The sequence below is a fragment of the Leuconostoc falkenbergense genome (assembly GCF_045801155.1).
Classification (GTDB): domain Bacteria; phylum Bacillota; class Bacilli; order Lactobacillales; family Lactobacillaceae; genus Leuconostoc; species Leuconostoc falkenbergense.
In genome coordinates this window covers 277,672-335,342 of sequence record NZ_CP174386.1, presented here as the reverse complement: position 1 = coordinate 335,342, position 57,671 = coordinate 277,672, and the positions used below count along the sequence as shown (strand labels likewise).

The following is a 57,671-nucleotide window of genomic DNA, read 5'->3' as shown; positions in this document are numbered from 1 at the left end:
CGCGCCTATTTAAAACCAAATTTACAAGTTGATAACCTAGATGACATATTTAAAATGTTAGAAGAAGTAAGCTCTACCGGCGCAGGATTTCCTGATCGTTCACTTAGTGAAAAATTGTACATTGAATTAGACTTGTTGATTAATAAAATTGATTAAATGCAGCCTCAAGCATTTATGAGAGTGAATTACTGTGGTAAAAACAAATCGTGAGGTTAAAGCGGCTGGCAATCATTTCTCAATGCACACATTTTCCTTTAAACTAGCTGATTGAATCTACAATTGTAATTGCAATAAGAGGCTCATTCTACTTGTCAAATAGCCTTTTAAGTTGTATTATTAAGTTGTTCTTTCGCAAAAGAATAACAGCAAAAACTCGCTTTTTCGCCCCGTTTACAGACGAAAAAGTGAGTTTTTAATTAATTTTATTCGTGTAAAAACATGCTATTTTTTATAGGCAAAATAATTTTTGTTATTTCATAGTTAGCTTTAACTCATGTTCTAAGAATTGAAATTTGCAATTATTACTAAAGCTCAGAATAATCAGACATCTTTTCTCGTACGCTGTTTCCGTATTTATATGTCGTAAGAGACTATTTTATATTTAGCAATTTTAATAATTGGCAGGCAAAATTATAGTCAAATCATTTTTGAAAAGACAAGTAGGAGGAAAATTATGTTTTTAGGATTAGAATTAGGTAGTTGGGCTGAATGGGTTACTGGAATTGGCTCCATTCTGGCTATTTCGGCAGGTTTCTTTTACAGGAAGCATGACAAAAAACTACAAATAAGGATTAAAGGATATTTGTATCATTTTAGGAAACAAGTTGAATTTTCGGAGAATCAAAATAGCACTTCTCAGGATAACGTATCAGTTGATAAAGAGTCATCCTATTTTAAAATTAACGTCAGGAACATAGGTGAGATGGACACCAAAATTTTGGAGGCCGGAATAACCAATAAATACTTCACATACGAAGACATCTGGCAGGATGTGAAAGAGAAAAAATATGCTTTGTATACTTTTAAGACAAATAAAGAGATTGTCGGTAAAACTGCACTACCTTTAAATATGCCATGGGTTGAAAAGGATCTTGGCCAGACAATTTCAAAAAAAAGCGCTCGAAAACTGAAAGTATATGCAATCGATGAACTTGATAATATCTACTATGGCAAATTAAAGTTTGTTGATGACATCACGGAACGCGTACAACAATAATTACGAAATTGTGTTGTCTAGACACAATGTCAATTTGCAATATAACAGTTCATTTATGAATTGGCATTAAAATCTAGAAAAAATTTTTGTTCCGTAGGCTGTTCTTTCAGTCAATTTGAAAACGAAAAATAATTTGTAACCGCCATCAGCTTGTTCGTTTTGGAAAACGAATCCTTTAAAATAATTCTTATTTAACTCATGTTAAGCTACTGATAAATAGCAGTAGCTTAGCGTAAATGAATTAATAACAAAAGCCTAGTAAGATGCCATACGATATTTTTTGTTGCTTTGTGGGTTTTAATGAGTTTTTTACCAAGTTTTCAAAATAAAAAATGCACGTCTGGGGGAAGATGTGCATCTGCAGTGTAATTTTTTAGGGGGGAAAATTACAAATTTAATTATAAGTTGTACTACAAATATAAGAAAACAAAAGGGCTGCCAAAATAATTTTAAGAAAGAGTAATCAATTCGTTAAAAAGAAGGGTCTTATCATTATCTGGCGACCACCAATAACTTAGCTAGCGCTAAAGTTAATAGGATAAATTGTATCAAAACAATAAAAAATCGACAAGTCAATTTTAGGATGAGAGCACTTGCCGATCATGTAATTACTGGAGATAACTACGTCTTCATTATAGCATTAAAGCAAAATAAAAACCCAACAGGCAGGAATATTTCACAGTTGTCCGACTAATTAACAAAAAGACCTATTGGGCTGTAATCATCAAAAGCAATTACTTCTCTAGTATACATCTTAAAAGTTAAAAAAACTCAATAGACTGGAATCCCACATTTTTACAAAGGAGTTGTGGAAGCCTATTGAGCATGCAGCTGAGATTGATACAACCTCAAGTGTATCATAACACAAATATACACAAGATACACTGTAATATTACACAGCCGTTCGGTTGGAACCAAAAAGTCCCTCGACCTGTTTGATGTGATGGTATCATATCTTTTTGATTCAACATGAATCCCAGATTGATACCATATAAAACTTTTGGCAATCCAATTTGACTATTTTTAATTTTTAAAGGTCTAATTCAGTAAGAAATAATTGTGGCTACCCAATAGCCACGATACCGCCAGCCATTGTTAGTGGCCGAAATACTGGCGTGATTTTATTCTTTTGTGCCTCAATTTGATGTAGTTTGTCTCAGGTATATCGTCTCTACAAAAAAGATTCCTTTGTCTATTTTTTCAGCAAGAAAAAAAGTAAATTATTTTGGCTTCTCATCGCCTACGCGAGATTAGCGCGCAATATTCAGCAGAAGAAACAAGGCCATTCGCTAATGAAGCGTTAAAATGGGTTTTCTTCACGGATTTTTTTATACTATCTTTAAATTCCTTTCAAGCCATATATAGTTCTAAAAAACAGTGTTGTGATATAGTTAAACAATAAAATTGAATACTGGGGAATTCAAGATAACTCATGCTATGTTAAACAAGATTTTCCCCAATGTGAGGATAGCGATGGAAAATTATATTTTGACTGCTGACACCAGTTTGACTTACGATGGTTCCGTGAAACCGCGGACAGATATAGCTGATATTTTATCGAATCAATTACGATTTGATAAGATTGAGTACCCAATGTTTAAAAAAAATAATAACTTTGATTCTGTTAATATTAGTTTAATAAAAAGGCTAACAGAAAATTCAATTTTATATTTTCAATTCCCAACCTACACATCTTATGAGCAGGATTTAGACTTCATTGAACGAGCGCATAGAAAGAATATCACAATCATCGCAATCGTTCACGATATCAACAGTCTGAGAGGATTTAGAGAAACACTAGCGGAAGATATAGCCATGTTAAACAACTTTGATTTCATTACGTTACCGTCGCTCAGCGCCGAAATGTTGTTAAAGAAAAATGGTTTGCATGTTCCCACCGTCATTCAAAGAGGACCTTTTGACTTTCTTACTTCCTCTCCTCTTAACTCACCACAGTATGCCAATATCGTCAACTATGCTGGAAATATCAGCAAGACTAAGGCAGGATTCTTGGCAACCCTCAGGAATGTACACCTGGTCGTGTATAGAAAAGGCACTGATTTTAGGTTACAAAATCCATCTTACTACGCTGGTAAGTATGATAACGATGAACTGATCACAAAATTGGACAGCGGTTTTGGATTACTTTGGGATGGTGACTGCTCATCGAAAAATCCTTTTAAGGACTACGAAAAATATAACTGGCAATACAAGCTAAGTTTATACCTCGCTGCCGGAATAGTCCCGATAGCTGACAGTGCTTCAAACGTCGGCAAATGGCTAAAGAAAACGAATTGTGGGTTAGTCATCAACGATATCACTGACTTACCTGAAATGATTAAAACGATTGATAAAACCGCTTATAACACGTTGTATCAAAAAATTCGGACACAACAAATTAGGGTAAGAAATGGTTACTATATCAAATCAATCGTGTCAGATGTAGCTGACCTAATGGCAACCAATAAGGATTTAGTTAAATAGTGATCAATTTAAAAAGTATACTCATTAAAAGTATACTTTTTAAATCGAAAAAATTTAGTTTTAAAATCAACGTCAACTGTGAACAATCTATTCAATGGTCATCTAACACGATCGCCTTCTTCACCCATTGATTGCACGTTCTGTTTAACTTTTTCTCCGCTCTCTGCTGCTTTAGACTTCACCTTTTCGCTAGCACTGCTTACTCTGTCTTGCAACGTCGTCTGTGATTCATTAAATTCTTTTTGCGTCTGGATATCAACGACTTCAACGTTTAGTTCCACTAATACTAAACTAGTGATCTTTTTAATCTGCTTGGCAATGACTTGTTTCAGCTGATCATAAATATCATGCGCATTGTGCCCATACTCCATGATAATATCAAGATCAACAGCAACTTGTTCTTTCCCAACTTCTACTTCAATGCCATCAGTTGGATTATCACTATTAACAATTTTATTCCTGATGTTAGCGACAAATCCACCATCAACACCCAGAAGACCGTCCACATTTTCAATGGCATAGCCCACAATTTTTTGAATCACTTTGTCGTCAAAAGTTAATTGACCCTTTGGATTTGAAGTTTGATCACCATCTTGAAAATCTGTTGCTTGTACTTTTTCTGTAGCCATTTTTTAAATCCTCCAATTCATCTATTTTTACGAGACATCATCGTTAACAATGTCTTTATATTCACATCATATTCATCTAAAACGGATCCAATGTAAGCAATAATTATAGTTACGGTAAGCACTAAAATTGTTTTCCAGAAACCCAACGTGACAAGTAGTGTCGCAAGCACGAACCCGATGATCCCGCCTATAAAAGCTTTATTAACTTTTATACTTTTCATAATATTCTACCCTCTCCTAAACTACCCTGGGCGCTAAGTGATTGTTTTTCGTTGATTTCTGATTGACTTTTACACTCACCTTCACAGGGGTATTATGATCACCTAATAAATTAGTCAACTCATTAGTTAACTGATTGGAAATACGGGGCAATTCCTTGACAACTGACCTCTTATAAGCCGCGTCAGCGACAATATAGAATTTTTTTTGACGACGTGTGTTTTTAAGTTTAACCTGAATGTTGGACAGCCCTTCTCCAGAAAGTTGCGTACGAATAAATTGTTTAACCCCGTAATTACTCAATGCTAAACGGCCAGTCTTTGTCCTTTCTAGCAATATATCTGGCAATTGATTAGGTATCAAAAGCACTATTAATAAGGCGATTACACTCAAAGAGAGAAGAACAACACCATAATAATATCTGATCATATCGGTATTCCCTGAAAAATTGATACCGAGACGCTTTAGTGACCAAAACAGACTTTCTAGCACTTCCGGCCAAATCAGTAAACAAATGCCTACGACATAGGTAAAAATAATTAGTATTAGGAATATTTTTATGGTTTTCCTCATATTAATCTCCCGCTCAGCCTTGCTTTCCCCAGATGCCAAGCACGGCAGATACCAACAAAACTAAGATGACAGCACCTATAATAGACGGAATAATGGCCATACCAGCCAAGTCAGGACCCCAATGGCCTAGCAAGGCCTGTCCAATAGCTGATCCAACCAATCCAGCAATAATATTGCTTATCCATCCCATAGATTCACCACGATTGGTGAGAGCTCCTGCAATGGCTCCTATTATGGCGCCTACAATTAGTGACCAAATCATAATCTTACCTCCAAAAAATTTAAAATACTCTTAGTAAACTAGCAACTTTAATCAACGTTATGAGATAACGCTTGAAATTTATTTTTTTCACTACCATTATCTATTTTTACTGCAAGAACGCGAATGAGATGCTTAATGTTTCTGACCATCTCAATAATTTGTTTTATCTCTTAAACACACAAGCGTCGCTAAAATCAATTTCTCTTTTTATTTTTTTTCAAAAATCGAATGAGACTCATGATCATTTGCCATGCTGCCAACAACATTGATACTTTTCCCCATAAACTGGCGATTTTATTCCTTTTTTTCATTTTGTATCTCTTCCTCCGGGTAGCAATGTACTAGAATTTAATGTCACATTTATCCTTTTCCGCCATTAGCATTGATTGACTCGCCTGTTATATAGGTTGCGTCATCTGATGCAAGAAAAACGTAGGCTCCTGCCAGTTCTGAGAGTTGTCCGGCGCGCTTGAATAAAGTATTCTTACCAATGAGGGTATAATTTTTTGTGGTTGACCGCGTACTGCCTGTAAAGGTGTCCAAATGAGACCAGGGCCCACGACGCTATTGACTCTGATGCCTTCAGGAGCTAGCTGTTTGGCTAAGCTATTAGTCATATTTTTAATGGCTGATTTTGTCTTCGCATAGTCCACAAGAAAAGAGGAGGGCTGGTCTGCTTGAATGGAATTGGCTGTGATAATATTGCTACTTTCATGCAGATAAGGTAACGCAGCCTTAACCAACCAAATCAAGCTGAAAACGTTGGTTTTGTAAGTCTCAACCATTTGTTGTGTTGAAAGATTACGGATATCAACTTCAGCCTGCTGCTTACCTGCAACCAATACTAATGTATTTGGGTCCCCAAAGAATTTGACAGCGCCTTCAATTAATTTTTTACTGAAGTCTTCTTCTCTTAAATCACCCAGAATGAGCCTTACCTTTTGGCCCTTTAACCTATTAGACCCAACACAAGTTTGAGAATCATCATCCGGAACAGGAATCATTTTGCTTTTCAGACCAAGTTCTTCTTGTCTTTGTTCTGGGTATCGCTCTTGTAAATCAGTTTTATTTTTTTCTTCCATAAGTCTGATCCGCTTTCTTGCCAATATGTTTGATATTATGTGAAAATACAAATAAAAAATAAGTTCAATCATCGCTTTAATTAGCTAGGGTGGATAATTTCTTATATTAATTTAATTTATCACCAACAATATACCACTAGACTTTAAATGATGCAAAAGATTAGCCTCAGATTCTTTAAATTAGTCAACAAATGGTGTTTGTTGGGCAGCTCATTCTTGCCCAGGTAGCTTTTTGGGCCGAAAACCCGAGATGTTTTGCCATGTGGTAACTAATAAGGACATTTGATAAAAATCAAAGCAGGCAAAAGATAGTTTGGTACACCATTACCAATTTTGGTAAACGTTTTTAGTCGAAATTATTATTCAAATTCTTCGTAAGTTTTGGGATCCTGACCATCAACTCTGCCCTCAGGACGTTGTAACTGATTAATTTGTTCTATCTCTTCCGTTGTTAGAGCAAAATCAAAAATGTCCAAATTTTAGCTTTGATGTACAGGAGAAACAGCCTTGACAATTGGAAGAATACTTCGCTCAATTTGCCAACGTAATATAATTTGGACCGTGTTTTTTCCATATTTTTGTGCCATTTTTGTAAGTAGAGGTTCCTCTAATTCTTTACTGCCGCGACCCAAAGGGCTCCAAGCTTCCGTCAGAATGCCATAACGTTGGTTGACTTGGACCAATTCTTTTTGAGGCCAATACGGATGAATTTCATTTTGGTTCACGGCTGGTGTCACCCCAGTACGTTGTATGACTCTTTTGAGATGCTCTTCTTCAAAGTTAGAGACTCCAATTGATCTTACGAGGCCACGCTTTTTAGCGGTAACTAAGGCCTCCCAAGCTTCCAAATAGTTGTCCTGCTTAGGTAATGGCCAATGTATTAGGTAAAGATCAACATAGTCAAGTTTCATTCGTAGTAAAGATTCCTCAAGCATCTTTAGAGCATCCTCAAAGAGATGATATTTGCCTGGCAATTTGGTTGTCACAAAAAAAGATGATCGTGGAATACCTGAGCGGTGTATCGCTTCTCCTACCGCGCCCTCACTATTATAATTAGTGGAGGTGTCTAATAACCGGTAGCCCGCTTGAATGGCAGTTAGTATCTGTTCTACCCCTCGTAGCCTCGAATTTGAAATGTGCCTAGGCCAACTTTTGGCAAACTATGCCCATCATTAAGTGTATACGTTTCTTGAGTCATCTTTTGTACTCCTTTATGAGTTTGTACTAAAAAAGCCAAACATAAAATATCTGGCTTTTAAAAATTAAATTTTAATTAATCGGCTTTTTTATAATCTGCGTTTTTAGGATTATGATTATAAACGTTTTCTTTGTCAGTTGACTCAGGATCATCCTTTTTGTTTTGCTCTTTAATGTCTTTTTTTTCTTTTTCACTCATTAGATTTCCTCCTGCATTCTGTTAGTAATTCTTAGGTAGCAGTCATTCTACCTTACACACATTCTACTATATTCTAGCTAATATGTTAAATTTTATGCTCAACTTGGTTATTTATTACACTTAGTTTTCTTTGCTTAGCTTGTTTTTAAATTTACTTGCAAATATTAAAGCAGCCAATAACATCAGAATCTCTGGCACTACGAAAGCAAACATGTTGAATGTTGTTACCACTTTAGACGTAAGATCTGAAGCAGTAGCACCGCCACTCATTCCTGAAACCATTGCTATGAACCCAACAAGACCATTTGACAAAACCCCCGCGATTTTGTCCAACAATAGCCTGATTGATAATGTTACTGCTTCATTACATACACCATTTTTTAGTTGACCATATTCAACGGCATCCGTAATAGTCGTTAGAGTTGATAAGAAGACAAGTTGATATGGCAGATAAAACAAAATAGTCGCTACTGTCACAACAAGTGGGCTACGTCCGCCGACAATAAGCAAGATATACCCAACAATCTGAATGCCAATACTATCAATATAGACATATCTTCGAGTCATTTTTTTGGCTAGAATTGGAAATATTGGCACTGCCACCACCTTATTCTTTAGATCAGTAAATTCAGGCTAGCTATATTATAATTTGTTATGTTCACATGAACATAAAGGAGAAGATGATGTCTAACTCATTGGAAATGATGTTTTCAGTTATCAACAGATTAGTCAGATTAAAATTAAACCGGGAACTCCAAAATATTGGGTTATCCGAAAATAATTTTATGATTCTCCTAACTGTCTGTAAACATCAAGGCATTTCACAAAAAGATTTAAATAATAGTATATTTCGCAGCCATAGCATCGTTAATAAAAGACCTAGCAAGCTCAGTGATCTAGGCTATTTAACCATATAAGTTAATCAAGACAACAGAAGAGAAAAAATTTTTTTTGCTCGTATACTGAAAATCCGGACCGCTTTATTTCTAGGGCATAATCCGAGATAATCAAGTATAGGAGTTTTTTTATATTATGAAAGCTAAGCGATACTCAACAGAATTTAAGTCATCAATTGTCACCTTGTATAACGAGGGACGTTCTGCTAATTCTCTAGCCAATGAATACCATTTGGCTGTACAAACCGTCACGGGTTGGGTGAAGAAAGCCCAAATCATTGGGACGGACGTTACCGGTAAGCCAGTGACTCGCGCCCAATTTAATGCAATGCAGAAAGAAGTCGCAAGACTCAAAGAAGAAAACGAAATTTTAAAAATTGCGGCCGTTTTGCTGGGCGAACATCGCAGGTAACACGTAAGACCCATTTTCCTATTGTCCAATCATTGCTAAAACAGCATTTTAAACTCATGATGGTGCTACGCCTACTCAAAATACCCAAAAGCACCTACTTTGATTGGGTTCACTATACTGAGAGCCAACGACAACGAGAAGATACGATCTTAAAAGCTTTGTTGCGTGAAATTTGGCAAAATAACTATAAAGCTTATGGCGCGCCACGTCTGCGATTAGCATTAGCTGATCTGAATTTACATCATGGAACCAACCGAGTTCGTCGTTTAATGCGAGAAGCTGGCATATACTCTGTCATGAGTCGTCGATTTAACAAACCAACGACAACTGTTGATTATCGTCAACGTCCCAACTTAATCAGGCATTTACCCGAAGCCAACGCTTGGCGCATGGACATCACTTATTTAAAGTTGAGTAATGGTCAGTGGGTCTATTTAGCGTCAGTTTTAGAATTACAAACGCGTAAGATATTAGCCCATCAAATCAGTGCCACGATGGATACCAAATTGGTAGTTACAACACTACAAAAATCGCTGTCAACTGATAAAAAACCAAATTATTTACATACTGATATGGGCAGTCAGTTCACTAGTTTTGGCTTTGAAAATTTGTTAAAGCGACATAAAATTGATCATTCGTATTCAAAACTAGGACATCCATATGATAATGCCAAAATTGAAAGTTTTCACTCCCTATTAAAGCGTGAAATGATTTATCAATTCCGGTTTCCATCGATTGCACATCTAATTTTAGATGTGTCCAAGTATATGGCAGATTGTAAAATTAAACCGAACACCTTGCATAAAAAAACTGCAGAGACTTTAATGGTAATTGACTAAAATCAACCATAAAGGATCTGCAGCTTATGTCTTCTAGTTTATCAGCTCACGAACGTTCTGTCATTGAAACAATGATCAAACTTAATCATTCAACTCGAGAAATAGCCCGTTTCTTAAAGCGTTCTCCTGCAACTATTACCTACGAGTTAAATCGAATTAAACCATACAATGCACAACAGGCTCATCATTTAGCCCAGTGTAATCGGCACAAACACGGTCGCCATCCGACCCTAACACCTGAAATATCAGCTTTTTTGAACCATCACATTGGTATCTTGAAGTGGTCACCAGAAACGGCTGCTCATGTATTGGGTATTGCTTTCAAGACCATCTACAACTGGATTCATCATGGTTTGCTTAAAATTAAGTTATCAGATTTACCTGATAAAGGTATTCGACGTAAACGTCAATCTGACGGCCGTAGACGTGTTTTTGCTCATGGCCGTTCAATTGAAAAACGACCAAAAGCTGTCCAATTAAGACAAGAATTTGGTCATTTTGAAGTTGATACGATGCAATCTGGTAAAACACGTGGCGATGTTTTAGTGACCATCACAGAACGATTGAGTCGACAACATATCATGAGACATGTCAGTGGGCGCAATAGTCAGGCAGTGACACCAGCTATTATTAGGTTTTTCAAGGGTATAAAAAATGCTAAATCAATTACAGTTGATCACGGTCGAGAGTTTGCAAAATATGATGAAATAGAAGAACAGCTAGGCATACCGATGTATTTTGCATACCCATATTCACCAGAAGAACGTGGTAGTAATGAAGTGCTAAATCGATATGTCCGTCGTTTTATCCCAAAAGAACGCAAAATTGAAACCATCAGTCAGAAAGAATTAGATCAAATTAATCATTGGATTAATGCCAGGCCAATGAAAACGCTCAACTGGCAATCACCACGAAAAGTCTTTCAGAAACATGCGGTGTTCGGATGATTCTTGCAATCTGCCATATTCATTGGTTCAACAACGAAAGAATCAGTCTTGCCAATCAAAAAATAAAAGTTGCCTAATCAGTTCAGCCCTAGATAAAAAACATTCCGAATTATTGACTTATGAGCACAAAAAAAACAGTGATCACTTCATTTAGTAATCACTGTTTTTTTTATTCTAAATTAGATAAAATTTCTACGAACCCGGCTTCATCATTTGTTGACAAATAACCAACAAATTTAATTGCAGCATATTATTCTGCTCTTATACTAATAAACGTTGAAATTTTTTTGAACATTTTTTTCTTTTTATCATTGAATATATTTCCATGCACTCCAATTTTACTGTATAGTATTCAAGGCGAATTTCTATTTTAATTCGGTAATTAATGCTTTAATTTGATCTCGAATATTCCGGAATTCTTGTAGTTGTTCCTCAATAGTTCCCATTGTTTGTGCTGGATCCGATAAAGGCCAGTGAAGGCTTTTAGTTTGTGCTGGAATCATTGGGCACTTATCTTTCGCATCACCACATAAAGTAATAATGACATCTGCCGTATTAAAATATTGTAAATCAATTAATTTTGAATACTGTTTACTAATATCAACTCCATCTTCAGCCATAACTTTGATTGCCATTGGGTTTAGCCCATGAGCTTCAACTCCCGCACTTTCAATTTTAAAATTATTAGCTGGCAATATTTGTTTTGCATATCCTTCTGCCATTTGGCTACGGCACGAATTTCCCGTACACAAAAAATAAACTTTTTTCATTTGAATCTGCCCCTCTCTTTCTTCACCATTTTTAAAATATTCCTATTTTAATAAACTGATTCTTATAAAAAGTATACACAAAAAATCCAATAATACTAGTCATTGGGATTCGCTTATCAGCTGTTACTCATCTAATTTGTTACAGTACACCTAATGGCTAGTAAATCAATTGTCAATAGCCCCTAAATACATACTTCTCTAGAACATAATTAGTGCTCAGAAGTCAATAAATTGGACTATTTTTATTCAGTTAATTAGGCGACATTTGAGATACGGTTGCGATTATAAAAATTGATATACCAACCAATGGCTGCTTGGAATTCAGTTAATGTTTGGTATGCCTTCAAACGACGATAACCATAAAATTTAAAGGCTTTCCAAACATCTAAAATTTAAGGTTTTAGGGATTCTCTACGCTTTTCTTGTCGACTGGGCTGCCAATGGCGCCAGTTATAGTAGGTACTAGGTTTGATTTTAAGTGCTCTTAAAATACGCACAAGCGCGTAACCTTGTGCTAAAAATTGGTTGATGAGCGGCAATCTTACATCACGGTTTTTTTCTAGTCAGATGGTCGCTCAATACTTGTCAGGCTAGGCGTGATAAAATTTCGTTTTCTTCCTCCAAAATAGCGAGGCGTTTCTCTAATTGCTTGACGACTTTTAACGTCTTTGACTGACCCTTGGTCATGATTGGGGTAGCTTGTTTAACCTAAATAGCAATAGAATCTTTTGACGGTCCAAATTCTTCTGCTAATGATTTAAGTGAGCGGCCTTCTTGGTGTAGTTTAACTAATGAATCTTTGAAATCTTGTGAATAACGAATTGACATAAAAATACGCCTATACTTTTATTTTACGGACTGAATAAGAATAGTCCATTTTTTAGTATAAGAGCATAGAAATATGACGATAACCATAAAACCTCACTGATTTTAGTGGTGTGTGGCAAACAGATAGATCTCGATCAGCATCAAAAACTATTGGTTATTCTTTCAGATATGCGATCACAATACACAAGTGCTGATTTTAATATTAAATATTAAAAGTCTGGATCGAAACATTCATACTCGCAGCAATGGCAAACATACGACAAGGGACATATGGAAGAGTTATATTGAAAGCATACCAAACATTAACTGAATTCCAAGCAGCTATCGGGTGGTATACTAATTTTTATAATCGCAACTTTACCTCAAAATTTCAAATGTTGCCTAAGCAACTGAACAAAAGTAGTTCAATTTATTGATTTCTGATCATAAAATATCGCCGACAATTCAATATTATCAAAACTAACATTCCTAAAATTTGTTTCTTCTTTACTTTTTTCATCATTTCTCCTCATACACTGAAAAAAAAGCGCTTATGCGCTTTTGTCAAATAAATGTATGCTTTGTTAAATTACTCTTCAGAGCCTTCAAGCTCCCCTTCTTGAATGATAGCTTCTTCCTTGGTCGATTCTGTAACACCGTGTTCATGCTTAACTGGTGAATAGATAGAGTAGCACTTCATAACCTGATCACCAACATTGATAACATTGTGCCAAGTATTATCAGGAATAATAATGGCCTCACCAGGAGTAATATCCTTATCAATAGTCAATTTCTCTCTATCTTTTCCCATCTGAACATGTCCGACACCTTCAACTAAATAAATAAACTGGTCATTACCATGATGAATTTCCATTCCAATATCACCACCATTAGGTGGAATTGCCATTAAAGTAACTTGAAAATGATCTCCTGTCCACAAGGTTGTGCGATAATTAACATTTTTTATAGCCGCCTGATTAAGGTCAACAGCAAATGGATGTGGTCCGTAATCTTTCAACTTCATCTCATTGTTAGTCATTATTTAATTCCTCCTTTGCTCATTATAGCACAAATACATGATCTTATACTTAATTAGTGGGCGTCAAATAATGAGACCAAACCACTTATTTGATCAGTATAAGATCAATGAAAATAATCAACTGTGTATCACCACGGCATGTTTTGCAGTAATTTGTAATGCTCATTTAATTCTTGTAATTAACCGTAAAATAAAATGTTATAATTTACACATGGATATACAAATTAGTAAAAAAATAAATATTCTACGTGCCATTGTGATGGGAGCGAACGACGGTATTATTTCAATTGCTGGCGTTGTTTTTGGTGTTTATGGGGCCTCAATGAATACTTGGACAATTTTTCTGGCTGGCCTGACAGCAACAATCGCCGGTACTTTTTCAATGGCCACAGGTGAGTATGTATCCGTAAATTCACAACTAGATTCAGAGCGTTCAGCTAAGGACGAACAAAGAATTGCGCTAGTTAATAATTTTTCACAAGAAGCTCAATTTCTGATACAACACTATCAAACAGATGGCATCAGTGAGGAAAATGCACGGTTACTTGCGCAACAAAGCATGCAAAAAGATGCATTAGGAGAAACCTTACACGCACGCTATGGCATAAATGAGGATGATTTTATTTCGCCAGCTGAAGCTGCTATTGCTTCAATGATGGCTTTCCCCCTTGGTGCCATCTTGCCAATGGTCGGTATGATCTTTGTCCCGATGACATACCGTGTCGTCATAACTCTTATTTTTGTAATTTTCGCCTTGGTTTTAACCGGCTATTTCTCAGCCGTGTATGGAAATACACCAAAAAAAACAATGATTTTACGAAACGTACTGATGGGGCTATTAACAATGTCCGTGACATACTTAATTGGCTTATTAATGGCTGCGTAATATGGAATACAAAAAATTGACTTTATCAGAAAAATTAAATATTATTCGTGCGGGAGTGTTGGGCGCCAATGACGGTATTATTGGTGGCGCTGGTGTCATCCTCGGTGTTACTGGTGCGACTACCAATAATACAGTCGTCTTTGTAGCTGGTATTGCTGAAATGCTCGCTGTTGCTTTTTCTATGGCGTCAGGGGAGTTTGTTTCGGTTTCGTCACAAAAAGATACAGAAAAAGCAGTTGTTGCAAAAGCTGAGACCCTTTTGGCCACCCAACCTACAATTGTGCATGATGAAATTGCTATATATTATGAACAACGGGGTGCTGATCCTAAATTAGCCGCACGTGTGGCGGATGACCTGATGACAAATGATGCTTTGAAACACTATGTACAAATTAAGTACGGTATTGTAGTTGGAAAGTATTTAAGCCCTGCACATGCCTTAGTATCATCATTTATTGCCTCAATATCTGGTGGTATCTGGCCATTACTATCCGTGATATTACTACCCGACAATCTGAAAGTTATAGGAACAATTTTAGCAACACTTTGGGCACTTTTTTTAACTGGTTGGCTAAGCGCTTGGGCGGGACGAGCACCAATAATTCCAGCTATTTTGCGCAACATATTCACAGGAGTGCTCACAATGGCTTTCACTTATTGGCTTGGAACCCTATTTAAGTAGCAAAATGAAATTTTATAACGCATAACCTGACAGAAACCAATCAGCCATTTGCTAATATAACAACTATTATAATTATAATATCAAATCTTTTTGAACAGTGGTTTCATGATTATCGGAGCTACTATTGTTGAAACGATGACAGCAACAATAAACTCTGCTGAAGTATAATCATCAATAATATGTGATGATATACCTATTTGAATAATCACAAGGGCCATCTCACCTCTAGAAATCATGCCTGCCCCAATTGCACTTGAAACTCTGGTATCTAGACCAGAAATTTTTGCTCCCCATAACGAGCCAACAAATTTTGTGACAATAGCTAAAATACTAAAAATTATAATAGCTGTTATCTTATCTCCCAGTCCCTGGATTATGATTTCAAGACCGATGGACCCGAAAAATACAGGGTAAAAGAAAGAATTACCCATTTTCGTACTGATAACACCAATTTTATCAGAAAAATTATACTTCCTGAGTAGTATGCCTAACGCAAAAGCGAGTAATGGTAAAATGCTGTTTATCCCCAGTGCACCTCCACCTACTAAAACAGAAAATAAAGTCACTGCAAACAAAGCAATTATGTCATCTATTACAGCTGCCGAAAGTATGATTGCTCCTATTGCAGTGGCTAATTTTTTTTGTTCCGATAGTACAGCTAACGTGATAGAGATTGAAGTTGCAGAGAACACAACACCGGCAAATATGGAAGTCTGTATATTATATCCAAGCAATAAAAATGCAATCGGGAAAGTAATTAAGGGTAGTAGTACCCCCATAACTGCAATGAGTGACGATGCTTTAATGTATCTTTTCATTTCCTTTAAATCAGACTCTAGTCCCGAATTTAACATCAGTAAAAAAATACCTATCTCAGCTATCAAGTGGATTAAATGACTTGACTGTACTATATTCAATATGCTGGATCCTAAAATGATACCTGAAAATAGTTGCCCAACAACTTCAGAAAAACCAAACCAGGTGCCTACCTTTCCCAGAAAAATAGTAACTATGACTAATAACATGATTAATAGATATTCCATTATTTCTCCTAAATTTAAAAAGCTCCAAAAAAAGCTAGTTCCCCGACTAACAATTCTTGAAGCTTACGCCCAACCGTTGAAATTAAATTAAGTTAAATATACCATAGTTTTATTATTCAAATCAAATTTCGCTATATATTATTGTCCTGATCCTACGATATAATTATTCAAAAGACATTTTCTGTCTCTAATTAAAAAAATACGAATTTTTATTAGCAAAAAAGGAATATATAGAAATTGTTTAAACAAAGAACTTACACCAAAAAAAGCTGATGGTTAGTACAAAACTAATTTTTATATCATCATATTCCACCTCTTCTTAGGCAAATTTTTAGTTTGATACAATTATGTTGAATATAATTTCACTATTACGATGTGCTCACTCAATCAAAACACTCTAAATTACGATAAAGCGATGTTATCTCAATTGAATTTGAAACTAAAGCTGGTTCCAATTATTTGTAAAAAAGAATCTCCTGGTAATTATTTCTGTAATTGTAATTTAATTGATAACGAATTTATCTTTTCGACGCAAAAACTCTAAAATTGTGTTTTTGAAATTTATTTAGTTGTTAAGTGATAGTTGATTTCTAGTAATTTTTGCATCTTTTTGGTTCATTCTAATATAAATAATATCACCAGCACGTAATACTAAGTCTCCTTTGGGAATCAGTACATTTTCAGATCTTCTGACCAGCGTAATCAAACTATTTGATTCCAGTTGTAAGTCTCTTATTTGTTGATCCTCTAGCATACCACCAGCAAGAACAGTGACTTCCATAGTTATCATGGATGACATCGCTAGATGCGCTGGTTTTCTTTTCAACAAACGTTCTAATAAAGATTCATATATTGGTGCGCCATTTAATAGATCAACTACTAAGTAGGCTACTAAACTTACAAGTGCTAAAGGTAAAATGTGGGTCACACTCCCAACCATCTCAAAGATAAGAATAATTGCAGTAAATGGTGCTTTACCAATACATGCGAAATAACCTGCCATACCAATCACAATAAAGTTTAAAGCATAATTTGCACTCATGAGATGTAAATAGACAAATATATGAGCCATCAATACGCCACTTAGTGCACCTAGAGTCAAAATAGGTAAAAATATTCCCCCTGGCAGACCGGAACCGTAACTAATCATTGAGAAAACAAATCGAACTAACAAAATTACGATGACCATTTTCATTGTCATAGGTGTTTCTTTCAGTGATAAAATTAAATTATTCCCCCCACCTAAAAGATTTGGCCATAAAATTCCAATCGGTATCACCAAGATAAACGGCACGATACCGTATAAATATTTAGGAATCCTAATTTTACTGTAACAATTTAAGCTGAATAGTAAAAATTTTTGATATAAAAAGCCAAATAAGCCTAATATAATACCAAATACCAACAATAAACCATATAACTGTACCGGGAAAACGCTTAAGTGTCCAATAGATAAAACTGGTGTTTGGCCAAACAAAACCGTAGAGACAAAATCCGAAACGCTTGCGCCTGTCAATGCACCAACCCAGACAAAGGGAGAAATACTGTGATAGACTTCCTCCAATACAAACATAACGCCGGCTAAAGGTGCATTAAATGCAGCTGATAAACCTGCAGCGGCACCACTGGCTATAAGCCCTTTCGATTGATTATGACTAAGACGTTTATATGATGCCACACCCTGACCAATTGATGCACCCAGTTGAATTGAAGGACCTTCCCGTCCCAGCATTAAACCACTACCAATAGCCAAAATTCCTGATATAAATTTCCGCCACAATGTCGACCACCAGTTTATTTTTAGTTCACCTAATAATAGACCTTCAACCTGTGGAATGCCGGAACCGGATATATTAGGTTCTTTGTTTAACATCCATGAAACAATTAAAAAACAAATTAAATTAGCAGTTATCACTAAAAATATTAACGCTATATTGCCATGTGAAATATCGAGATACAGCGTTTGCACAAATTGAAGCAATTTTTCAATTGTCCAGCGGAAGACACTAACAACTATTCCTGTTAAAAAACCTATAAGTGTGCCATATAATACTACTGACAGCTTTGATGTATTGAGTCTAATTCTTTTTTTAAACATAAAATCAGTTTACAACAAAAAGGGGGTTGATTCCAAATACAGAAAAATTTAACGATTCTCTTTGCTCGTATACTGAAAATCCGGACTGATTTATTTTTAGGGCATAATCCGAGATAATCAAGTATAGGAGTTTTTTTATATTATGAAAGCTAAGCGATACTCAACAGAATTTAAATCATCTATTGTTGCCTTGCATAACGAGGGCCGTTCTGCTAATTCTCTAGCCAATGAATGGTAGATTGCAAGAATGAACCGAACACTGCAAACTGCTGAAAAACCTTTCGTGGTGATTGCCAGTTGAGTGTTTTCATTGGTCTCGCATTGATCCAATGATTAATTTGATCTAATTCTTTGGCGCTAACTGTTTCAATTTTGCGTTCTTTCGGTATAAAACGACGGACGTATCGATTTAATATCTCATTACTCCCACGTTCTTCTGGTGAATATGGGTGCGCAAAATAGACTGGAATGCCTAGTTTTTGCTCGATTTCGTTATATTTTGCAAATTCTCGCCCACGATCAACAGTGATTGACTTGGCATTTTTGATCCCTTGAAAAAAATGAATTAAGACTGGTGTCACTGCCTGACTATTGCGCCCAGTGACCTGTCTCACGATATGTTGCCGGCTTAGTCTTTCAGTAATTGTCACCAGCACATCGCCACGTCTTTTACCCGATTGCATGGTGTCAACTTCAAAATGTCCAAAGGTTTGTCGTGCTTTCACACTTTCAGGTCTCGTTTCAATCGAACGACCATGCACAAATACTTGTCGTCTACCATCAGATTGACGCTTTTGACGGATACCTTTGTCAGGTAAATAAGCCAATGATAGTTTGAGTCGACCAGCATTGAGCCAATTATAAATCGTTTTGAAAGGTAACCCTAAAACATGCTCAGCGGTTTCTGGTGACCACTTCAATATACCAATGTGGTGATTCAAAAAGACAGCGATAGCTGGTGTTAGCGTGTCATGACGACCACGTAGATGACGTTTTTTCAATGCCAACGCATGAGCAATCTCAGCTTTATAGGGTGTAACTTGATGAATTCCAATCGAAACGGTTGAAGGAGAGCGTTTAATAAAGCGCGCAATGGCACGAACAGAATAATTCAATTCGAGTAAAGTTTGAATGACAGTGCGTTCTTGAGATGATAAACTAGTCATGAGTCGCAGTTCCTTTATGGTTGTTTTAGACAATTACCATTAAAGGCGCTGCGGCTTTTTTATTCAAGTGTTCGGTTTAATTTTACAATCTACCATTCAATGATAAAAAGAAAAAAATGTTCAAAAAAATTTCAACGTTTATTAGTATAAGAGCACTCGCAACAATGCCATCAATTTCGGGATGTAATTCGAAATAATGTTTCAATACCTGTTTTTGAGCTTGAAAATCAATTGGTAATGATAAGACTTGACCGTCTGGCTGTGCAAGATGAAATCCAATTTCACGATTTCGCTCATAACGCCAATCAGCCAACGTGCGAACAAAAAGTGGTGCTTTTAGATTAAATTGATCAACTAGCTGTCTAGTTGCCTCTTCCCCAGCTCGTCGATTATCATTATCAACATATAAAACATCATTAGCTTGCTCCGGCTCACCAGTGACAACAACACGGGCGTTGTTTTCTCGTAATAATTCAGAAATCGGATCATTTTCAACAGTGTAAAGTAGTATAAAACGGCGAACTTGTCCGGCTTCCACCATCATTTTAACGGCATTATAGACTTCAGACCAATTGCTGCCCGTCGCAGTGGTCAACAAATATTGTCGCGCAACAAGTTGAGAATTAATCCCAAACAGTAATTGCATGGCAAAATCATTTTCAGCACTACCTGCGGCTTGTGGTTGAAAAACAACCCCCACCGTGTTACTTTCACTTTGTGTTAAGTTCCTTGCAGCAAAATTTGGCGTATAGCCCATATCTTGTGCAATTTTTTTAATACGTTCCTTTGTTTTAACACTAATTTTCGGTGAATCAGCCAACGCGCGCGAAACCGTTGAAATAGCAACTCCGGATTTATTTGCAATATCTTGTATTGTTACCATAGCGACCTCCTGTACACGTTATTTTAACATGAAAAAGATTGGGACTGACGCCCCAATCTTTTTTAACCTTTGACCGAGCCACTTGTCACACCAGAAACGTAGAATCGTTGCAACACAATAAACAAAATCGTAATTGGGATTGCAATAATCACTGCCCCCGCAGCGAAACTCATGAACAATGAATTAGCCGTTTCTTTAGTCATCATCGAATATAATCCGATTGCAACTGTATAGTTTTTAACATTGTCACCCATAATAACCTGAGCAAAAATGAAATCCATCCAAGGACCAGTAAACGCTGTCAATGCCGTAAAGACAATGATTGGTTTAGATAATGGCAGTGTAATTTTGGTAAAAATTTGCCATTTGGTTGCACCATCTAACATAGCACTTTCATCCAATGAATATGGAATCGTGTCAAAAAATCCTTTTTGGATGTAAAATCCCAAACCAGCGCCGGACACATAAACTAATATTAAGGCAAATAAACTTTGCGTCAAACCAGCTGCTTTCAAAATATAATAGATAGCAAACATTGCCATAAAGCCCGGAAACATGTTCAACACTAAAGCAACTTTCAAAAAAGGGCCCTTTAACTTAAATCGTAAGCGACTCAATGAGTATGCCATTGCTAACACTAAAGCTGTGGAAATAAAGCCGCTCACAATCGACACAAATAACGTATTCAAGAACCAGCGACCAAAAGGATATTGTGAGTTGGTAAAAAGTTGTACGTAATTATGAAAGGTGTAGGTTTTTGGCCAAAAATAGTTTACAAACGCGCCACCTTCGCCACGGAAACTAGTCAATATAATCCAGAGAATGGGCACGACCCAAATGATTGCCATCACAGTCAATAATACATACAAAATCATTGTATTACGACGTTTTACGCCTTTTAAACTATGCATTGTTATGCCTCCATTCCAGAATTTGATATTTTCTTATAAGCAATCAACGAGAATGTTGCGGACAAAATGAAGATTAAGATACCAATTACCGAAGCTAAGTTATAATCAGCAGTATTCAAAGTTAAATTATATAACCAAGTAATCAGCAAATCTGTTGATCCAGCACCATAATAATTAGAGTTAGCTGGTCCGCCACCTGTTAACAAATAAATCACATTAAAATTGTTCACATTACCAATGAACTGTTGAATCAAACTCGGTGCCATCACAAACACAATTTGCGGAAATGTGATTGACTTGAAAATTTGAAATTTATTAGCGCCATCAATTTCTGCTGCTTCAATTTGTTCTTCGGATTGATTTTGTAAGATCCCCGTTGTCACCAACATTGTAGCTGGAATACCAATCCATAAGTTGACAACAATAATTGTAAACTTGGCAAACAATGGATTTGTGAAAAATGGTAACGATGTTTTAATCAGACCAGAGTTGATCAATAATGTGTTAACTAGTCCGCCGTCAGCAAACATATTGTTCATAATCAGTAAACTAATGAAGGCTGGAATTGCCATTGTTAAAATGAAGATAGTTCGAAAAACTTTTTTACCTTTGATGCCCTTCGCATTAATCATCATTGCCAAGATAACGCCAAAGAAAAATGAGGTTACTGTTGCGGCAACGGCCCAAATTAACGTCCAAGCCAATACTGGGAAAAAGGTATTGGCCATTTGCCCTGAAATAACATTACCAAAATTCGCAAATCCGACCCAACTAAATAAATTTTTGGGTGGCAAGTGGTTGTGATCGTATGATGTAAAAGCAATCGCAATCATATAAATCAATGGCAAAATGGTAAAGAACAAAACGCCTGTCATCGGAATTGCCATCAAAGTCACATGCATTTTTTCGTCAAGCAAGGACGCTAAGTCTTGCTTCAACGTCGGCAGTGTCTCACCGGCTTGTTTCAATTCCCATATTTTACGCGCCGATCCCAAATTAGCACGATATAAGAGAACAAAGAGTATCGTAATGATAACCGCTAACATGCCCCAAAGTAGCAAAAGCATTGAATTATCACCCGCTTTTAGTACAGAAATACCTAATTTTTTGTCATAAACCAGACCTTGTGCATGTGTTCCCAGCGTTATCATGTTGTGATAAGCTTTTAATCCTGTCGTGAATAACCACGCCACCCAAGATATTTCTAGTAATAAAAAGATGAATCCTTTGAAATATTGCTTATTGGCAATGTTGGCAGCTCCCATAATTATATAAGAAGCCTTAGTTGCCCCATCTGCTTTTTTAAATAACTTTGTTAGTGGTATATGCTCTTCAAAAGTCGAATGCTTTTTTCTTTTAAACATCTTTCTTTCCATCCTTCATAAGTATGTACACAGTGAGTGATAGCCACTCACTGCTTTACTTTTATTTAACTGATTTTGAGGCATTTTTAACCAGAGTGGTTAGCTTTGGCAACATTTGACTGTCTGAAATCTTGCCCTTGTATGTGTCATTAAACAAGGCATCAGATGATGTCCAGAAGTTAGCCATCGCTGGTGATTTAGGCATTGGTGTTGAATAACCTTTCTTCGACATATCAACAACCGCCTTAGCAAGCGCATCATTTTGAATGTCTTGAGATGCTTGAACTTTTTTAGATGATGGAATGTAGTGCGAATTTTTGAAACCAAGCTTTTGTACCTTGTCACTTGACAAGTACTTGGCTAACTTCATCGCTGCCAACGGTTGCTTAGTATCTTGTTTAACACCAAACAGCTTAACACCCAAGAACGCCTGCATCTGTTTTTCACCTGAACCCAAGTCAACTGTTGGATATGGTGCAATGCCTAAGTTGTCCCCGAGTGCTTTTTTATAGTCATTGTATGACCATGGGCCAGACAAAGTTGCCGAAATTTTACCTGATTGTAGCAAACTTAATGTGTTCGTGCTGGATTGAACAACACCCGGATTGTCTTTTTGAGCTTTCATCCACTTCAATACGGATACACCTTTTTTATTGTCAATATTTGTACCCTTTGCTTTTTCACCATTAGCGCCATACAAGGTGTCTCCGGCAGTGTAAAACAGTGGTGAGAAAATGTAGTTAGCACCGGCTGAGGCTAAATTGGTACCCATCTTACCCTTGGATGTCAAACTAGTCCAAGATTTAATATCATCATTACCGAGTTGCGTTTTGTTATAATACAAGACTTGTGACTCAATACCGTAAGGATAGCCGTACACCTTGCCCTTATAGGTTGCAGCTTTCATCGCATTAGAAATTTGTGTCGATTTAAGGCTTTTAGCATATTTGGTGTTTTGATAAATTAATCCCTGAGAAGCTAGCGATCCAATTTGATCATGTGGAAACATGAATACATCTGCAGCAGCCGATGGGTCTTTTTGCAAATTCTTCAATGCATCTGTTGAGCTCGTGTACTTAATAGTGACCTTGACACTAGGGTTCGCTTTTTCAAAATCCTTGACAGCCTGAACGTAGGTTGGTTTTGTATCCGTGTCCACCCACAACTTTAACTTTTTCGTCTTGGCAGCACTTACTGTCGGTGTGTCAATTGAAACACTTAATAATCCAACGGCAGTTGAAGCCGTCAGCAATGTTACCATTGCGCCAGTCGTCACGCTCATCATTTTTCTCATGATGTTTTTCCTCCAGAAAAATTCTCTTTGTATTTTTGATTACGCAATCATCATAAAACATTTACCCGATTAATGCAAGCGCTTACATTTTTATTTTTTTAAGAATTGGTCTAGACAAGCTATGATATTTTTATTGATAATAATTGAGCATATTAAAGAAGTATTTTTTTATTAAGTATGAATTATCTGTGATTTTATTACTAACTTAATCATATTTTTCACAAGCATATAAATTTTGGTATGACACTTTTGTGGAAACGCTTGCATTTATTTTTAAATATGCTAATCTAATTTATGTAAGCGCTATCATTTTTTTATAGTTGCGATACCCGATATTAAAAAACGAGGAAGAAAAAATGGCTGAAATTCGTTTGGAACACATCAATAAAACATATCCACACATGACAACGCCATCCGTGGCAGATTATAATCTTCAAATTCACGATAAAGAATTTATTGTGTTTGTCGGTCCGTCTGGTTCCGGTAAATCAACTGTTTTACGCATGATCGCCGGCTTGGAAGAAATATCTGGTGGTGAATTTTTCATTGACAATAAATTAATGAATGATGTTCCACCTAAAGACCGAGATATTGCGATGGTTTTTCAAAATTATGCCCTCTACCCACATATGAGCGTGTTTGATAATATTGCTTTCGGCCTCAAATTGAGAAAAGTACCCAAAGCTGAAATCACACAGCGTGTTCATGACGCAGCGAAAATTCTTGGCATTGAAGACTACCTTGATCGCAAACCCGCTGATTTATCTGGTGGTCAAAGGCAACGTGTGGCGATGGGTCGCGCAATCGTCCGCGATGCTAAAATTTTGTTAATGGATGAACCACTATCTAACCTCGATGCAAAATTACGTGTTGAAATTAGAGCAGAAATCACTAAGATTCACAAGCGAATTGGTGCCACTACTATTTATGTGACACATGACCAGACAGAAGCTATGACACTGGCTGATCGCATTGTTATTATCGACCATGGTGACATTCAGCAAGTCGGTACACCGCAAGAACTCTACAATGAACCTGCTAACATTTTTGTTGCCACATTCATTGGTATGCCATCAATGAATATGATTTCTGGTCAGTTCAGTGATGATATATTGACCACAAAAGATGGCTTTAGTCTGAAAATTCCGCTTGGTATGGCTAAACAACTCACTGCCCTTGGCTACGAAGGCAAACAAGTTGTCTTTGGTGTCCGACCAGAAGATATTCACTCCGAGCAAGTAGCACTTGACACCTATCCCGAAAGTAAAGTAACAGCAACTGTTACCATTGCAGAACTAATGGGCGCCGACTCAATGTTGTATACGCAAGTTGGTTCACAACAACTGATTGCTCGCGTCAATGCCCGCGATTACAATCAACCTGGTGCCTCAGTCGAACTCGCTATTAACACTAATAAAGGACACTTTTTTGATGCCGATACGACACAGCGTATTGTCTAAGACTGTCGCAAATCCCCTGACATTTTAATCCATTAACGAGGCAATTATTTATGAATAAAGCAGCAATTTATCACCGCCCTGAATCTGAATACGCTTATTTATATACAGCAGATGAACTAAGATTACGCATCCGAACAGCAAAAAATGATATTCAATCAATTAGCGTCGTTGCTGGAGATCCTTATAATTGGCAGAACGGTACTTGGCAAAAATCGGCCAATGTCGTCATGAAAAAAACACTTGTCACTGAAACACATCAATATTGGCAAGCATCATTAACAGCGCCTTTCAATCGCTTAAACTATGGCTTTATTTTAACTGACAGTCTCGGCGATTCCATTTTTTATGGTGATCAAGGATTTGAAACACTCACATCCTCTTCAAATGATGACAACAGTTTGATGGGTGCTAATAATTATTTCAAAATGCCCTATTTTCAAGAAATTGATCGTTTTAAAGCACCAGAATGGGTCAAAAAAACTGTATGGTACCAAATTTTTCCTGAACGGTTTGCCAATGGTGACACATCAAATGATCCATCTGGAACATTACCTTGGCGGTCAGGTGATCATCCCACCGCTGAAAGTTTTTATGGCGGGGACTTGCAAGGTATCATCAAGCATTTAGATCACTTCAGTCAACTTGGTATTAACGGCTTGTATCTCACACCCATTTTTAAAGCACCCACTAATCATAAATATGATACGCAAGATTATTTTGAAATCGATCCACATTTTGGTACAAAAGAAGATTTTAAATTATTGGTAGAAAAAGCCCATGCGGCAGGAATCCGAGTCATGCTTGATGCCGTGTTCAATCATATCGGTGACCAAAGTCCTCAATGGCAAGATGTTATTGCTAATGGTCGTCAATCAAAATACGCTGATTGGTTTCATATTCATGACTTCCCTGTTCGTTATACGCCAACGGATAATTTCGAATATACTGCAGACGCAAACTATGACACATTCGCATTTACGCCGCACATGCCAAAACTTAATACCGCTAATCCAGAAGTACAAGATTATCTGATTGACATCGCGACCTACTGGATAGAAGAATTTGATATTGATGGCTGGCGTTTGGACGTGGCGAATGAAGTTGACCATCATTTCTGGAAAAAATTCCGCGCAGCAACTACGGCCATCAAACCTGATATTTATATACTTGGTGAAATTTGGACAAGTGCACAATCATGGCTGCAGGGCGATGAATTTTCGGCCGTCATGAATTATGCTTTCACAGGATCAATTGTTGACTTTTTTGCCAAACAACAAATTTCGCCATCCCAGATGGTCCATAAACTCAATGCACAACTTATGCTAAATCGTGATCAAACCAATCAGGTGATGTTTAATCTACTTGACTCACATGATGCGCCACGCATTCTAACCGTAGCTAACAATAATAAGGCAATTGTGAAACAAATGTATACTTTTATGTTTTTACAGCAAGGTACGCCTGATATCTATTACGGTAGTGAATATGCCATGACTGGTCAACAAGATCCAGATAACCGTAAGCCTATGGTTTGGCAAAGTGATCAACAAGATGCAACGATGTATGATTTTTTGAAGCAACTAATTCAGCTACGTCATGATTATCAAACTGTCTTGTCTGAAGGCATACTGTCATGGAAGACCGATGATGAAAAAAACATTGTTGGTTTCACACGTCAGCTAGGTAAAACAAAGATATTCGCAATATTTAATGCTGGGAATACAAATTATGAAATACCAACATCAATTGATATATCTCACATCATTTCAGAGCAGCTATACAACAATCACATCATTCAGCCTAACGGCTTTCTTGTGACGATTTCTAATCAGTAAGGAGTTTTTTATGACAGCACCTTGGTGGCAATCAGCCGTTGTTTATCAAGTCTATCCCCGTTCATTTCAGGACACTAATCATGACGGCATCGGCGATATTCAAGGCATTATCTCACATCTTGACTACTTGCAAAAACTAGGCGTTGATGCAATATGGCTATCACCAGTATATGCTTCTCCAAACGATGATAACGGCTATGATATCAGTGATTATGAAAATATCATGGCTGAATTTGGTACCATGACCGACATGGAAGAATTAATTCATGATGCTCGTGAAAGAAATATCAAAATCGTGATGGATCTGGTATTAAATCATACTTCTGATGAGCATGCTTGGTTTATTGAATCAAAGCGAAGTTGCTCGTATACTGAAAATCCGGACCGCTTTATTTCTAGGGCATAATCCGAGATAATCAAGTATAGGAGTTTTTTTATATTATGAAAGCTAAGCGATACTCAACAGAATTTAAGTCATCAATTGTCACCTTGTATAACGAGGGACGTTCTGCTAATTCTCTAGCCAATGAATACCATTTGGCTGTACAAACTGTCACGGGTTGGGTGAAGAAAGCCCAAATCATTGGGACGGACGTTACCGGTAAGCCAGTGACTCGCGCCCAATTTAATGCAATGCAGAAAGAAGTCGCAAGACTCAAAGAAGAAAACGAAATTTTAAAAATTGCGGCCGTTTTGCTGGGCGAACATCGCAAGTAACACGTAAGACCCATTTTCCTATTGTCCAATCATTGCTAAAACAGCATTTTAAACTCATGATGGTGCTACGCCTACTCAAAATACCCAAAAGCACCTACTTTGATTGGGTTCACTATACTGAGAGCCAACGACAACGAGAAGATACGATCTTAAAAGCTTTGTTGCGTGAAATTTGGCAAAATAACTATAAAGCTTATGGCGCGCCACGTCTGCGATTAGCATTAGCTGATCTGAATTTACATCATGGAACCAACCGAGTTCGTCGTTTAATGCGAGAAGCTGGCATATACTCTGTCATGAGTCGTCGATTTAACAAACCAACGACAACTGTTGATTATCGTCAACGTCCCAACTTAATCAGGCATTTACCCGAAGCCAACGCTTGGCGCATGGACATCACTTATTTAAAGTTGAGTAATGGTCAGTGGGTCTATTTAGCGTCAGTTTTAGAGTTACAAACGCGTAAGATATTAGCCCATCAAATCAGTGCCACGATGGATACCAAATTGGTAGTTACAACACTACAAAGATCGCTGTCAACTGATAAAAAACCAAATTATTTACATACTGATATGGGCAGTCGGTTCACTAGTTTTGGCTTTGAAAATTTGTTAAAGCGACATAAAATTGATCATTCGTATTCAAAACTAGGACATCCATATGATAATGCCAAAATTGAAAGTTTTCACTCCCTATTAAAGCTTGAAATGATTTATCAATTCCGGTTTCCATCGATTGCACATCTAATTTTAGATGTGTCCAAGTATATTCATTGGTTCAACAACGAAAGAATCAGTCTTGCCAATCAAAAAATAAAAGTTGCCTAATCAGTTCAGCCCTAGATAAAAAACATTCCGAATTATTGACTTATGAGCAAACATCATTTATATCATTTTATTATTAATCGGTATTGTTATGCTTAGTCTCTCCATTTATTTAGCGTTACCTCATTGATCCATAGATTCGTACGTGAACATAACAATACCAAAGAATAATGGTTCCTAGAGAAAATAAACAAGGTTAGCAACTACACTACTGTACTTGCTAACCTTTTCTAGTTTAAATTAGATAAAAATTCTACGAACCTGGCTTCATCATTTGCTGACAAATAACCAACAAACTTAATCACAACATATTGCTCATCTACTCTGCGTATCTTAAATGTGTCAATCCATGACGTTTTTTTTAAACCAGCATATACCCAATCCTTAATTTCAAAATACTTACTTTGAAAATAATCTGACTTGTTATTAAATTGACTAGTGATTTTATAATAAGCAATCTTTTGATTATCATATTTCACAACAAAAGCTGGACGTACTTTAGATCCCGCTTCACGTCCCTCATCATAAACTAAATCAGCGATCATAATACTATGCTCACGAATATCACTACTCATTGCATAAATGCCTCACGGTCTTCTTGCTTAGATAAATCTAAATCTTGAATGGGTGATTTTTCGAATGCTAACCGTGTAATTTCATCACGATTAGCGATACGTTGATCACTAAACCAGTTATCAGGGTATGCCTGTCTATTAGTCTCTTGCACTGACAAAGGTATTTGCTGTTCATAAGCTGTCTTAGTGATAAACATTTTAATAGCAGTTGCCATATCTAGCCCTTGACGTTCGAATACTTTTTGAGCAGACTCTTTTATACTTTGATCAACCCGTGCAGATACTTGAATAGCTTTCATAACCAATGCCTCTCTTACTTTATTTAATATCATTATACCACTATTTGTTAAATATCGGTATGCATTGTTATTATTTGTTAGTTTATTTAATTATGAACTTGTTTACGATAAACGGCATTATCGACGACCAATCGCATAAATGTATTAAACTGATCAAATCCATAATCAATTCGTTTTTGAATAAACTCAATTTCAATATAGTGTCTAATATACTTAATCGTTTGATCGTGGATATTTTCCAATTGTGCAAAAAATAAGGCTTTGTTTTGAACCTGTAATTTACGATATTGACCATGAATATGATCTATTGCTTGATTAACATGATCAATAACACTGCCGTCTAAGCCAACTTTTTCTAGCAATACCTGATACTGTTTACGAATAGTTTTCATAGCGTCATTGATGACAGCTTCATCTTCATATTGATGTTCAATTAAACTAATTGTCTGATCTAAATTTTCTAATGCCTGGTCACACGTTGTTAATAATTCTACTAAACGTTCTACCTGCTTAATTTGATCATATAAATCTTGCACTAAATAAGGTGTCATTCTATCGTCATAACGTTGATAGAAATGTGCCAATTCAATATAAATCGACTGCATAGCCTTGCTACTTAACTTGTTTGAACTCTGATAAGCTGTATATAAATGTAAATAATCATTTTTAACGGTTATAAATATTTCTTTCACCAAATGATAGGCACTATCTGGCAAAATACTAATATCTGATCCCACTTGTACTGCTGTCATACTCTATTTCCTTATATTATTATTCGTAGGTAGCTCCTACATGCTCTGAGTATAAAATTTATACTTAGATGGATGATGCGCCGTGAATTAGTTTTTATTTTCCAACAGCACCTTTACCATCGGTGACTGGTTCAGAAAGGCTCTAATCACGGTTTTTTGTCGTATTGGTAATAAGTTTGATACGGCTTGGTTCTGCTTTGAATTTTGACTGTTTATTTCGCGTAAGGTTACATTGGCAATTAGCCCGTGTTTATCATGTCGCATCATCGATTACTTTATTCCCTAGGAGGATTCTTTTATGCTTTTCGTTGGTATTGATGTCGCTAAATCACATCATGATGTCGCTGTTCTTGACGACAATGGTCTGGTTGTCTTACGGCATCTCCGTATTCTTAATAGTCGTCAAGGTTTTGCAACACTGCACCAATCTTTGATTCAGTTATCAGCCGATACTAACGATGATATCCGCATCGCAATGGAAGCCACTGGCCATTACCATTTGAATTTGCTCTTATTCCTGCAAGCCAATGCTTATCCCACTTTCGCTTATAATCCATTTTTGATTAAAGAATTTGCTAGAACATTGACTCTTCGTAAGACAAAAACGGATAAAGCTGATGCACTAACAATTGCTAAAAAGTTAGCTACTGATTTATCATCGGATCGTTTTAAGCCCGATTTCAACATGCAAGAACTCAAGTTTTTAACGCATCATCGCAATCGGTTAACTGATAGTCGTTCTAAGCTCAAGACGCAATACATTCGTCTACTCGATATCTTGTTCCCTGAACTAGCTGGTTTCATTGGCAAAACAAATTTACACTATCAGTATGTCTATGATTTGTTAACAAAATATCCTTCACCTGCTAAATTGAGTCGCGCTCATACTAATGCGCTTGTTAAGCTATTGCATAATCATGGCAATCGACTTGATATGGCTCAGCAACTTAAAGTTCTAGCCAAACAATCTATTGGGTTGTCCTCACCAGCTAACGCGTTAGAACTTGTTCAGACCATATCCGTGATTCGTTTATATGATGAACAAATCAATGCCATCGACCAAGAGATTGCACAAATAATGAACAGCTTAGACGAAGCAGCTATTGTCACTTCCATTACTGGTATTTCTAATCGTTTGGGTAGCGTTATTCTAGCCGAAATCAATCACATTAATAATTTTCAGTCACCTGATCAGCTATTAGCTTTTGCCGGCTTAGAACCTTCTGTTTATCAATCTGGCCAGATGAATGCCACGGGTAAAATAGTTAAACGTGGTTCGACATCATTGCGTTGTGCCAAGCAGCTGAATATGCTTCTCATTGGTCGCCGACTTTACGTCAATACCGTCAAAAGAAACTTGACGAGGGCAAGCACTATTATGTTGTCATGACTCATGTCGCTAAAAAACTGGTGCGTATCATCTATTACCTGTTAAAACATCATCAATACTATGACGAATCTAAGCTCATATAACTCATAATTTCACCTCTTAATTAACAAACCATGGGAACGTTTTAAAATAGTAATTTAAAACGTTTATTTGTCGTTCAACCAAATTATTATTCTACATTTAGTTGTTTTTCTTGACTTTTAACATAGTTTGTCTTTCTTTACCAATGTAATTTATACTTTGAATTGTCACCAGGATAGGCAAAAGTCATGTCACCATAACCAACGGCTTGACTGTCCTTAGCATACGATTTCTTAGGCACTAACGTAATTTCATAATCCTTACTAGTGCCTGCATTCTGGCCAGATTTGACGGCATTTTGATTAGCAATAATTAAGTCACCATTTGCCAAAACATGTAACACCACGCCTGTATGATTAGGACGATCAGAAGAAAATACTGCACCAGCTTTTGGTGTCGTTGTTACCTTAACACCAGTCACTTTTGCCACTGCTTCTGCTGTCACATTACCATTTCCTCTAAAAGTGAAATTAGGTGACCAAATCGCATTCATATAGACTTGTGAAAAACCAGCACACTGATTGTAAGCGTCTGGTGTCGTTAAACTCCAGTCTAGTTTTTTTGACGTAATATTATGCACGTAGGGTTTAATGTCATCTGGAATGCTGTTTTTGTCCCAAAATGATAGCCCACTCTCTTTAATCTTGCCTGTACCGTCAGCCGAACCACTATCATTAGTATTACAATAAGCACTTTGATTATTGCTATCACTGTCTGCGCTATTACTTGCTGATGTATTACTATCACTAACAGCATTATTGCCACCGCTTAATGATCCCTCAAAATTAAGATCATACGTTTTTTTAATTGACTCCGCCCAAGCCTTAACTTCGGACACTTTACGCTGTGGATCACTTGCCCCAACACCCTCAAAACCTGTGTCCCAGGCTAAAGCTGAACTATCAATATCTTTAGCATTTGCTAATCCCAATCTAGCAACAGTATGGCTACTTGCCAATTCTTTAAACGCTAAATCGACCTGGGCTTCAACTGTATCTGCCGTATTTTGATAGCGATTACCGTTGATACCACCAGCGCCCCACTGCCAGATACCTTTAACAGAACCAGCAGGATTAACCGCTTTAGGGTTTAAGTTACTTTCACGCCAACCAATCGCAATGATTGCTGAAATATTATCCCCTGAATAACCAGCTTTTTTAAAACGATCAATAATATAACTAACTCTTTTACCAATATCTGAATTTTTATCAGTTAAGGAGCCATTACTGGAACCACTATCTGAACTTGTCGTAGTTGTATCAGTTTGACACGTCACACTAGGATTGTTCATTGTTAGCGCAATGATTAAAAGCACTGGTATTAAAATGACAAGTAGTGGCGCACAATACAAGGCAATTTTCATCACAACTGCTTGTTTAACTTTATTTTTCACATGATCTCCTTTCTGAATTTTGACTAACAAAAAAATCCTTAATGATTACTCATAAGGATTAAAAGTATTAAAATCAGTGCTTTGATTAACGGCTAACCGCCCGACATAATCAAGACTAGTAATTTGATTATCACTGATTTGATAGTCAATATTGAAATAGTAGTAACGTGTTTCACCATTGCCAACATCACTATCATGTTTCGCATTCACAGCCACACCAACGACACCGCTAGTTTGATCATCATTGGTTGCCTTTGGATAATATGCCACTTGCACCACACTAGATTTCAAACCATTATTATCAATGTAATCAGCCGTGCCACCGACCTCTGGGAATAAATAGTCATTGGCTAAAACTTGACTGGAGACTAATTTAGCTTGCCTAATTTTCGTGATACGTTTTTTATAATCAGATCCAGATGACCAATTATAAGCAAGATTGAAGAACTGATGACTAGTCTCACTAGCTTTCGTAATGGTACTTTTAGCAACCACCTGCTTCACTTTTGGCTGGCTAGCTTTAGCAATGGCTTGTTTGTGTCTTAACTGCTTAGCTTGTTTCTGTAAATGTGATAAAGTTTGTTGTTGTTGCCACATCAATTGACCAAACCGTAAACCGGCCAAAACTAAAAAAAGAACGAGGCTATAATTGTAAATTTGCTTCTTTCGTGTCATTATTGATCCCCTCTAGTAAGATTGCCTAAAGTCAATGAGGTGACCTCATTACCCTTGACATTCAATTGTCCTGATAATTGATAATTAACTGTGCGACTACCATTTGTTGCCGTTAAGGCACCAAAAAATAATATGCCATCTTTTTGCTGGCTAAATTGCAATTGATTATCTGATACATGCCACTTTTTTGCTTGTGCTGGATCACCCTCTAATTGCCCTAGAAATTGTTTAACGAACTTTCTGACTTTATCATCTGCCACCTTTGATAACACTTGTTTATCTGATACATAACCCGCATTAAACAAAGCATTCACAGTGGCTTTTTGTTGGCTATTGTCTGGCAATTGGTTATCATTAGCAATCACTTTTGTAATCGTGCCACTATTGTTGATCAAGGTTTGTGCCGCTGACAGTTTAGCAACGGTGGCAGTCGCTTGTTTGATTTGTGATTTCTGAAATTGTGTACAAAAAAAAGCGCCAATCAGGAAAAACCCAATAGCACTTAACACCTTTATTTTAGTGTTTGTCATTTTTAAATTTTAATATCCCTTCCATACCATTCTTGCGTAATCATATACCCAGCGTTGAATTCAAATGCAAAAGGGTATTTAGCCCCTGTTTCTTTAACAACAAAGTAGCCTTTCGCAACAAATGAATTGCCGTCTTTATGCCAAATTGTTACCAAGTTTTCTATTTCATGATTTTTGAAGAAAGTATTATAATTTCCAGCCCCGTCACTAGGTGCCTCTTCCCCCGTTGCACTAACATATACCATACTTGTTATTGACCGTTCACCAACTTTTTCACCGTCTACATAAGTAGGTTCGTTATCAACATTTTCAACGTAACGACCATCATTATTCATTGAAAATATTTCATAATCAATCCGTTTCATCACTTTAGCTTGATTGATTTTTGGTAATTTTGAACTGGTAGATTGTAAGCTAGTTTTATGTTGTCCCGTCATTATAAAGGCAATAATGATAATCAAAATGACTAACACGCCCCCAATAGATCCTAATGTCAACGCTGATTTTTTATTCATAGCTCTCCAATCAATTGATTTATTCTCTCGCCATTTGTGCCATTTGTTCATGTGTTGGCTTCACAATTCGTTTGATCACTGCCCCTTTTTGGACAACTAAGACAGTTGGCACCACTTGAACATGATACTGTTCAAAATATTGTCGTGTCACTAAATTCATGTAATCAACGACAATGGTTGCCTGATTATTTTGATCACGCATTTTTTGTAATTTATTGACATCACCCGTCAACTTCTCACAGTTTGAACACCCCTTTTTATGAAAAACAATTACAGTTTTATGCTTACCCAGGGTTTGATGAAACGCCGTTTTTAAGCGATCATTTGGTGTATCATGATACTTATTATTATACCATAAAAACGCCGTAGTTACTACTGCCACAACGATTGTAGAGATTATTAAGCTAATTTTTTTCACGAGTTATCCTTTCCTAATTTATTTTTTAACTGACTAAATTTTTCGTCACGTAACTGTTGTTTCTGAACATTTTGATTATCACGTTCGGACAACAATTCACGTGCTATTTTGTCACGATTAACCGTTTTAGCGTTATCTTGAATAACCGCTTGACGTGTTGGTGTCTTTGATTGCTCAAAGTTATTATGATTATCAGGAACTTTATGAAGTGTCTTAGGTTCTGATTGTGTCACTGGATCACCATATAGTTGGCGCTTAATTGCTTCACGCTTTTTAGCCACTTCCTGTTGACTATCTGAACCATTATCCTTACTTTTTGGATTATTGACCCGACTATTAGGTTGTTTGGCTTCAAAGTTTGATTTTGGTAAATGAACACCGTCTTTTTCAATCTTTGCCTGCTTTGGATCATCAGACTTTTTAGAATCCATTGGCTTTTTAAATTCATCAACCGTCAATGGTTTTTTATTCTTATCTGACAACTTTTGTGTTTTTGCCTGCTCTTTACCTAGTAATTGTTCACGAACACGTGCCAGGTTTTGTTGTCGCTTTTCCTCTGCCTGTTGCGTTTTCATCTCATTACGAACTGCCCTTGTTTGAGACATACGTTGCATTGGTCCCATTTGACTAATTTTTTGACCAACGCTAGACTGCTTAATACTCTGCCCCTTTTCACGTAGATTAGATAAGCGCATGGCTTGTGGCATTTGTCCCTCAATTCTTGAGTAACTAACCCCAACAAATTCAAATAGCTTACCACGATACTTATAGACGATAAAGACTAAGAAAAAGAATAGGAATGCGTTAACTGCGTATGAGCCGAAATTAATCGCTGGGATAAAACTATCAGTGAACGTCTGTAAAGCCCCGACCAAAACAATTAAGAAACCAGCCCCAATTTTAGCAATGCTCCACATAATCGTTGCACCAACAATTTTATAGCCATTACGGGCGAATTGTGGAAACAGAGCTGACACAAGCACAAATGGCGACAAGAGATACAAAGCCAACTCAATAACCATAACAAAGATATTAAACAAAGCCACTGCGTCATAAGGAATGGCATTAACAATTGATACCACGATTGCAACTAAACTCATACCTGCCTTATTGAATGAATTATCTTTTTTTAAAGTTGGAAATTGTTTAACAGTCCTAGCAACGTTCGCCTGAACTTTACTATCATCTCTACTGGTATTCGTCGATATAAACTGATAAGGATTACCACCTGCTTTAATCACTGCGTCTGCCGTGGCTTTTCCATAATTCATCAAGAAATAAGGACGTTCAATGGATCGCTCAAAATACCCCACTCTTAACGTGTCACCTGGCTTAACATTATCATTACTGTTACCAATGACTTTTAAGACTTGTGCCTGTCCGGCATCACTGGCTTGATTGATTTGATTAAATAACTCATTGCCATTGCCGTACCAAAGCGTAGCGACTAATAAAATTCCAACAAAATTAACTACCATGCGGACCGCTGATGACGTACGCCCACTAGCAAAGTGCATGAACCCCGTAATTGCTAAGACAATAATAGCTAATCCACCAAACAACAACTTACCTTGATCAAAAATAGATTTTACTTTATCTGAAACAGCATTCTGGGCTTGTGTAAAGGCTTTTGATAAATTACCGTCATTTGATAAAGCACTCAATAGCTCATCATTGATTTCATAAATCAAAGTATTTAAATACCAAAAGAACTTAGCTAAGCCCATGCCCGTATTATTGGCTAAGTCTGTGACACCAATTTTTTCTGAATACGGTTGCCATGAAAATAGTGAGTCATTAAGCTTGTTGATGTTTTGTGCGTCACTGGCTTTAAATGAGGTATCAGTGGTACTAGTATCGCCTGACTTCTTTTCTGCGTCACTTGTAACCTCATCTACCGCTTTATCAGCTTGTTTTGAAGCGTCATCAATTGCATTAAGCGTATCTTGATTAACTAACGTACTACCTGAACTACTGCTATCATCTGCGGACACTTGCGTCTTTGCAAGGCCTAAAACAAACAAAAAAGAAGCCAAAATAATCAGCTTCCGACAAAATTTGATTTGCATGTGTTTCCCTTTCCTCTTTTCAATCATCATGTTATAGTTTGGGTATAGAAAAAGGAAGTAGCCTGAACTACTCCCTTTAATATCAATAGTCTGCTACGCAGTTACTATTCGTTATATTTACTTATTAAGTAATCACAACTCGGTCAAAAGTGGGGTGGTTATTTTCTACCAGATGTCAAGTGTTTCAGGGCTTTTGACTTCTTTTATTTTGAAATTTTGTTAACAATTAGCACTACTTAAATAAACCGCTGTGTTCACATCTATTTTAAAAAATGTTAGGCTTATAAATGTAGAATACTAGTGCTTTGATACAGCTTTGTAATCATACAGTTGATGATTAATGACTAGATAATGCATGGTTCTCAGTAATCGCGACATGGCACCAATGGCAATTTTCTTTGTTCCCTTAGACAATGAAGATTGCTTTTTCTTTTGATACCAATCATTAATATGACTGGGATGCCCATAAGATGCGGTACTCGCTATATTTGATATTGCTCTAAATAGAACTTTGCGTGCGGTGCTATTTCCCCTTTTGGTGATAAAACCTGTGCTTTTGTAATCACCTGAGTCATTGAATCTCAAATCAATCCCAACAAAAGCGTTTAGCTTATTGGCAGTACGAAAACGATGTCAATCGCCCAATTCAGCTATCAGCGACACAACTGTTTTATCCGAAAACCCTGGAATGCTTTGATAAATGCTGTATTCCGGTAAATCCTTAGCCTTATCTACCATAGCAGTCAGGATGTCACCCTTGGTACCATGCAACTCAATCCAACGCTTTGCATAGTATATAACTTGTGCAACATTATAAGAATTGGCAGCAACTGCAGGCGCTGATATCTGACCCATACTCATTAATTGATCGACTAATTTACGTAATCTCTCGTGACCGATATGCCAACTAATCCCAGCTTGAATCGTGTCCATGAGTGCTTGCCTCGAACGTCTTGTAATTATTGCATGTGGCACTATTGTTAGGAGCTCCCAATAATGTGGACTATCGGTGGCAGAAAAGAGTCCTTCGATTTCAGGAAAGGTCAGTTGTAAAATGCGATGTAATCTATTTTTTGTACTGACAATATCATGATTAATTTGTTGATAAAAGCGGCTCATATATTGTAACTCAATATAAATTGGATTTTGAACATAACTTTTAGCACGAGCTAAAATGAATTGGGTCTCAGCCAAGTTTTTAGCATCATTCAAATCATTTTTATTCGGGCGAAGCTGATCCAACTGTTTTTTTGCTGCTAAGGGATTGAGAAAAGTATAGGGATAATTATGCCAATCCAAAAATGATTTCAATCGTCGCGAATAAATACCGGTCGCCTCAAAAACAATATCAGGAAATTCATTAAATTGCATGATAATTGTATTGAGTTGATTGAATCCCAGGACATCATGGGTTATCTTGAAATGTTGAGTTACCTTACCATCAACCGCCACCGCAACTTGACTAGTAGCTTTAGAGACATCAATACCAATAACATAGTGCATAATAGCACCTCCTTAAAAAATATTTGAAACAATCACTGAAACCTCACGACCATTTAATTTTCTATACTCGATGTCTAGCGCCTAACTTACTAAGATCAAATTGTGTGGTAAAGTCAGTGAAATGGCCATTTTTTTCTACAACATCTGGTGTCAAAAGGACCAACGACCTAAGTTTCACTACCAATTTTAGAATAAATCCAAAAAAGGTGAAAATCATCTCCGTCGAGAATAATCTTCACCTTTAATGTTAGTAAGTTTTTTAGAGTGTTAAATCAAAATTGGCCCCAATCAGTTGCAACACTTGGTATAAATCATAATCGTTCATGTGACCAATTAATTTTGCCTCACGTTTTACAGAATCCATTGGAATTGGTTGTAACGTACTCACCTGTCCGTATACCTTTTCATACCCAACAACATTAAATCTTGTGGGAATGTTTTTAACCGAACTGGTAATAGGCGCTACAATGATCAAATTAGAAACCAGATTGTATTTATCCGAACTAACCACTAACCCAGGTCGACGTTTTCGAATTTCTTGACCAACAGATGGATCGAAATTAATGATAACAAAATCTCCTTGCTTAAATTTAGTCATCAATAATATCCTCAACCATTACCTCTTGTTCATCAATCAATTCATTTTCTTTCAACTTATCAAATGGATTATTGAGTTTTGGTGTGAAAATTAATGAATTGTTCTTTTTAATGGCTAAAAATTCTTGGCCAACTGTGATACCTAATTCTGACGGTAACGTTACTGCTACTGAATTACCTTGTTTACGTGCTTTAACAATTGTCATCATACTACCTCCATTTGTATAACTTAATTATACATGTATCATTAAGTATAATCAATCTCTATCACAGCTTATACTTTTACAATTTCAATCACCATTGCTCAGAAGTCAATAAATTGGACTATTTTTTATAAACAAAAAAGGAATAGTTTAATCTATTCCTTTTCATCGTTGACATTCACTTGTAACTATTTATTGCGATAAACATCGTCACGTTTACTCGTCTTTAAGACAACTATTACAAACTCATCGTCAACAATATCAGCGATAATTCGATATTTACCAACTCGATAACGCCATAAAGTTTTCAGTTCACCCTCTAATGCTTTACCAAACATTCTAGGATTTTCTATACCGCTAATATTCAACTCTAACCAATTATATATACGTCTTTGTACTGGTTTATCTAACTTACCAAATTGTTTGGCTGCTCTACTATCAAACTTCCAGCTATATTTCATAGACCTAATTTTGCCTTGATTTCTTCTGGTGACACATACTCACGATTTTCAGAATTAATCACCTTCATAGCGTCAGCATAGTCTTCATCATCTTGACGTGCTTCTTCAATCAACTCAGCTATTAAACCTGTAACACTCATGCCTTTAAAATCAGCATATTCCTTAGCCCAAGCCATTGTATCATCTTGTAATCTTACAGTTGTTACGCTCATGATTATTCTCCTTTATCATTACTACAAATGTAGTATAACACACCACTACATTTGTAGTCAATTAAGCACTAACGGTACGCCTTTTCAGCTTGTGCCGTGTCACCAGCTTTAACCGTCTGATAGGCACGTTGCATAGCAACCAATGGCTCATCAACCGTTATCTTTTCAACTCGTCCATAAATATCTTTCATGAAACACTGTCCCATGACCATATTGCCTAATTCTTTGATGTTATCATCATTAACTGGCAAACCAACATGTTGTAAAATATCTGGCTGCTCCTTATCCTCATCAAAGGCAAATAAAACACCAAAATTATCACTTTTAACATCATGAACTGATTGTGTCACGGGAATTAACAAGTTGTTGGCAGAACGTCCAATACGTGCCATTTCATTAAAAATGCGACTACCAATATCAGACGTTGTAAACGTCCAAGCTTCATCAAATATTTCAACCGTTTTTTCATCATAATCCCGTGTCGCAAACGTACGACTAAAGACGCCTAACACCGTCATCACAATCATACTTGCTACCTCAAATTCGGTGTAATCCTGTTTGGCTTTGTCATGTTGTGGCAATGTCAATCCTGCTGTTTCAAGAATGGTAATCCGATTGTTTAACTTCAAGCCCTCACTTTCACCATGTGAAAATACTAGAGATAATGAGCTACGAGTAACCTTACCTGATAAAAACTTAGCTAAATGTTTCACGTCTTCATCTTCATTTTGGGCTAATTCTTCAATGACATCTAACATACCAACGGTTTCACCAGCTTGTCGCTTTTGAATAATTTTATTAATGGCAAGATCTAATTCTGTTTCGGCAATTAAGGAACCATAATCACGGTAAATTTGTTTAAAAATTTCTTGTACCGTAGCCTTTAAGCTTTCTTCACCTGACTGTGTTTGTCCCATTGTATGCCGCACATCAATCACAATAAAGGGATCCAAAACACCATAATTTGTTTTATCAGAAACATCAAGCGTCACAAAACGCACATTATTCAATAATGTATATTCATCTGGATAATCTGCTTTAAAGGTCTGATCGTTTAATACCGCTGAATACCATTTACGCATTTCCTGCTTAGGATCAAAATAGATTGCTTTAGCATTTGAAAGTTGAATGATTTTCAAAATGATTTTAGTGAGGTAAGACTTTCCTCTACCTGTTTTACCCGTAATCATAATATTAGGGCTGGTTGTGCTGGTGGATCCGTCTAAAATTTCGTTGGTAATCAACGGATTAAAAAAGACCAAGCGCTTTGAACTGTCTAATGCGTCCTGTGTACTATTGGCAACTGTTTTTGGCGCACCACGTCCAATATAAAAGCCAATATTACTACCAACTTGTTGATTGACGGCAAACAACAACTCACCGATACCCTCACTGGTCAATAATTGCACCCAATAGCGATTTTGGGACACATCAGAACCCATTAAATCGTAATAGAAAAGACGTTTTTGTTCACCGATTGGTTTCACAATATTCACGTCAATACTCCTAAATGATTCTATTAAATTAGCAACACGATCATGTAGGGTTTCAATATCTTCCGCTGATACCGTAAACGTGATTAAGGTGGAAAAGAAGTTTTTCTTTTCTGAAATATGATCATTTAGCACTTCGGCAATTTCAATCGTTTTATCATCTTTACTAGAAGAAAATCCCTCTGCCTGATAACGTTCTTCAACATTATTACTAGCTGTCTTTAACGATTGACTAGCACGAGTTGCTAAGCCATAGATACCCTCTGACTTATAATAATGTGCTTTCAAATTGATGTCGATTGGATAACTCATATTTTGTACCAGTCGGAATAAATGAAAGCCTGTGATGTTTTCTGGCGTTGTCGATAATACTAATTTGGCAACAAAGCGCACATCGTCATCATTAACCAATTTAACGTAACCACTCACTGCCCCGCCATCAATCACAGTATCACTTAATTTGAAAATATCACGTTCTTGTCCGACTTTTCTAAAATCATGGAGCTGTCCCTGGATAAAGTTATTTCGCATTAAATGAACTAATTCATCAGTGGTCAAACGCCTAGTATGATCCAAATAGCCAACTTTTTCATAAGCCTGTTTTTCGCTCGGTCTAAAATCATCAAACAGCTTTTCATCAAATGGCTTTTCATAATTAAACCAACCAGCCAGCTCATCTACAAAGTTATTCATGGCATTAGTGGCTTGTTTAATCACTTTACCAGAATTTTGATTATGTAATTTGATACCCAAAACAAATCGCTCAATTGTCTGTGACACACCAGTAGCGGTAATGGCACTAATTTCATCTACAATCATTTGAACGGGTGTCTCACCCATATCGGTTGCTAAAGAGGGTTGCAATTCTTTATAACGATTGACCAAATCCAAATCACGATTATAAAGACGTAATTCAAAATCTTCAAAATCAGCGAGCCGATCAAATAACAGACTCAATTGTGTTTGTCGTTTGGAAATGCCGGCCTCATCATTATCTGAAATACTTAGTGCTTCAATGTTGAAATATGCCCAGGCTTCATTGTCCTGGGTTAATAAAATATTATCTTTAACGGCTTTAAATGGTACTGCTAGTTTCATTGATGTCTCCTTATTTTTTATTTGTTATGTACCTACAAAGTCTAGGCTTTGTAGATGATTGATAATAAACAATCACTTTTTTTGTATCTTCCAACACAAAACCATTCTTAATGCGCCACCTGATTTGAATTAAGCCATTCGCATCAAAATAGCGCAATTCAAGGGTAGTTTTGAGATACGTCCACTTAATATCAGTGACATTTAGGTCATAGAGATAAGCATTATAAATCGCTTTAAATTCCGCAACTAACACTACAACCCTACATAATCGCCATGAGGTAGCTTCGTGAAATCACCACCCAAAATCAGATCATGTCCGTATTTTTTGAAATCAAAATAATAATTGATGTCCTCATTCGATAGCTGACCGACACCACCACGCCTTGAGATAACTTCGTTGGCTAAGTCATCTTCATCTTCTGCCTTAATAATTACTAAATTCTCAACTTGATTATCAATTGTGTTGTCAAGTAAGACTAACCCTTGATCATATAAATCAACTAGAGTTTGCTCATCAACACCATTTTCAACAGCTCTTTTAGCGCTCTCAACCATGTTATTGAGCTTAACAATCGACTCATAAGGATCTATTTTAAATGGTGCTTCATAATCACTAATCATGATTTCTTCGTTACCAGTATCTGATCCAATCGCGCCTTTTTCAGTTAAAACTTGTGTTACCCGACTAGGTGACACAGGCAATGTAAACCATTGACCAAGAGACGGTACATTCACAGCGCCAACAAATATTTTAATTTCACTAAACTTAATCATTAAAAAAACACCCCCTTTAGGTGCGAACTCATCAATTTTTAAAACGTTTGAATATCAATGCGCCTGTCATTGCTAAAATGCCTGAAACAGCACTTAAAATGCCAATTGATGATTTTGCTTGTGTAGCATGTGTTTCTGGTAGGGCTTTGGCAACAGCGTCATCTAGCTTTTGCTTTGCTTCAACAACCTTGTCATTGTTAGCGTCCTTATCATTAGCTGTTAGCGCTTGATTATAGGATTCAACAGCTCGGGCAACACTAGGCACACTAGCGACTTGTGTTGGGACTGAAACAACATTACCAGAGCTATCAGGCGTTACTTCAACTGGTTTAACATGATTGATTTCACCCTGATCATTCTTATCAGGTGCTGTCGGTGTCAAAGGTACTGTGTTGGTATCGTTTGATGAACTTGATCCACCAGCATTTGAGTTATCTGTCCCACCATTATTTGATGATGAGCCACCTTGATCACTTGATGAATTTGAACCACCATTGTCTGATGATGAATTTGAACCACCATTGTTTGATGATGAACTACCATTATCAGTTGATGAACTGGAACTACCATTATCTGATGATGAACTGGAACTACCATTATCTGATGATGAACTTGATCCACCGTTTTCTGATGACGAACCACCATTATCATCTGGCAGTGTTGAACCGTTGTCATTATCATCACCTGGTGTTGGTGTTGGTGTATCAGTGCCACTATTGTCACTTGATGAATTTGAGCTACCATTATCTGATGATGAGCTTGAACCTGTGTCGCCACCTGGCAAATTACTATCATCATTATCGCCAAAATCATCACTTGATGATGTCGCACTTGCCACTGGATTAACACTAGCCGTTAAGGCAACTGCTTTTACTTGTGGCAATACAGTAGAAGTGGCTTGTATTGATTGTGCAGTACTAGTATCAGTCGCTGTTGTTACAGTATCAGCGTTGACTGCTTGATGACCTAATGCTAAAGCACCAAGCACTGAACTTGCGATTAAAAGTTGTTTCTGCATTTCTTATACTTCCATTTCTTAAAATTTAATATCATTAAACACTGACAAGTCACGATACAATTTCTGTAAATCAGTCTTAAATTGACTCATTGCTTCATCAAATTGCGCCATCGTACGCTCATTTTCAACGCTAGCGACTAAAATTGGTAGCGTGCCAACAGCAGAGTCCACTAAGTCTAATTGTGACTGTAAATAATTGAGACGTTTCTTCACTTCTCGATTTTCAATAACTGACATAACAGTCTCCTTTACAATTGGGCTTCACACCCCATTTGGTTATATTCTGTGATAACGTCACGACCAGCAGTTAATCCAATTAGTTTTGTTTCTTAAACTTTTTACTGATTGCACTAAGCAAACCAAGACTAGCAATAGTTGCCATAAATCCTAACACTGCCCCACTACCTTGCTCATTAGCATTGGTATGTGGCAAAATGCTTGCCGTTTCAACTGCCTTTGGTGTTTCTGGTGTGGCTGTCTTCTCAACTTTCGGTGTCTTCTTAATGTTGTAATAATGCACCTCAACCTTTTGTGGTTGTGGCTTATCAGCATTTGGCATATCCGCAACCGTTACCTTTTTAACACTGGCAACTGGTACAGCAGGTTCTTGTCCCTTTTCAGGTGCCACAACTTGTACATGATGAACCGTTGCTTTTGGTGCCGTAGGCTTCACTGGATCCTGTTCATAAGTAGGTGCCTTTGGCGCTACGTTAGTATTCTTAATTTGCGTTGAAACTTGACCATGCGTATTCCAGATCCAGTTATCATCAACAACCAATACCTGTGTCAAAGGACTAGTCTCATTTGGTGAGATTTTGAAAGTCTTGTTAATTTGAGCGGTCTTATTGATTGTCTTTGAAAATGTCGTGTTGCCGTCATGGTAAACCGAAAATAGTTCGTTGCCGTCATTGTCATAGACGTGGAAGTTGATATTTTGGTTAACCGCTTGGTTTTGATAAGCATTAGTATACGTATATGAATACAATTCAATTGATGAAATCGTCACGGTTTCTGTGCCGTCACCATTTGAAACAATCTTCCAATTGATTTTACCTTTCAAAACACCATGACCAATGATATGCACACCGTCGTTCATATCGTGTTCCAACGTAAACTCACCTGTTTTTTGATCAACAGTGGCATTCATAAAGGTTTGATATTGACCAGATGAAGCGTCAGTTTGCGTTTGGGCTGTCATGCTTGTCGTATGGTTAGTCCCATTCATATAGTCTTCAAGCGCTTTTTCATAGGCTGCTTTTTTATCAGCATTTGCCTTATCAACTGCTGCCTTTTGTGCTTCATAATCTGCAACTTGCTTTTGATATTCAGCCGTCAATTTAACGAGTGTGGCTTGATCAGCCTTTTCACTAGCGACACCGCTGGCAACTGCTTGTTTATACAAATCAAGGTTATAAGCCATTGCGTCTAACAAATCTTGACCCTCTAATCCAGTCAAATCTTTGTATTTTGGTGAAACCTTTGAGATTTCAACGCTCACATCAAGCCCTGTATTTTTACTTGCCTCAACCTGCTTATCAAGGTCTGATGTTGCATTATTCAAATCAGTTTCGCCCTGTTTAACCGCTTCATCATGATCAGCATTAGCTTTAGCATAATCGGCTTGCTTTTGTTGGTATTCTGCCGTCAACTTAGCCAATGTTTCAGTATCAGCTTTTTCACTTGCCACACCGTCTGCGATTGCTTGCTTATACAGGTTAATGTTATAAGCCATTGCGTCTAACAAATCTTGACCCTCTAATCCAGACAAGTCCTTATATTCAGGTGAAGATTGTGCGACTTCAACGTTGACTTTAATACCAGCTTTTTCACTAGTATCAATTTGACTATCAAGGTCTGACGTTGCCTGGTCTAAATCAGCTTGTCCCTGGGTAGTAGCGTCTTTTTGATCCGTTGTTGCCTTGTCATAAGCTTGATCATTAGCTTGTTGCTTTGCCGTAGCGTCTTTAACCGCTTGGTCTTGCTTATTCAAGTCAGATAGCACTTCATCTGTTTTTGATGAAGCGTTGTCATCATTGATTGTGACATCAGTTGTCTGACCAGTCGTCACATCAACGCCAGCCTTTGAAGCTGTATCTGCGTCATTCTTAACAGTATCTTGTGCCTTATCAACGCTATCTTTTGCCTGGTCTTGTGTCACATTTGAACCAGCAGTTGATGAAACTGTATCAGCCTTAGCCGTATCATCAGTTTTAGTCTGATCAGTTGATGAAGCAGTCAATTGCACTTGCTTATCATCTTGCGCTGTGTCAGACGTTTTTACGGCTTGTGCGTCAGTGTTTGAAACTGTATCAGCGCTTACTTGTGTGGTATTAGCACTCACAGCAACACCAGCTACCGCAACAGCTCCGATTACCCACAACTTACCCGACTTATACAACTTGTATGTTTTTGAATTTTCCATAATGAACTTAAATATAAAGAGCTATATTTTTTAGCTCTATCCTTTCTGATTTTCAACGTCAATCACGACTTTTGATTTTTTTGATACGCTTTTAATTGATGTTGATATTGTTTCAACTGCTTACAATAAACTTTAGCTTGATGTCGATTTTGCTTGTTTACTTGCTTCATAGATTTTTGAAAATAACCATTGGCTAATTGCAGTCTTGTCTCAATGTCTGCCGTATCGTCTTGAAGACGATTGATTAAATGCAAACCTCTAAATGTTCGCTGTACTAAAATAAATAAAATGGTCATCACAGTAGCGATTATCATTGCAACGTGACATGATTGACCAAAACTCATAAAGAGTAACAAAATCGGTAATGTAAAACCAACATAAACCAACCATGTCACTGCTATAAAGATCAAATACACTAACTTGTTGACCATTTCTAATCCCAAAGACAACTAATGTTTAGTTGTCTTCTGCCTTTCTAATTTCTTGATTTGACTCTATAATGACTGGCGTGTCCGCCATGTGACTAACTTCAAAATAGCCAGTTGGCAAGACACGATCATGATAATAAACCGTTCGATTAAGTATTCTTTTAATACCAAATGTCGCAATTGAAATAGCATACTGCACTAATCCTAATCCGTCAGGCTTAACTCTGTTTGATAAAGAGACAATCCCAACAGGCATCGCAATATATACGCCCACATAAACTAATTTACCTAAGTCAGAGTTAGCATGATAAAAGGCTTGCAATGGTACGTGAAAAATAAGATAAATCACCACAACTGAAGCGAAAAATATAACTGCTGGCTTCAAACTAATCCCAACAGGTAGGCTATATTCATCTGAAATTTTGCGAATGACAATATCTTGCTTCAAGGCTTTTTGATAGTTATAAACTTCTGCCATATTAACCAAATATATTTTTAAAGATACCACCAATAGAATTAAGGACAGTATCTGGACTTTTAACAACGAAGTAGACCAAACCACCAACAGCAAGGCTGACTATTATTTGTCCAATTGACCCTTTAATAAAGTGTCTGACAACTAAATACATAATACCCATTGCAATAAACGCTGATACCCAACCAGCTACTTCTGATTGAAGACCCGTAAAGCTAATAGATCCCGTGGGAATTTGAAACATAAAATTTGTTACGATTGCTTTCATCATAACCTCCTGTTAATTGAGTAGACCGCCTTGTGTATGGATCATCTTAACCACATAATAGGTTGATCCCTTTGGCGAAACGGTCAAGGTAATCTGTTCTGAATGTTCAAGCTTTGTTTCTGTGTCTGTTAGTGTCAAAAGATACTTAATGTTCATGTTGTCCTTAGAACCTGAAACATTGACTTGATCAATACTTTTAACTGCGTATTGTCCCTTTAGTCCCTCTGGCTCTTTCATGATTAAGGACATATCACTAGCTTTTGAACTCACATACTTCTCACTAAAGGCTTTGACAAAGGTTTGAACTTTATCACTGCTTGCCAACGTGGCATTATTGGTATCATCTTGACTAATTTTGCCAACATGTCCGACAATATCTTGTTCGGTTGTGGCATAAGGTAACGCCAAAACAGTGTACTGCCCTGCTTTTTGAGCAAAAGGCAAATTAAAAACGCGAATAATTGTATTTTTATCGTTGCCAACCGTATAGCCAACTTGATACTGTGCAATCTTCACGTCATTTTTGGTAAACGTATTTAATAATCTGGATCCCACATACGTCTCTTTCTGTGAGTCCTGATTATCATAAATTGTGCTACTAATATTAGTGGCAAAATACTTTTTTAAGGCTTTCAAACGTTTTTGCTTATCATCATCATTATCTGACTGCGTGAAATAGGTTTGAAAAAAACCTTGTGCATAACGATTAAGACTAGGTGAATAAACACTTTGTCCCATACTAGCCTTTTCTAGCTTGTCATCATACGTTTTCATCTTAGCAATCAACTGATGATTAGTTTGGCTCACATTACTAGCTTTAATAAAAGCAACTGCACCACTCAAACCAACTAACACCAGGGCAATTTTAACAAAACGCCTAATCCATTTGCCCCGTTTTTGAACTTTGGCATAAGGTAGTGATTGATCTGGTTTATCACGGGATTTCACATAACCTTTTTTTAACGCTTTTAATTTATCTAGCACAAAATTACATACCTCCGAAACGATCTACTTTGTTCGTAATGTCTGCAACCAAGTTGATGACGTTATCCGCCACCTTTGGCAAAGACTTATATTGCTTGTTCAAAACAGCCAAGTTACGACGTAGGCTTGCAAGGTCATCACCAATTAAATCACTCCACTTTGGATCATTTTCCATGATTTCCTTAGCCTTGTTCACTGCAGCATACAAATTACCGTCTTCAATTTTTGATAATGCCTTAAAATTAGCGACTTCTGTTGCAGTAGCGCTAAGTGCTTTTTTGAATTGTGTTCCTTGTTCTGACATCTGTGTGTCCTCCATTTTTTAACTTTTAAAAAGGTAAGTTGACCTTTTCAGCAACTGACAATAATTTCTTTTGACGCGGACTTAATTCTGCGTCATCAATAATTTCATCTATCGTTTCTTGACCAAAATATAGGATCAAGGCTTTTAACGTTGGTGCAACTTGTGTAATAAACCAATCAAGCGAACGCGCCATAGATAAATCGACTGGTTGCGCAACATACTCAACCACACTAGCCTGTTGCAAAAATGCACGCCATGGCGCCCATTGCTGTAACTTATCAATCTCTTTCTGCGCCATTTTATCAACGGACACATCATAGAATCTAACGTATTCTTGAAAGTAGGCAAATAATTCGGGTCCGACTTTCCGTTTTTCGACAAGGTGCTGGGCTAGTGTTTGCGCACGATCCTGCTTTAATTCAATTTCATAACGATTTTTTATGCCAATTTCTTCATGTGGAATATGTCTTTTGGTCGCCTGTTCCTTGTCTTTTTCATAAAAACGAAAGAAAACTTGACCACTGCGGGAACCAAAATACATGGTTGCACCACCTGATTGACCATTACCGATAAAGGTTGGCTCACTTCTAAATTTTTGCGTGTAGCGCTTAGCTTCAACAACCTTGTAGAGATCAAAAATATTAAAAATTCGTTCCATATCGTTAAAAGCATAATCAATTCGTGTCACATGACCACCATTATCCAAAGCAAGGATTAGAAAATCAAAGATATTTCTATCTTGTTGCATGAGCATGTTTTCCAAAATACGTATCCCTTGCCCTGATACCGTGATCAAACTTTCTGGCGCGTCTTTTTTGCCATACACGGTGATAAATGCTTGACCTGCAAATGCATAGGTAATTGAATAACCAAAACGTCCACCGTCACGTTGAATAAATAAATCATATCCTGACTGTAAAAGCGTTTTGACTAGCCATTCCGCAGTACGCATTTTAAACGAAATACTTAAATAATCCAGCCATAAGCTCATGCCGTCTGCATTCAACAACACTCTTAGCGTATGCCGTTGATCTGCATTTAATAATCTGGCAATCACCTCATCACTACGTTCAATTTTATTGATGTAAGTGGAGCGCGACACGTTCAAAAATAAAGCCATTTGCGCCTGAGTTAATTCGAGTTCTTGTCGAAACGCAACCAAATCAACACCCGTGGTTGTTTCATAATCTAACTTAAAATATTTCTCTGACATGTTTTACTTGTTTGTAAATAACGTCCCAAATCTGCATACGCTCCATTTTTTCATCAACAGACTTTGTAGCAAACGTCATGTACCAATCACCCTCTCCTTTCTGATAGACCTGTTCGGGATCCACAATAGCCCCCAATGCAAGTGCTGGGGGTAACTTATCACCTGCAACTTGATATACCCGTGTATCAATGACATGATCGTCTAGAGAATGACCAAATAAAAACGCATAACCTGTATTATGCGTTGTGCCATATAATTCATTTGGTAGAATACCAAGATATTGATATAACAATTATCGTTTAAATAACCTCTTTTCTACTTTCATTAGATTAAATCTAATAATTAAGCGTATTTTTCATATCGATTTGTCATTATTACAGACGTTTTTACACGAATATTAAATCGCTGTACATCAACGCCCCGTAAGAATGAGGGCTTTTTGCCTGTTGGCTTTTCTGTAAATTTACCCCCCCTATTAGTAATTTTGGGGGGTGGCGAATTTGATCAAGTGATTGTAAGTTATCCAGCGCACAATCGGCTACAAAGACACAACGGCACGTAATCCCCTTTTCAAACGCCACCAGTCGCGCACCAGCAGAGCTGGGCGCTTCCTTTTCCACAGCAGAGCTGTTCCATGGCTGAAAAGGGTCAACGTGCCGTAAGTGCTTTGCTTAACGCCTCATGCACCCCGACTGCCTACAATCACTAAATCAAATTAGACCTTCCAAATAACTAATAGGTACTAACTAAAAGTTCAATTCTACATATTTAGCGCTTTTACTATCCAAAAATTCCTTCATCTCACCCATTGGCTCAACTGGAACGGCTGGATATTGCTGACCTAATTCATCAAAATATTTAAACGGAACAAAGTCTTTAGGAATAACAGGCGCAAAAAATGATCTTGCTTGCCCTGGTGTCATAGCTAAATAACCCCAACCCTTTAGATTCTTTGATAATTCCTTAAATTGCACTTCGTCAACATCATCAGGGAACATCATAGATAATCCGCTAGATTTCATTTTACCAAGTGCCACACGGAACTGGAATTGATCACGAGACGCACTACCAATCGTATCAGCCGTTGGTTTCTGCATAGCAATCGCTACAAAGTAACCTAATTGACGACCTAACATGGTAATTTGTCCCAAAATTTGTTGGATCGCTTCACTTCCGTTGTATTTCAAACCAGAAACAAACGCACCAAATTCATCAAAAACAAAAAAATGTGGTTTCAACCCATACTTACGATAGTTCCCAACATTTTCTTCTAAATTATCATTCAATAGATCATGATATTCACGACCACGCTTAATCATTTCCAAATAAAAACGATAAAATGATTTTAGAATACGATCACGACCATAAGTAACACGATATTTTAGTGACGCTGTTTTACCAAGTACTGATAAATCAGTCTCTTTTGGATCCGCAACATCAACAATCGCACCACTTTTAATCAGCCCATTCAGCAAGCTAAACAAAAAGAATGATTTACCAGAACCCGTATCACCAGAAATAAGTGCCTGGGGGTATTTTTCATAATCCCAAACCACCCCTTTCATAATTTCAATCGTATGATCTGTTATGGTCATGTCAGATAAGCCTAAACGTAATCCCAACGGATTAGAAATAAAGTCAAATGACTTAAACCCAAAAATATCATTTGTTCCCACACCGTCCGCAAACAACATAGCCGACATAGGTTGTGAAATACGTCGATCACGAAAACGATCTTGATACTTTTGTCCGTCCATTGGTAAATAGATTGAAAAACCAACCTTACCATTGTTCTTTAAACTGACTTTTGGCAGCTTAATTTTTTGTTTTACCAATGCCAACCACCTTTCTCACCACCCAAATTGAAACTCAAACGGTGTTCTTTTTCATCAACTTCCTTGACCAAATAATATTGATTAGCAATTAGCCAATTAGATAGCCTTTCTAAGCGAAAAACAGTCGCCCAAAAACCTTGAAATTGATAAGTCTTCCAATACCAATAACTTGCACCAAGCACTAAGACCACCATAGCAATCAAAGTTAAATAAAGACCTGGTAACAAACTATTAACGAAAACCAACCAATCAACTTGTGTGACCAAAGCTTTGGTGAAACTGACTAACCCTTTACTAGGTGGCATGATAGCAAGTAAACGAAAAACAATCGTGATCAAAAATACGACCACTGGCACAAGACCAATTGCAATAAAAACATCACGTCTTAAATGCCTATGCCAATAACGAACACGAAAACCACGGGGAAATAACTGACTCATTGATTAATCCCTTTCTTGCCATTACTTAGTTTTTGCTTCAGCAGGCTTAGCAGGTGTTTGTGGCTTATTCTCAGCAGTTGCCTTTGAAATACCACTAGCAGAGAAGAACAAAACATCTTGATCTGGATCATCATTGGTTGAACCGTCAAATAATGACACAACCAAATTTTCAAATTCAACCTTATCAAATGGCTTAAAGGCACCCTCTGGGAATACTCCCACAGGCACACGAACTGTTAATGCCTTACCATTTTCATCACTCACACGAACATCTTTAGCAATTAAATCACCAACACGGGAACCACGATCTTGTTGTTCCTGATAATTCAAGGTCTCAAAGACATCACGAGTGGCACCATACATAAATGAACCTGTAAAGAAATCTGTATCAACAACAGGGAAATACTCACCCTTAACCACAACCATAGTACGGGCTGACTCATTTGCCCAGGTAGTAGCTACTGTTTCATTTTCTTTCTTAATAACAGCAGTCAAACCAGAAACCTTAGTCCGTGAACCACCAATTGGCACCAAATCTAGTGTCATATTTTCAAACTTCACAACATCTTTTGGCTTCAATCCCTCTGGCAACTTACCAACTGGTGTAACAGTCAAGGCATCAGCGTCAGAACCGTCAATCAAAAACTGTGGTCGTCCATTATCAGGTGTTCCTAAATACAAAAACTTCAAGTTACCCTTTTCAGGTAACAACTTCAACATCTTACTCATAAAAATCAAAACTCGCTTTCTTAATCAAAATAAAAAGAACACTCTAGATTAAACAATCAAAATGTTCTTAACAACAAAACATTAAATTTTAGTCTCAACAGACACATGGAACTCATACTTACCAGCCAGTGGCTTTAAATCAGCTAACAATTCGGCATGTTCCCTTGATGTCATGAGACGTTGATAGTCACTACGTACGACGAGAACAATTTTTTTGTAATCATCCATCATTGTCGTCCTTTCTTTCACTAAATTCCATCATCAAAAAACTTATTATCTTATAAAAATTAAAATCAAAAATGTAACTATACTTTGATCCATAGCTACAAATCGTACGCTCCACACCCACACTGCTTCATGGCACACTAAATAAACCTAAAGTCGAATAAAACTTTATTCTCGGACACCATTGATATTCTATTTATCTCATTGTCCTTGGATCCCCTGACATCAACCAGACGATTACGGTGTTTTAATAGTGCAACGTCAGAACTCAAATCAAAGTAACGCTGCGACCCGAAATCAATCGACCCTCCGTAACTATCGCTACAATTTCAACAATAACTTGCCATGTTTAACCCTACTTTTTAACTAATTATTGTTTTTTCCATCAAAAACCGTTATGCTAAAGGTGCAAACTTTTAAACGAATGATGGTTACCTTTGTAACTTGATATTCAATTATTGGGGGACACTTATGTGTCCTTTTTTATTTCACAATTAAACTTATATTCTGCTGGTTACAAAATTTATTGATAATACTCAATGTGATCTGCTAACCATTTTTTTACCGCTGCCTTCGGATAGACAGTTGATTTTACACCGGTTGCTGCATCCTCTATCTCAATGTGCGGCAATCGATATCTAATACGAGAAAAATACGTTCTACCAAGACCAGTTTCTGCTGCAGCTTGGCTATCAGATTTCCATACAATCACATCATTTTGACGATGAAGCTTGTCAAGTTCTGTTAATTGTTGAGAAAACAATTTTTCCATATTTTCTATTACATCATTCAATTCAACTTCAGCCATAAAACACCTTGCTATCTCCATGGATTACTACGTCCTAACTCTCTATATGATGTATGACTGGGTCTTTGTTACGACTAAACTGTTTTCCAGAACAAAAAATAAGCTCATCATAACTAACATTAAAATATGTCTCGATATTCCTAAGTACAGCTGTACTGGGAACAGTTTTCCCCTGTTCATAATTTTGCCAAGTTCGTTTTGAAATACCAACAATTCGAGCCATTTCATGTTGGTTTAGATTAAAGTTAGCTCGAAGAGCTTTCAACGTTACCTTCATGTCTCCTCCTTTCTGAATAACTTTATTCTATTACGGTTAAATCGTAATGTCAATAGAAAATAATGAATAAGGCTAGTTCAGTTTGATTCATTTACGGTTCTGCCGTATAATATCAATATAAAATAACTTGAAAGGTCAACGTTATGAGCTCATTAGGCAATAAAAAAATTATGGCGCAAAATATTTCTCGACTAATGAAATCAAAGGGTGTGACACGCAACAAAATGTCCGACGATTTATCAATTAGTTACACAACACTGACTGACTGGATAAAAGGCAATACTTATCCGCGAATTGATAAAATTGAAATGATGTCAAACTATTTTGGTGTGCCAAAATCAACCCTGATCGAATCCGAAAATTCGTTAACTATTAGTGATAAGGTAACCGCCATTTTAGCCAACCTTTCTATTAGTCGCCAAAAAAAGGTGTTAGCTTATAGTGAGCATCAATACCAAATACAAAATAGCCAGCCACAAATTTTTGATCATCCAAAACAAGAGATTGAACTTTACGGTGCCGTCTCTGCTGGCACAGGAGAATATTTAAGCGACGAGTATCGAGAAACCATCTCATATGACGGTATCATACCTGATCATGATTATGCAGTTATCGTCAATGGTGATTCAATGTTACCTTTATTTGAAGACAAGCAGATAATTTTTGTCAAAAAAAGAACCGATATTCGCTCAGGACAAATTGTTATTGCAAACTATGATCAGCAAGCTTATGTCAAAAAGTTTGTTAGTGATGATAGTGGCGCACGGTTTGTTTCACTCAATAAAAAATATGATGATATGCCCATTAATGCCAACCATGAAACATCAATTTTTGGAGTGGTTGTTCTTTAAAAACAAAAGCTTAAAAATATTCTAATATTATCTTTAATTTATCTCGATATTAGTCCACATGGTCATGACTATAAACTGCCCTACTTCCTAGTTAAACACCTTGCTATCGTTTAAAATACAGGAAGGATAACAAAAAATGAGGTACACATATAAGAAAGAACGACGAGACCCACAAATACAAAGCTATATAACTACACAAGGCAAAAAATGGCGAATTAAATTTTCAATTACCGTACGCAACCAAAAGAAATTCATTGAAAAAAACGGTTTTAGATCTTTTGACGAAGCTAGGGCGGCTAAACAAGATCTCTTAAATCAAGTTTCAACAAATTTTAATAACAAAAACGTCACCGTATACGAATATTTCAACCAATACTGCCAGGAAAAAATTGACAATGGTTCTTGGCGTTATACAACATATAAACAAAGTACTTATATGTTTGAAAGAAACGTATTTCCTACGTGGGGAAAGTTTAAATTAAAGGACGTAACACGTCTAGACTATCAATCATGGATTACTAAGTACGCAAAAACAAAAAGATATTCAAAAAATTACATGCGCTTACTTAACGGTCTTGTTGCAGGAGTATTCACTGATGCAGTTCTAAATGATGTAATAAGCAAAAGTCCTATACAAAAAATAAAAGTATCTGGCTCGCCCTCCAGGGACACTTCGATTACACGTTCAGAATTTAACACTGTCTTCAATTTCATTAAAGATTCAGAAAGATTAACACTCCAACAAAGAACAATGGCTTTGTTAACACTTATTGGACTGCGTCACGAAGAGATTATGGGGATAAGAGTTAAGTATGTCAAACAAAACATGCTAGGCATTTTTGAAACTATCAATATACATGGACAAGTTTCCACACCAAAAACCTCCTCATCAAATCGTTGGGTCCCAATGCCGCCGATTATTGAAGAACACCTACAGCGATGCATTCAACAGTCGAAGTTGGTATATGCATCTAACAACTTGATTATGTCAAAAAATGATCTGATATTTGTCAATCATTTAGCAAAACAAGTACGATATTCTGAGCTAGCAACAATATTCAAAATCATAAGTCGCGAAACGAATATACATGTTTGGCCACACAAAATGAGACATGCATTTTCAACCATAGCTTTCGGTATACCCGGATTGAATCCTAAAGACATCGCAAACATTCTGGGCCATTCAAAAATTGATATGTCATTGTATTATAATAACGGTACTAAAGAAGGTCAAACAGACGCAATGGAAAAAATAATAAGCCTCTTCTAGCTCCCAACTTTTCCCCAACTATGTATGAAATATATATGCAATTTAGACAGTATATTAAATTAAAAACGTGATAAAGTCGCAGTATTATGCAGTATATATGCTGTTTGCTTAAAACTTTATTATTATACCAAAAAAGCGCCCACCGGCGCTAATTTTTATAATTAATCAAATTGTTTGAGGTAATCCTTATAACCTTCTTCGTCAACGACCCAGTCGAGTTCACCGATATATTCAGCGTTGGGATCGTGGTAAGCAAATTCATGTTTGAACTTATAGAGACCATCAGAAACATCAAATTCACCAATGCCACCAAAATCATATTCGATTTTGCCAAGTGACAGTCCCCATTTCA

General features: G+C 36.8%; 60 protein-coding genes and 8 pseudogenes (2 of these 68 only partly in view). 16 read left to right on the top strand and 52 right to left on the bottom strand.

What is annotated here, in order from left to right:
• The 3 genes from ACI3ES_RS01705 to ACI3ES_RS01695 all read left to right on the top strand — a co-directional run.
• Positions 1 to 156 carry the 3' end of a hypothetical protein gene (locus tag ACI3ES_RS01705; protein ID WP_142511384.1) on the top strand. Its footprint begins 165 nt before the window's first position, so 156 of the gene's 321 nt are visible here — the last part of the coding sequence; its start codon lies beyond the left edge, outside the window; the stop codon is at positions 154 to 156.
• 517 nt (positions 157 to 673) lie between these two features.
• Positions 674 to 1,216 (top strand): hypothetical protein, encoded by a 543-nt coding sequence (locus ACI3ES_RS01700; RefSeq protein WP_139968216.1) that lies wholly within the window; start codon positions 674 to 676, stop codon positions 1,214 to 1,216.
• 1,473 nt (positions 1,217 to 2,689) lie between these two features.
• Entirely contained in the window at positions 2,690 to 3,700 is a 1,011-nt protein-coding gene (locus ACI3ES_RS01695; protein ID WP_260353649.1) for a hypothetical protein, read from the top strand.
• Between the two features lie 98 nt (positions 3,701 to 3,798).
• On the opposite strand, the gene ACI3ES_RS01690 is transcribed toward ACI3ES_RS01695, so the two are convergent.
• The 8 genes and pseudogenes from ACI3ES_RS01690 to ACI3ES_RS01655 form a co-directional block, all read right to left on the bottom strand.
• Positions 3,799 to 4,329 (bottom strand): Asp23/Gls24 family envelope stress response protein, encoded by a 531-nt coding sequence (locus ACI3ES_RS01690; protein ID WP_142511382.1) that lies wholly within the window; start codon positions 4,327 to 4,329, stop codon positions 3,799 to 3,801.
• 17 nt (positions 4,330 to 4,346) lie between these two features.
• Positions 4,347 to 4,550 (bottom strand): DUF2273 domain-containing protein, encoded by a 204-nt coding sequence (locus tag ACI3ES_RS01685; RefSeq protein WP_133424701.1) that lies wholly within the window; start codon positions 4,548 to 4,550, stop codon positions 4,347 to 4,349.
• 16 nt (positions 4,551 to 4,566) lie between these two features.
• Positions 4,567 to 5,121 carry an alkaline shock response membrane anchor protein AmaP gene (gene amaP / locus ACI3ES_RS01680; RefSeq protein WP_133424700.1) on the bottom strand — a complete coding sequence of 185 codons (555 nt, stop codon included), beginning with the start codon at positions 5,119 to 5,121 and terminating at the stop codon, positions 4,567 to 4,569.
• A 13-nt stretch (positions 5,122 to 5,134) separates the two neighbouring features.
• Entirely contained in the window at positions 5,135 to 5,383 is a 249-nt protein-coding gene (locus ACI3ES_RS01675; protein WP_139968219.1) for a GlsB/YeaQ/YmgE family stress response membrane protein, read from the bottom strand.
• Positions 5,384 to 5,743: 360 nt separating this feature from the next.
• Positions 5,744 to 6,387, bottom strand: a pseudogene (locus tag ACI3ES_RS01670) (SDR family oxidoreductase).
• A gap of 437 nt (positions 6,388 to 6,824) precedes the next feature.
• Positions 6,825 to 7,663: pseudogene (locus ACI3ES_RS01665) on the bottom strand (aldo/keto reductase).
• A 75-nt stretch (positions 7,664 to 7,738) separates the two neighbouring features.
• Entirely contained in the window at positions 7,739 to 7,861 is a 123-nt protein-coding gene (locus tag ACI3ES_RS01660) for a hypothetical protein (RefSeq protein WP_257974804.1), read from the bottom strand.
• 120 nt (positions 7,862 to 7,981) lie between these two features.
• Positions 7,982 to 8,464: pseudogene (locus ACI3ES_RS01655) on the bottom strand (MFS transporter); the annotation flags it as partial.
• A 429-nt stretch (positions 8,465 to 8,893) separates the two neighbouring features.
• Here ACI3ES_RS01655 and ACI3ES_RS01650 point away from each other — a divergent pair.
• The 3 genes and pseudogenes from ACI3ES_RS01650 to ACI3ES_RS01640 all read left to right on the top strand — a co-directional run bounded on the left by ACI3ES_RS01650 (position 8,894) and on the right by ACI3ES_RS01640 (position 10,955).
• The gene (locus ACI3ES_RS01650) at positions 8,894 to 9,169 is read left to right on the top strand and encodes a transposase (protein ID WP_407632007.1); all 276 of its coding nucleotides are present in this window, start codon (positions 8,894 to 8,896) and stop codon (positions 9,167 to 9,169) included.
• Positions 9,169 to 10,008, top strand: a pseudogene (locus tag ACI3ES_RS01645) (IS3 family transposase); the annotation flags it as partial. The gene ACI3ES_RS01650 and the pseudogene ACI3ES_RS01645, both read left to right, overlap by 1 nt.
• Positions 10,009 to 10,034: 26 nt before the next feature.
• Complete coding sequence (locus ACI3ES_RS01640) at positions 10,035 to 10,955, top strand: IS30 family transposase (RefSeq protein ID WP_407632006.1); 921 nt, start codon at positions 10,035 to 10,037, stop codon at positions 10,953 to 10,955.
• A 365-nt stretch (positions 10,956 to 11,320) separates the two neighbouring features.
• Here the strand turns inward: ACI3ES_RS01640 and arsC are convergent, their stop codons facing one another.
• The 3 genes from arsC to ACI3ES_RS01625 all read right to left on the bottom strand — a co-directional run bounded on the left by arsC (position 11,321) and on the right by ACI3ES_RS01625 (position 13,571).
• On the bottom strand, positions 11,321 to 11,725 hold the full coding sequence (arsC, locus tag ACI3ES_RS01635; protein ID WP_142511557.1) for an arsenate reductase (thioredoxin): 405 nt from the start codon (positions 11,723 to 11,725) through the stop codon (positions 11,321 to 11,323).
• Between the two features lie 254 nt (positions 11,726 to 11,979).
• Positions 11,980 to 12,072 (bottom strand): IS3 family transposase, encoded by a 93-nt coding sequence (locus tag ACI3ES_RS01630; protein WP_185912966.1) that lies wholly within the window; start codon positions 12,070 to 12,072, stop codon positions 11,980 to 11,982.
• A 1,049-nt stretch (positions 12,073 to 13,121) separates the two neighbouring features.
• The gene (locus ACI3ES_RS01625; protein ID WP_013102148.1) at positions 13,122 to 13,571 is read right to left on the bottom strand and encodes a cupin domain-containing protein; all 450 of its coding nucleotides are present in this window, start codon (positions 13,569 to 13,571) and stop codon (positions 13,122 to 13,124) included.
• Positions 13,572 to 13,782: 211 nt separating this feature from the next.
• Between ACI3ES_RS01625 and ACI3ES_RS01620 the strand changes: the two genes are divergently transcribed.
• Together ACI3ES_RS01620 and ACI3ES_RS01615 are read left to right on the top strand one after the other, a co-directional pair.
• Positions 13,783 to 14,457 (top strand): VIT family protein, encoded by a 675-nt coding sequence (locus tag ACI3ES_RS01620; RefSeq protein WP_140683517.1) that lies wholly within the window; start codon positions 13,783 to 13,785, stop codon positions 14,455 to 14,457.
• Position 14,458: 1 nt separating this feature from the next.
• Positions 14,459 to 15,139 (top strand): VIT family protein, encoded by a 681-nt coding sequence (locus ACI3ES_RS01615; RefSeq protein ID WP_010387498.1) that lies wholly within the window; start codon positions 14,459 to 14,461, stop codon positions 15,137 to 15,139.
• A gap of 80 nt (positions 15,140 to 15,219) precedes the next feature.
• On the opposite strand, the gene ACI3ES_RS01610 is transcribed toward ACI3ES_RS01615, so the two are convergent.
• From ACI3ES_RS01610 to ACI3ES_RS01580, 7 genes and pseudogenes are all read right to left on the bottom strand, one after another.
• Positions 15,220 to 16,182, bottom strand: a complete 963-nt coding sequence (locus tag ACI3ES_RS01610) for a cation:proton antiporter (RefSeq protein ID WP_142511554.1) — start codon at positions 16,180 to 16,182, stop codon at positions 15,220 to 15,222.
• 565 nt (positions 16,183 to 16,747) lie between these two features.
• Positions 16,748 to 18,280, bottom strand: coding sequence for a ClC family H(+)/Cl(-) exchange transporter (locus ACI3ES_RS01605; protein WP_142511553.1), 1,533 nt, complete (start codon positions 18,278 to 18,280; stop codon positions 16,748 to 16,750).
• A gap of 212 nt (positions 18,281 to 18,492) precedes the next feature.
• Complete coding sequence (locus ACI3ES_RS01600; protein ID WP_317212510.1) at positions 18,493 to 19,446, bottom strand: IS30 family transposase; 954 nt, start codon at positions 19,444 to 19,446, stop codon at positions 18,493 to 18,495.
• A 154-nt stretch (positions 19,447 to 19,600) separates the two neighbouring features.
• Positions 19,601 to 20,329, bottom strand: a pseudogene (locus ACI3ES_RS01595) (LacI family DNA-binding transcriptional regulator); the annotation flags it as partial.
• Between the two features lie 62 nt (positions 20,330 to 20,391).
• A complete protein-coding gene (locus tag ACI3ES_RS01590) occupies positions 20,392 to 21,240 on the bottom strand; it encodes a sugar ABC transporter permease (protein ID WP_114666737.1) in 849 nt (282 codons plus the stop codon).
• Between the two features lie 2 nt (positions 21,241 to 21,242).
• Positions 21,243 to 22,604 carry a carbohydrate ABC transporter permease gene (locus ACI3ES_RS01585; RefSeq protein WP_287078985.1) on the bottom strand — a complete coding sequence of 454 codons (1,362 nt, stop codon included), beginning with the start codon at positions 22,602 to 22,604 and terminating at the stop codon, positions 21,243 to 21,245.
• A 61-nt stretch (positions 22,605 to 22,665) separates the two neighbouring features.
• Positions 22,666 to 23,898 carry an extracellular solute-binding protein gene (locus tag ACI3ES_RS01580; protein WP_142511563.1) on the bottom strand — a complete coding sequence of 411 codons (1,233 nt, stop codon included), beginning with the start codon at positions 23,896 to 23,898 and terminating at the stop codon, positions 22,666 to 22,668.
• A gap of 356 nt (positions 23,899 to 24,254) precedes the next feature.
• Here ACI3ES_RS01580 and ACI3ES_RS01575 point away from each other — a divergent pair, with 356 nt between their 5' ends.
• The 5 genes and pseudogenes from ACI3ES_RS01575 to ACI3ES_RS01555 all read left to right on the top strand — a co-directional run.
• Positions 24,255 to 25,358, top strand: a complete 1,104-nt coding sequence (locus ACI3ES_RS01575; protein WP_260353967.1) for an ABC transporter ATP-binding protein — start codon at positions 24,255 to 24,257, stop codon at positions 25,356 to 25,358.
• 50 nt (positions 25,359 to 25,408) lie between these two features.
• Positions 25,409 to 27,193 (top strand): glycoside hydrolase family 13 protein, encoded by a 1,785-nt coding sequence (locus ACI3ES_RS01570; protein ID WP_407632005.1) that lies wholly within the window; start codon positions 25,409 to 25,411, stop codon positions 27,191 to 27,193.
• Between the two features lie 10 nt (positions 27,194 to 27,203).
• Positions 27,204 to 27,554 (top strand): annotated as a pseudogene (locus tag ACI3ES_RS01565) (alpha-amylase family glycosyl hydrolase); the annotation flags it as partial.
• Between the two features lie 80 nt (positions 27,555 to 27,634).
• Positions 27,635 to 27,910 (top strand): transposase, encoded by a 276-nt coding sequence (locus tag ACI3ES_RS01560; RefSeq protein WP_004906421.1) that lies wholly within the window; start codon positions 27,635 to 27,637, stop codon positions 27,908 to 27,910.
• Positions 27,910 to 28,737, top strand: a pseudogene (locus ACI3ES_RS01555) (IS3 family transposase); the annotation flags it as partial. The gene ACI3ES_RS01560 and the pseudogene ACI3ES_RS01555, both read left to right, overlap by 1 nt.
• A 227-nt stretch (positions 28,738 to 28,964) precedes the next feature.
• Here ACI3ES_RS01555 and ACI3ES_RS01550 read toward each other — a convergent pair.
• From ACI3ES_RS01550 to ACI3ES_RS01540, 3 genes are all read right to left on the bottom strand, one after another.
• On the bottom strand, positions 28,965 to 29,309 hold the full coding sequence (locus ACI3ES_RS01550) for a type II toxin-antitoxin system PemK/MazF family toxin (RefSeq protein WP_142511712.1): 345 nt from the start codon (positions 29,307 to 29,309) through the stop codon (positions 28,965 to 28,967).
• Positions 29,306 to 29,608, bottom strand: a complete 303-nt coding sequence (locus ACI3ES_RS01545) for a type II toxin-antitoxin system RelB/DinJ family antitoxin (protein ID WP_142511713.1) — start codon at positions 29,606 to 29,608, stop codon at positions 29,306 to 29,308. Before ACI3ES_RS01545 ends, ACI3ES_RS01550 begins: the two co-directional genes overlap by 4 nt.
• Before the next feature lie 86 nt (positions 29,609 to 29,694).
• Positions 29,695 to 30,360, bottom strand: a complete 666-nt coding sequence (locus ACI3ES_RS01540) for a hypothetical protein (protein ID WP_260354059.1) — start codon at positions 30,358 to 30,360, stop codon at positions 29,695 to 29,697.
• 298 nt (positions 30,361 to 30,658) lie between these two features.
• Between ACI3ES_RS01540 and ACI3ES_RS01535 the strand changes: the two genes are divergently transcribed.
• Positions 30,659 to 31,750 (top strand): IS110 family transposase, encoded by a 1,092-nt coding sequence (locus ACI3ES_RS01535; RefSeq protein WP_317212176.1) that lies wholly within the window; start codon positions 30,659 to 30,661, stop codon positions 31,748 to 31,750.
• Between the two features lie 220 nt (positions 31,751 to 31,970).
• Here the strand turns inward: ACI3ES_RS01535 and ACI3ES_RS01530 are convergent, their stop codons facing one another.
• The 30 genes and pseudogenes from ACI3ES_RS01530 to ACI3ES_RS01385 all read right to left on the bottom strand — a co-directional run bounded on the left by ACI3ES_RS01530 (position 31,971) and on the right by ACI3ES_RS01385 (position 55,198).
• Positions 31,971 to 33,224 carry a phage tail tip lysozyme gene (locus ACI3ES_RS01530; protein ID WP_260354091.1) on the bottom strand — a complete coding sequence of 418 codons (1,254 nt, stop codon included), beginning with the start codon at positions 33,222 to 33,224 and terminating at the stop codon, positions 31,971 to 31,973.
• Between the two features lie 45 nt (positions 33,225 to 33,269).
• A complete protein-coding gene (locus ACI3ES_RS01525) occupies positions 33,270 to 33,899 on the bottom strand; it encodes a hypothetical protein (RefSeq protein WP_260354092.1) in 630 nt (209 codons plus the stop codon).
• Complete coding sequence (locus ACI3ES_RS01520; RefSeq protein ID WP_260354093.1) at positions 33,899 to 34,429, bottom strand: hypothetical protein; 531 nt, start codon at positions 34,427 to 34,429, stop codon at positions 33,899 to 33,901. The genes ACI3ES_RS01525 and ACI3ES_RS01520 overlap by 1 nt, the downstream gene beginning before the upstream one ends.
• A gap of 2 nt (positions 34,430 to 34,431) precedes the next feature.
• Positions 34,432 to 34,944, bottom strand: coding sequence for a hypothetical protein (locus tag ACI3ES_RS01515; RefSeq protein ID WP_260354094.1), 513 nt, complete (start codon positions 34,942 to 34,944; stop codon positions 34,432 to 34,434).
• 19 nt (positions 34,945 to 34,963) lie between these two features.
• A complete protein-coding gene (locus ACI3ES_RS01510; RefSeq protein WP_142511577.1) occupies positions 34,964 to 35,362 on the bottom strand; it encodes a thioredoxin domain-containing protein in 399 nt (132 codons plus the stop codon).
• Positions 35,359 to 37,431 carry a CD3337/EF1877 family mobilome membrane protein gene (locus ACI3ES_RS01505; RefSeq protein ID WP_317212182.1) on the bottom strand — a complete coding sequence of 691 codons (2,073 nt, stop codon included), beginning with the start codon at positions 37,429 to 37,431 and terminating at the stop codon, positions 35,359 to 35,361. The genes ACI3ES_RS01510 and ACI3ES_RS01505 overlap by 4 nt, the downstream gene beginning before the upstream one ends.
• Before the next feature lie 297 nt (positions 37,432 to 37,728).
• Positions 37,729 to 38,052 (bottom strand): annotated as a pseudogene (locus ACI3ES_RS01500) (transposase); the annotation flags it as partial.
• Positions 38,053 to 38,064: 12 nt separating this feature from the next.
• Entirely contained in the window at positions 38,065 to 38,934 is an 870-nt protein-coding gene (locus ACI3ES_RS01495) for a transposase (protein ID WP_407632004.1), read from the bottom strand.
• A gap of 259 nt (positions 38,935 to 39,193) precedes the next feature.
• Complete coding sequence (locus ACI3ES_RS01490) at positions 39,194 to 39,532, bottom strand: type II toxin-antitoxin system PemK/MazF family toxin (RefSeq protein WP_142511340.1); 339 nt, start codon at positions 39,530 to 39,532, stop codon at positions 39,194 to 39,196.
• Complete coding sequence (mazE, locus tag ACI3ES_RS01485) at positions 39,525 to 39,740, bottom strand: type II toxin-antitoxin system PemI/MazE family antitoxin (protein ID WP_100665893.1); 216 nt, start codon at positions 39,738 to 39,740, stop codon at positions 39,525 to 39,527. The genes ACI3ES_RS01490 and mazE overlap by 8 nt, the downstream gene beginning before the upstream one ends.
• A gap of 182 nt (positions 39,741 to 39,922) precedes the next feature.
• Positions 39,923 to 40,195 (bottom strand): type II toxin-antitoxin system RelE family toxin, encoded by a 273-nt coding sequence (locus tag ACI3ES_RS01480; RefSeq protein WP_407632003.1) that lies wholly within the window; start codon positions 40,193 to 40,195, stop codon positions 39,923 to 39,925.
• Positions 40,192 to 40,407 carry a DUF6290 family protein gene (locus ACI3ES_RS01475; RefSeq protein ID WP_100665895.1) on the bottom strand — a complete coding sequence of 72 codons (216 nt, stop codon included), beginning with the start codon at positions 40,405 to 40,407 and terminating at the stop codon, positions 40,192 to 40,194. Before ACI3ES_RS01475 ends, ACI3ES_RS01480 begins: the two co-directional genes overlap by 4 nt.
• Positions 40,408 to 40,475: 68 nt before the next feature.
• Complete coding sequence (locus tag ACI3ES_RS01470; RefSeq protein WP_317212192.1) at positions 40,476 to 42,998, bottom strand: ATP-binding protein; 2,523 nt, start codon at positions 42,996 to 42,998, stop codon at positions 40,476 to 40,478.
• A 252-nt stretch (positions 42,999 to 43,250) separates the two neighbouring features.
• A complete protein-coding gene (locus ACI3ES_RS01465) occupies positions 43,251 to 43,772 on the bottom strand; it encodes an antirestriction protein ArdA (protein WP_260353518.1) in 522 nt (173 codons plus the stop codon).
• Between the two features lie 31 nt (positions 43,773 to 43,803).
• A complete protein-coding gene (uasX, locus tag ACI3ES_RS01460) occupies positions 43,804 to 44,790 on the bottom strand; it encodes a serine-rich aggregation substance UasX (RefSeq protein ID WP_317212195.1) in 987 nt (328 codons plus the stop codon).
• An 18-nt stretch (positions 44,791 to 44,808) separates the two neighbouring features.
• Positions 44,809 to 45,027, bottom strand: a complete 219-nt coding sequence (locus ACI3ES_RS01455; protein WP_004914506.1) for a hypothetical protein — start codon at positions 45,025 to 45,027, stop codon at positions 44,809 to 44,811.
• A gap of 79 nt (positions 45,028 to 45,106) precedes the next feature.
• A complete protein-coding gene (locus tag ACI3ES_RS01450) occupies positions 45,107 to 47,212 on the bottom strand; it encodes a KxYKxGKxW signal peptide domain-containing protein (protein WP_260353516.1) in 2,106 nt (701 codons plus the stop codon).
• A gap of 62 nt (positions 47,213 to 47,274) precedes the next feature.
• Entirely contained in the window at positions 47,275 to 47,643 is a 369-nt protein-coding gene (locus tag ACI3ES_RS01445; RefSeq protein WP_004914512.1) for a hypothetical protein, read from the bottom strand.
• A 25-nt stretch (positions 47,644 to 47,668) separates the two neighbouring features.
• Positions 47,669 to 48,118 (bottom strand): TcpE family conjugal transfer membrane protein, encoded by a 450-nt coding sequence (locus ACI3ES_RS01440; protein WP_185912939.1) that lies wholly within the window; start codon positions 48,116 to 48,118, stop codon positions 47,669 to 47,671.
• A gap of 1 nt (position 48,119) precedes the next feature.
• Positions 48,120 to 48,383, bottom strand: a complete 264-nt coding sequence (locus ACI3ES_RS01435) for a TcpD family membrane protein (RefSeq protein WP_002816178.1) — start codon at positions 48,381 to 48,383, stop codon at positions 48,120 to 48,122.
• 12 nt (positions 48,384 to 48,395) lie between these two features.
• The gene (locus ACI3ES_RS01430) at positions 48,396 to 49,367 is read right to left on the bottom strand and encodes a conjugal transfer protein (protein ID WP_407632002.1); all 972 of its coding nucleotides are present in this window, start codon (positions 49,365 to 49,367) and stop codon (positions 48,396 to 48,398) included.
• Between the two features lie 4 nt (positions 49,368 to 49,371).
• Entirely contained in the window at positions 49,372 to 49,671 is a 300-nt protein-coding gene (locus tag ACI3ES_RS01425; RefSeq protein ID WP_103152758.1) for a hypothetical protein, read from the bottom strand.
• A gap of 25 nt (positions 49,672 to 49,696) precedes the next feature.
• The gene (locus tag ACI3ES_RS01420; RefSeq protein ID WP_407632001.1) at positions 49,697 to 50,884 is read right to left on the bottom strand and encodes a replication initiation factor domain-containing protein; all 1,188 of its coding nucleotides are present in this window, start codon (positions 50,882 to 50,884) and stop codon (positions 49,697 to 49,699) included.
• Positions 50,865 to 51,176, bottom strand: coding sequence for a hypothetical protein (locus tag ACI3ES_RS01415; protein ID WP_142511349.1), 312 nt, complete (start codon positions 51,174 to 51,176; stop codon positions 50,865 to 50,867). Before ACI3ES_RS01415 ends, ACI3ES_RS01420 begins: the two co-directional genes overlap by 20 nt.
• 454 nt (positions 51,177 to 51,630) lie before the next feature.
• Complete coding sequence (locus ACI3ES_RS01410) at positions 51,631 to 52,719, bottom strand: ATPase, T2SS/T4P/T4SS family (RefSeq protein ID WP_260353512.1); 1,089 nt, start codon at positions 52,717 to 52,719, stop codon at positions 51,631 to 51,633.
• Entirely contained in the window at positions 52,713 to 53,159 is a 447-nt protein-coding gene (locus tag ACI3ES_RS01405) for a hypothetical protein (RefSeq protein WP_142511352.1), read from the bottom strand. Before ACI3ES_RS01405 ends, ACI3ES_RS01410 begins: the two co-directional genes overlap by 7 nt.
• Before the next feature lie 21 nt (positions 53,160 to 53,180).
• Positions 53,181 to 53,888, bottom strand: a complete 708-nt coding sequence (locus tag ACI3ES_RS01400; RefSeq protein ID WP_260353510.1) for a hypothetical protein — start codon at positions 53,886 to 53,888, stop codon at positions 53,181 to 53,183.
• 81 nt (positions 53,889 to 53,969) lie between these two features.
• Positions 53,970 to 54,119 carry a hypothetical protein gene (locus ACI3ES_RS01395; protein ID WP_317212211.1) on the bottom strand — a complete coding sequence of 50 codons (150 nt, stop codon included), beginning with the start codon at positions 54,117 to 54,119 and terminating at the stop codon, positions 53,970 to 53,972.
• A gap of 517 nt (positions 54,120 to 54,636) precedes the next feature.
• On the bottom strand, positions 54,637 to 54,921 hold the full coding sequence (locus tag ACI3ES_RS01390; RefSeq protein ID WP_084012149.1) for a hypothetical protein: 285 nt from the start codon (positions 54,919 to 54,921) through the stop codon (positions 54,637 to 54,639).
• A gap of 34 nt (positions 54,922 to 54,955) precedes the next feature.
• Positions 54,956 to 55,198: a helix-turn-helix transcriptional regulator gene (locus tag ACI3ES_RS01385; protein ID WP_036068589.1), complete on the bottom strand. Its 243-nt coding sequence runs from the start codon at positions 55,196 to 55,198 to the stop codon at positions 54,956 to 54,958.
• Between the two features lie 143 nt (positions 55,199 to 55,341).
• Between ACI3ES_RS01385 and ACI3ES_RS01380 the strand changes: the two genes are divergently transcribed.
• A complete protein-coding gene (locus tag ACI3ES_RS01380; RefSeq protein WP_084012151.1) occupies positions 55,342 to 56,049 on the top strand; it encodes a S24 family peptidase in 708 nt (235 codons plus the stop codon).
• Between the two features lie 136 nt (positions 56,050 to 56,185).
• Positions 56,186 to 57,319: a site-specific integrase gene (locus ACI3ES_RS01375; protein WP_142511354.1), complete on the top strand. Its 1,134-nt coding sequence runs from the start codon at positions 56,186 to 56,188 to the stop codon at positions 57,317 to 57,319.
• Between the two features lie 161 nt (positions 57,320 to 57,480).
• On the opposite strand, the gene ACI3ES_RS01370 is transcribed toward ACI3ES_RS01375, so the two are convergent.
• On the bottom strand, positions 57,481 to 57,671 hold the end of the coding sequence (locus ACI3ES_RS01370) for a peptidoglycan bridge formation glycyltransferase FemA/FemB family protein (protein ID WP_114667186.1). 847 nt of this gene lie beyond the right edge of the window; only the last 191 of its 1,038 coding nucleotides appear in the window; its start codon lies beyond the right edge, outside the window; the stop codon is at positions 57,481 to 57,483.

Excerpts from the sequence above, each read along its gene's own strand:
- ACI3ES_RS01440 (WP_185912939.1), bottom strand. The coding sequence starts at position 48,118 with ATGGCAGAAGTTTATAACTATCAAAAAGCCTTGAAGCAAGATATTGTC.
- ACI3ES_RS01505 (WP_317212182.1), bottom strand. The coding sequence starts at position 37,431 with ATGCAAATCAAATTTTGTCGGAAGCTGATTATTTTGGCTTCTTTTTTG.
- ACI3ES_RS01690 (WP_142511382.1), bottom strand. The coding sequence starts at position 4,329 with ATGGCTACAGAAAAAGTACAAGCAACAGATTTTCAAGATGGTGATCAA.
- ACI3ES_RS01640 (WP_407632006.1), top strand. The coding sequence starts at position 10,035 with ATGTCTTCTAGTTTATCAGCTCACGAACGTTCTGTCATTGAAACAATG.
- ACI3ES_RS01535 (WP_317212176.1), top strand. The coding sequence starts at position 30,659 with ATGCTTTTCGTTGGTATTGATGTCGCTAAATCACATCATGATGTCGCT.
- ACI3ES_RS01420 (WP_407632001.1), bottom strand. The coding sequence starts at position 50,884 with ATGTCAGAGAAATATTTTAAGTTAGATTATGAAACAACCACGGGTGTT.
- ACI3ES_RS01445 (WP_004914512.1), bottom strand. The coding sequence starts at position 47,643 with ATGGTCAACAAGTTAGTGTATTTGATCTTTATAGCAGTGACATGGTTG.
- ACI3ES_RS01620 (WP_140683517.1), top strand. The coding sequence starts at position 13,783 with ATGGATATACAAATTAGTAAAAAAATAAATATTCTACGTGCCATTGTG.
- ACI3ES_RS01600 (WP_317212510.1), bottom strand. The coding sequence starts at position 19,446 with ATGACTAGTTTATCATCTCAAGAACGCACTGTCATTCAAACTTTACTC.
- ACI3ES_RS01625 (WP_013102148.1), bottom strand. The coding sequence starts at position 13,571 with ATGACTAACAATGAGATGAAGTTGAAAGATTACGGACCACATCCATTT.
- ACI3ES_RS01540 (WP_260354059.1), bottom strand. The coding sequence starts at position 30,360 with ATGACAGCAGTACAAGTGGGATCAGATATTAGTATTTTGCCAGATAGT.
- mazE (WP_100665893.1), bottom strand. The coding sequence starts at position 39,740 with ATGATGACAATTGTTAAAGCACGTAAACAAGGTAATTCAGTAGCAGTA.
- ACI3ES_RS01575 (WP_260353967.1), top strand. The coding sequence starts at position 24,255 with ATGGCTGAAATTCGTTTGGAACACATCAATAAAACATATCCACACATG.
- arsC (WP_142511557.1), bottom strand. The coding sequence starts at position 11,725 with ATGAAAAAAGTTTATTTTTTGTGTACGGGAAATTCGTGCCGTAGCCAA.
- ACI3ES_RS01545 (WP_142511713.1), bottom strand. The coding sequence starts at position 29,608 with ATGAAAGCTATTCAAGTATCTGCACGGGTTGATCAAAGTATAAAAGAG.
- ACI3ES_RS01480 (WP_407632003.1), bottom strand. The coding sequence starts at position 40,195 with ATGAAATATAGCTGGAAGTTTGATAGTAGAGCAGCCAAACAATTTGGT.
- ACI3ES_RS01650 (WP_407632007.1), top strand. The coding sequence starts at position 8,894 with ATGAAAGCTAAGCGATACTCAACAGAATTTAAGTCATCAATTGTCACC.
- ACI3ES_RS01685 (WP_133424701.1), bottom strand. The coding sequence starts at position 4,550 with ATGAAAAGTATAAAAGTTAATAAAGCTTTTATAGGCGGGATCATCGGG.
- ACI3ES_RS01610 (WP_142511554.1), bottom strand. The coding sequence starts at position 16,182 with ATGGAATATCTATTAATCATGTTATTAGTCATAGTTACTATTTTTCTG.
- ACI3ES_RS01390 (WP_084012149.1), bottom strand. The coding sequence starts at position 54,921 with ATGGCTGAAGTTGAATTGAATGATGTAATAGAAAATATGGAAAAATTG.
- ACI3ES_RS01470 (WP_317212192.1), bottom strand. The coding sequence starts at position 42,998 with ATGAAACTAGCAGTACCATTTAAAGCCGTTAAAGATAATATTTTATTA.
- ACI3ES_RS01675 (WP_139968219.1), bottom strand. The coding sequence starts at position 5,383 with ATGATTTGGTCACTAATTGTAGGCGCCATAATAGGAGCCATTGCAGGA.
- ACI3ES_RS01550 (WP_142511712.1), bottom strand. The coding sequence starts at position 29,309 with ATGAGTAGTGATATTCGTGAGCATAGTATTATGATCGCTGATTTAGTT.
- ACI3ES_RS01590 (WP_114666737.1), bottom strand. The coding sequence starts at position 21,240 with ATGCATAGTTTAAAAGGCGTAAAACGTCGTAATACAATGATTTTGTAT.
- ACI3ES_RS01495 (WP_407632004.1), bottom strand. The coding sequence starts at position 38,934 with ATGCACTATGTTATTGGTATTGATGTCTCTAAAGCTACTAGTCAAGTT.
- ACI3ES_RS01380 (WP_084012151.1), top strand. The coding sequence starts at position 55,342 with ATGAGCTCATTAGGCAATAAAAAAATTATGGCGCAAAATATTTCTCGA.
- ACI3ES_RS01375 (WP_142511354.1), top strand. The coding sequence starts at position 56,186 with ATGAGGTACACATATAAGAAAGAACGACGAGACCCACAAATACAAAGC.
- uasX (WP_317212195.1), bottom strand. The coding sequence starts at position 44,790 with ATGCAGAAACAACTTTTAATCGCAAGTTCAGTGCTTGGTGCTTTAGCA.
- ACI3ES_RS01700 (WP_139968216.1), top strand. The coding sequence starts at position 674 with ATGTTTTTAGGATTAGAATTAGGTAGTTGGGCTGAATGGGTTACTGGA.
- amaP (WP_133424700.1), bottom strand. The coding sequence starts at position 5,121 with ATGAGGAAAACCATAAAAATATTCCTAATACTAATTATTTTTACCTAT.
- ACI3ES_RS01515 (WP_260354094.1), bottom strand. The coding sequence starts at position 34,944 with ATGAATAAAAAATCAGCGTTGACATTAGGATCTATTGGGGGCGTGTTA.
- ACI3ES_RS01450 (WP_260353516.1), bottom strand. The coding sequence starts at position 47,212 with ATGGAAAATTCAAAAACATACAAGTTGTATAAGTCGGGTAAGTTGTGG.
- ACI3ES_RS01425 (WP_103152758.1), bottom strand. The coding sequence starts at position 49,671 with ATGTCAGAACAAGGAACACAATTCAAAAAAGCACTTAGCGCTACTGCA.
- ACI3ES_RS01560 (WP_004906421.1), top strand. The coding sequence starts at position 27,635 with ATGAAAGCTAAGCGATACTCAACAGAATTTAAGTCATCAATTGTCACC.
- ACI3ES_RS01570 (WP_407632005.1), top strand. The coding sequence starts at position 25,409 with ATGAATAAAGCAGCAATTTATCACCGCCCTGAATCTGAATACGCTTAT.
- ACI3ES_RS01395 (WP_317212211.1), bottom strand. The coding sequence starts at position 54,119 with ATGATGGATGATTACAAAAAAATTGTTCTCGTCGTACGTAGTGACTAT.
- ACI3ES_RS01695 (WP_260353649.1), top strand. The coding sequence starts at position 2,690 with ATGGAAAATTATATTTTGACTGCTGACACCAGTTTGACTTACGATGGT.
- ACI3ES_RS01400 (WP_260353510.1), bottom strand. The coding sequence starts at position 53,888 with ATGAGTAAGATGTTGAAGTTGTTACCTGAAAAGGGTAACTTGAAGTTT.
- ACI3ES_RS01405 (WP_142511352.1), bottom strand. The coding sequence starts at position 53,159 with ATGAGTCAGTTATTTCCCCGTGGTTTTCGTGTTCGTTATTGGCATAGG.
- ACI3ES_RS01490 (WP_142511340.1), bottom strand. The coding sequence starts at position 39,532 with ATGACTAAATTTAAGCAAGGAGATTTTGTTATCATTAATTTCGATCCA.
- ACI3ES_RS01385 (WP_036068589.1), bottom strand. The coding sequence starts at position 55,198 with ATGAAGGTAACGTTGAAAGCTCTTCGAGCTAACTTTAATCTAAACCAA.
- ACI3ES_RS01660 (WP_257974804.1), bottom strand. The coding sequence starts at position 7,861 with ATGAGTGAAAAAGAAAAAAAAGACATTAAAGAGCAAAACAAAAAGGAT.
- ACI3ES_RS01585 (WP_287078985.1), bottom strand. The coding sequence starts at position 22,604 with ATGTTTAAAAGAAAAAAGCATTCGACTTTTGAAGAGCATATACCACTA.
- ACI3ES_RS01520 (WP_260354093.1), bottom strand. The coding sequence starts at position 34,429 with ATGACAAACACTAAAATAAAGGTGTTAAGTGCTATTGGGTTTTTCCTG.
- ACI3ES_RS01465 (WP_260353518.1), bottom strand. The coding sequence starts at position 43,772 with ATGATTAAGTTTAGTGAAATTAAAATATTTGTTGGCGCTGTGAATGTA.
- ACI3ES_RS01455 (WP_004914506.1), bottom strand. The coding sequence starts at position 45,027 with ATGTCAGTTATTGAAAATCGAGAAGTGAAGAAACGTCTCAATTATTTA.
- ACI3ES_RS01605 (WP_142511553.1), bottom strand. The coding sequence starts at position 18,280 with ATGTTTAAAAAAAGAATTAGACTCAATACATCAAAGCTGTCAGTAGTA.
- ACI3ES_RS01525 (WP_260354092.1), bottom strand. The coding sequence starts at position 33,899 with ATGACACGAAAGAAGCAAATTTACAATTATAGCCTCGTTCTTTTTTTA.
- ACI3ES_RS01615 (WP_010387498.1), top strand. The coding sequence starts at position 14,459 with ATGGAATACAAAAAATTGACTTTATCAGAAAAATTAAATATTATTCGT.
- ACI3ES_RS01435 (WP_002816178.1), bottom strand. The coding sequence starts at position 48,383 with ATGAAAGCAATCGTAACAAATTTTATGTTTCAAATTCCCACGGGATCT.
- ACI3ES_RS01580 (WP_142511563.1), bottom strand. The coding sequence starts at position 23,898 with ATGAGAAAAATGATGAGCGTGACGACTGGCGCAATGGTAACATTGCTG.
- ACI3ES_RS01475 (WP_100665895.1), bottom strand. The coding sequence starts at position 40,407 with ATGAGCGTAACAACTGTAAGATTACAAGATGATACAATGGCTTGGGCT.